Below are 40,905 nucleotides of genomic sequence, written 5' to 3' on the forward strand. Positions count from 1 at the left end.
GCAAAAATGACAAAGAAAATATCGTTGCGCTCAAAAGTATGTTCATATTTTGGCTGATGATGATCTGCGTGAAAATACCACATTAATCCGTGCATGATGTATTTATGTGTTAACCATGTAACACATTCCATGAAGAGGAAAACGCCTAAAAAGATTAAAAAAGAAATCATTTTTTATGTTTTTAATTGTTGAAAATTAACTTTTGATTTATTATATGGGTCATTTAAACACATAGAGACATAGCTTTTGTTAGCTTTAAAAAGAGGCGTTTCACTTGCTGAAATACACATAGCTATGTGAAAATGATTTATCATATTATTTTTAACTTTTATTCAAGCGAAAAATTCTATGTTTCTATGTGTTAGAAATTGATCCTACACTAATTTTAACTTGTAAGTTACAAAAGATTGCGCTAAAAGTCCGGCTTTGGTGTAATTTGAAACTCTTATTCTTGAAGTTCCTATTTCGTAATACGGTGTATTATTGAGTTTTTTTAGTAGTTTTTTATAATAAATATAGGCTGTATAAACCCCAAATTGTGCTTCGATTGGGAGTTTTACAATTCCCTGATACGCAATTCTGAAATCTTCTTCGATTTCGTTAATGATCGTAGTTTTTGCATTTTCATCGAATGAATTTAAATCAACGCCGGGAAAATAATTTCTGTTCAAAACCAGATTATCATCTTTTAAATCCCTCAGGAAATTCACTTTCTGGAAAGCTGATCCCAATCGCATTGCTTCATTTTTAAGCTGATCGTATTTTTGATCGTTTCCTTTTACAAAAACTTTCAGGCACATTAAACCCACAACATCGGCTGAACCGTAGATATAATCTTCGTATTCGGTTTGTGAGTTATAGGTAGATTTTATAAGATCCAGTTTCATGCTTTTTAAAAATGCCTGAACAAGATCATCTGTAATATTATATTGTTTTACGGTGTGCTGAAATGAGTTGAGAATTGGGTTTAAACTTATACCAAATTCTAATGCTTTATAATATTCTTTTTCAAAATCATTGATAAGGCTTTCTTTGTCGTAATCATGAAATGAATCGACAATTTCGTCAGCAAAACGAACGAATCCGTAGATGCTGTAAATCGCTTCGCGAATGCTTGGTGATAACATTTTTACCGCCAGCGAAAATGAGGTGCTGTAGTTTTGGGTGACCAACTTACTGCATTTGAATGATACGGTGTCGAATAGTGATTTCATTTTTTAAGATCTAAAAGATTTTTGAATTAACTCAGCTACTAATTTTCCTGATATTAAAGCAGGCGGAACACCTGGTCCAGGAACGGTCAATTGTCCTGTGAAATATAAATTTCTGACTTTTTTACTTTTCAGCTTTGGTCTTAAAAAAGCTGTTTGCAATAATGTATTTGCCATTCCGTAGGCATTTCCTTTGTAAGCGTTATAGTCGTTTACAAAATCATTTTTACAGAAAGATCTCTTAAATATAATGCTATTTTTGATTTTTTGTTGTGTAAGTGCCTCAAAACGAGTGATTATTTTTTCGAAATATTCTTCTCTAAGTGTTTCAGTGTCAATTATTCCCGGTGCTAACGGAATTAAAAAGAAACCACTTTCCATACCTTCCGGTGCTGCTGTAAGATCTGTTTTTGACGGAAAATTAGCGTAGAATAAAGGTGCGTCCGGCCATTTTGGTTTATCGTAAATATCAATTGCATGCTGATTAAAATCAACATCAAAAAATAAGGCGTGATGCGAAATGTTTTCTATTTTTTTATCAAAACCGACAAAAAATAAAAGTGACGATGGAGCAAAAACTCTGCTTTCCCAATAGCTTTCAGAATAGGCCCGATATTCTTTTTCTAATAAAGTTTCGGTATGATGATAATCGGCGCCGCTTAAAATAATATCTGCTTTGATGGTTTCGCCGTTAATGACAATTGCTGTTGCAGTTTTATTTTCGACAATAATTTTTTCTATTGTTGAGTTGGTTTTTACTGTAACGCCAATTTCCAAAGCCAGTTTCTCGATTCCGCGAACGACATCGAACATGCCTGTTTTTGGGTGCCAGGTTCCTAGACCGAAGTCGGCATAATTCATGAAATTGTAGAAGGACGGCGTTTTCGTAGGTTTTGCTCCCAGAAATAAAACCGGAAATTCAAGTATCTGAATTAATCTTTCGTTTTTGAATTTCTTATGAATGTCATTACTGACTGTGCTAAAAAACTGATTGAGTTTTAAAGTAGTTTCAAGTGTAATTAATTCCAGCGGAGAAACTCCGGGACGATAAACAAGATCTTTTATCGCAATATCATAATTGCTTTTGGCTTGTTTAATAAAGGTTTCCAGCTTTTTGCCACTTCCTTTTTCAATAGATTCAAAAGTGGTTTTTATGGCTTCAAGATTATCATAAATACTGATGAAATCATCTACTCCAAAATAAACCCTGTAAGCAGGATTTAGTTTTATAAGTTCATAATAATCACTGGTTTTTTTATTGAAATCATTAAAGAAACGTTCGAAAACATCCGGCATCCAATACCAGCTTGGTCCCATATCAAAGGTAAAACCGTCTTTTTTAAATTGTCTGGCTCTTCCGCCAATAGTTTCATTTTTTTCATAAATAGTTACTTCGTTACCTTGTTGTGCGAGGTAACAAGAAGCGGCTAAAGCAGAGAAACCAGATCCTATTATTGCTATTGTTTTTTTCATTTGTTTAACAAATGTACAAAAACTTTAAACAAAATAGGTTATAGCATGCTAATTGTTTCTTCCATAGAACTGAAAACTTGTATTCTGTCTGATAGCAATTTTGGATCAATATGTTCTGCCATTTTACCCATAAGCCAGATTTCATTGTTTTTTTGAAGTAGTTTTTGCCCCATAGATTTCACGTATTGATTGATAACGGTGCGATCCGGCTGAACTGTCATGAAGGAAACAAAGGTGATGTTCTCAAAATGTTTGGTCAGATCGTGAAGGTTTTCTATTGGCATACTTTCGCCAAGATATATGGTTTTGTAACCGTGAGATAAAATTTCATATTGCAGGTATAATAACCCAATTTGATGAATTTCATTTAATGGTAACGAAAGCACAAAAATCCGATTGGTTTTTGAAGGTTTCTGTATCTGAAGACTTTCTGTGTAAATTAATATTTTTTGTTTGATCAAATGACTCATAAAATGTTCATTTGCCGGAGTTATGGTTTCAGATTGCCATAATAGTCCTAATTCTTTCAATAAAGGAAGAAAATGATCTTTGAAAACTTCTTTGAATGATTTTTCAGAAATAAGCCAGTCAAATGTATTGAAGAATATTTCCTGGTCAAAATTCATCATCGCCATTTTGAAAGAAGTTATAGCGTAATTCTGAGAATTTTTCTTGGAAATAATTTCGCGGACTAATTGCGGAATTTTTTCTTCAGAATAAGTTGCGATTTTTGAGATCTTATAACCGTATTCGTGTAATAAAGTAATATTTAAAAGCTTCTGTAAATTTTGTAAATTATAGAGTCGGATGTTCGTGTCAGTCCGCATAGGCTCTAAGATGTTGTATCTTTTTTCCCAGATACGAATGGTATGCGCTTTTATTCCTGATAAGTTTTCGAGATCTTTTATGCTGAAAACAGTCTTAATATTGTTTATCATTACTGGTTATTTAATAAACAAAAATAGAATAAAATATGAGATTACATGGCTAACTTCATTAAAATGATAGAATGCTACAGATTGACCTTTTGATACTGATTCAATTTATCCAGATGCAAGATAGTTTTTGATCCGTTTTTGCTTCGGTTGTACATGGTTTCAAATTTTGCTCCGTAGATTATTTCCCTGAAAGTATAGGATGTTCTTGCGGCAACGGTATTACTGTACATATTATCAAAAGTGGTGATGAAAACAAATATTTCGCCTTCCATTTTTTTGAAATCTTCTTTGCTGAAATTGTATAACGGACTTTCTTCTGTAATGGGATGAACTAATGTCCAACTTAAGGAAAGGGCGTTTATTTTGTCTAATTCAAGTTCTAAGCTGTAAAATTTATTGGTTTGTACGCCATTTTCTTCTAAGCTCATGGCTAATGTGACTTTTGCCGTGGCATCTGTAAAATTGGTATTTTTAAAAGGTACCAGACGAATCATTAATCCTTTGTTTTCTCCGTAAGGCGAAATTAAGGCGTTATCTGCAAACTTTAAAAAAGCGGTTGGTTTGCTGAATCTTCCAAAAAATAAACCTGTTGCAATGGCAAAACTTAATAAACCTATTAAGGCTTCGGCGGCTGATAAAGCGCTGGTTAAAAAACCGGTTGGACTTATGTGCCCGTAACCAACAGTTGTGAATGTTTGCGCACTGAAAAAATAAGCTTGCCCAAATTGGGTTAATTCGCTTTGAGATTGTTCGATTCCGTCCAGATGTTCAATCCCGATGGCGTAATAAATAAGCGCAAAAATAAAATTGAGGACAATATAAAAAATAAACAAAATGGACATGAATTTCCAATTAGGCATGTCGATCATGGTATGATACCAACTAATACGACGAAATAAATGCATGCCTCTTTTCTCAATATTCGGAGTTCCGTCTTTGTTTACAAATCTTCCGCCGTAGCTGTTTGCATTGACTCCAAAACCGGAGTTTTTATCGGTTTGTGCTTTGTGATTTATTTTTTTTAAAAGTGCCATTCAATTTGGTTTGAAGAACAAATGTAAGGAAGATTACAGATGAAATGGCAGAGATTTTTTGAATAAAAAAAGCAATCTGTAAATGTGATATTTAACAGATTGCTTTGTGTTTAGAGAGTTGCTATTGTTTTATTTACAAAAAGTGGCTCTGTTTTTTATGGCGCTTTGACTGCCTAATTCTATTGCTTTAGAGAAATCTTTGCAGGCATTTTTTTTGTCTCCGCTTTTATTATAAGCCAGGGCTCTTAAATTATAGGCTACATAATCTTTCGGGTTTAAGCCTAAAGATGCTGTACAGTCGTCAATCGTTTCCTTGTACTTTAAAAGTTTGTAGTTTACGTTTGCTCTTCCGGTAAAGGCGTCAGCATTCATGTCGTCTAATTCGATTGTTTTGCTAAAATCTGCAAGTGCACCTTTTAAATCGTTGATGTTGTACTTTGCAACACCGCGATTTTGATACGCTTCGACAAAATGTGAATTCATGGCAATTGCCTTTGTATAGTCAGCAACGGCACCTTTATTATTGCCGGCTTCGGCTTTTTTCAGGGCTTTGTCAAAATAGCCGGTTGCAGATTGTGCCCATGTTGAGCAAGTTATCATAATAAATGATAAGAGTAATAAATGTTTCATAAACCAATTTGGGGATTAGGTTAGCAGGTTAATTAATTAGATGACGAATTTAATAAAGTTTTGTTTTGTATCTCATTTTCTTTTGTGAAAAAATGGTTAGGAAATGAAATAAACTTATTATGAAACTAAATGTCCCAGCGTGGACAGGATTAATTTCTAAACAAAGAAAGAGGCTCGTTGAGACCTCTTTTTATGAATATATGTTTTTGATTGGGAATTATTTTTGTTTTAATAAATTTTCCAATTGTTCGTTTCTTTCTTTTTCAGATTGTAATAAACGTTCATAAAGTGCTTCTTTCTCTTGGTAAACTTCCATCAATTTGTCTATAGGATTAAATGTAAGATTGCTGCAGGAATTATTCAGAATTTGTCCTTTTGCACTATTATCATAAAAATTATTAAAATAATTAATTGCAGCTTCGTCTGAGAAATTTTTAAGAGCTTCAACACTTACGCCCAACGCTTTCGCCACATCAATTAGCCTTTCATCATCAATGGTTTCGCTGTTTTCGATAGCAGATATAGTCTGTTGGCTAATTCCTAAAGCTTGCGCCAATGCCTCTTGCTTCATATCCCGAAGTTCACGAATACGGCTAATTTTTCGCCCTATGTGATTTGATTTTTTAAGTGTGCTCATGTTTTAAATATAAGAATTATAACAACGGAATTACTGCTTTATTATGTAAGATTAAAACTGTTTCAGGATATTATTTTTGTTTTAATAAATTTTCCAAAAACTCAACTTTGTCTTTTTCGGCCTGAACTAAACGCTCGTACAGTTTTTTATTTTCATCGTACGATTCAATCAACTTGTCTAAAGGATTAAACGTACAATTATTTGCGAAAATACTTCCAGTCGTTACAACATTATCTGTAAAGCTATTAAAATAATTAATTGCAGCTTCGTCTGAGAAATTTTTAATTGCTTCAACAGTTACACCCAACGCTTTCGCTACATCAATTAGCTTTTCATCATCAATGGTTTCGCTGTTTTCAATAGCAGATATAGCTTGTTGGTTTGTTCCTAAAGCTTGCGCCAATGCTTCTTGCTTCATATCCCGAAGTTCACGAATACGGCTAATTTTTCGCCCTATATGATTTGATTTTGTAAGTGTGCTCATGTTTCAAAGGTAAGAATTAAGTGATAAAAAGCAATGCGTAAAAAACATAGTAAATTGTACGTTACTAAATGTATGAAACAAAAATACAATTTTTAAGATTGTAATGATTTAAATAATTGAACAAGTAATGCGTGAGATGAATTAGATAAATTATTTTAAAAAGATGTTTGTGCTTGATTTGATATTATTTTTTGAACAGAGGATGTTCAGAAGGTTTATTTGAACTGATAAAGAATTACCAAAAGAGTATGCGATTTGCTGAAAGCTTATATAGATTTATGCAATAATTTTTTCTTTCCTTATATTTTAGAATTGTACCTGTAAATTGTTGGCAAAATGATTTTTAGAAATCGGTTCTAAAATAAAAAAAGGTCAAGTAAATAAATACTTGACCTTTTGTGACCCGACTGGGGCTCGAACCCAGGACCCCATCATTAAAAGTGATGTGCTCTACCAACTGAGCTATCGAGTCATTGCTATCAAGAAAAGTTATTTTGTGAATCACAATTTTTGTGACCCGACTGGGGCTCGAACCCAGGACCCCATCATTAAAAGTGATGTGCTCTACCAACTGAGCTATCGAGTCAAATTCCTTCCTTGAACGCGGGTGCAAATATAAAAGTTATTTTTAATATATCATACCTTCTTTTAAGTTAAATTTTAAGTATTATAAATGGGTAAAATCGGCTTAAAAACAAAAAAAGGTAAGATACATACTATTTATTTTACCATTTTGTGACCACGGTGGGATTTGAAATTTTTACATGAAAGATTTTAAAATTTAAGTGAGTTGAAAGAGGTTTAAATAAAAAGATTTGCCTTCATTATATCAAATCAAATTAACATGTTCTGTAATTTTCTTTTCTTATCCACGAAAGCCTGTTGAACAAAACAGCCATCTTCAGCTATTGATTTAAACATTACACCTCGCTTCTCAGTATTGTATTTGCTTTATTGGTTGCAAATTATAATTTGAAACAATGTTAGCTGTTAAAAATTCTCAAAAAAGCAGGCTGAAACTTAATTTTATATTAGAAGTAAGAAATGGATTGTTTTTTATCAAAACTTAATTTTAACTACTATTATGAAAAAACTATTTTCCTATTTAATTATTGCATTTGTAATAACTACAGCCTGCAAAAAAGAAAAAACGGCCAATACAATAACAGCTGATACGTCACTCTCAACTGATTCTATAACAGAGATAGCTAAAGAAGCATGGATCTACGGATATCCTATGTTTTACAATTATAAAACCATATACGCCAATGCTGTTAATAAGGATGCGAAGGAATTTGTAGGCGGCTTTAATAAATTTAAAAGTATTGCTGTTAGTGCAACTCCAGCAGATACTCTTGTGGTAACTATTAATAATGACACGCCATACTCAATGGCGGCAATTAATGTTTCTGATGAGCCGGTAATCCTTGAGGTTCCAAAGATAGAACAGGACAGGTATTATGTGATGCAGCTTGTAGATCTCTACACTTTTAATTTTGAATATGTAGGTTCGCGCGCAACTGGAAACCAGCCCGGGAAATATTTGATAGCTGGTCCTGACTGGAAGGGTAAAGCGCCGAACGGAATTACAAAAGTACTAAAGTCTGAAACAAGCCTGATTTTTGTGGTAGGTCGTACACAACTTCACAATCCAAAAGATGCCGTAAACCTTAAAAGAATACAGGCTCAGTATAAATTAATTCCCCTGCATGAATATGAAAATCAGGCAGCTCCTGCAGAAAAAAAATACAATCTGGCTCTTCCTGTCTGGAACGAAGCCGACTATTCTTCTCCAAAATTTATTAATGTTCTGAATTCTTTGTTGCAATATACAACCGAAGATAGCAGCGAAAAAACTCTAAGAGCCCGATTTGCTAAAATTGGAGTACAACCTGGAGTTAATTATGACAGCTCGAAATATCCTCCCGAAACGATTAAGGCTATTGAAAAAGGAATTGCTGAAGGGAAAAAGGAACTGGAATCCAAGATCGATAATCTCAAGGATTCAGGAAGTCTCTTTGGTACGCGTGCATCACTTAAAAATAATTACCTAAACCGCGCTATAGCTGCCGCTGCCGGACTTTATGGCAATACTAAAGAAGAAGCGGTTTATACCGGTAGTTCCACTGATAAAGACAATCAGCCGTTAATGGGAAGTAACAAATACATACTGCGATTTTCTAAAGACGAGCTTCCCGAGGCTAAATATTTTTGGAGTATTACCATGTATAACCTGCCAAAACGGTTTCTGGTATCAAATCCTATTTCACGGTATTCCATAGGGAATAAAACAGATGGGGTAAAATACGAACCGAACGGAGATCTGGTTTTTTACCTGCAGGGAGATTCACCGGGAAAAAGCAAGGAAAGCAACTGGCTTCCAACACCAAAAAGCGGCAGATTTATGTTTGTGATGAGAATCTACGGTCCACAACCCGATGTAATTAATAATGTCTGGAAAATGCCTTCAGCTGAAAAAGTAAAATAATTAATTTAAGGTATTCTAAAAATAAATAAGAAAATAACCAGATTACAATTCAGCTTAAACTTATGATTGATTGAATTAAAGTTTTTAAATAAATTGGCTTTAAGAAGTTTAATCCCTACGGGATATTTTTCTGGTTGATTCTTATCTTACCAATATTAAACTCCTAACGGAGTAAAAAAAATATCCCGGAGAGATAACATTTATGCATTTTATGATTTTTACCGCAAAAAGCGCGCAAAGTTTTTTATCTTAGAGTGTGTTGACATAGCTTTGTGGTCTTTGTGTTTGTATCCATCTTGCTTAGTAAAAAATCTTTGAGTGTTGTGTGGTATTTTTTTTTTTTTTTTTTTCTCTCTCCACAGGTTTTCGTGTTGATCCTCAATCTGGCTTTAAGTCTTTCAATATAATCTCTCGAACAATTATGAATCATTATCAAACGATCTTAAATTATTTTGATAACAGAAGTACAAATGCATCGGCAGAATCTTTTAATGCAAAAATAAAAGCTTTTAGATCGAAATTCAGAGGTGTAAGGAATGTAGAATTTTTCCTTTTTAGACTAACTAATATTTATGCTTAAATTTTACCGCTCCACAGGTTTTCGTATTGATCCGTAAAATTGGCTTAAAAACAAAAAAAGGTAAGATACATAGTATGTATTTTACCTTTTTGTGACCACGGTGGGATTTGAACCCACACGCCCTTACGAGCACCACCCCCTCAAGATGGCAAGTCTACCGTTTCTCCACGTGGCCAGAAATAAAAAAAGGTCAAGTAAATAAATACTCGACCTTTTGTGACCCGACTGGGGCTCGAACCCAGGACCCCATCATTAAAAGTGATGTGCTCTACCAACTGAGCTATCGAGTCATGCTATCAAGAAAAGTATTATGTTAAATCACAATTTTTGTGACCCGACTGGGGCTCGAACCCAGGACCCCATCATTAAAAGTGATGTGCTCTACCAACTGAGCTATCGAGTCATATTCTTTCCTTGAATGCGGGTGCAAATATAAGGAGTTATTTTTAATATTTGCAAGCTTATTTATTATAAATTTGTCTTTTTTTACTCAAAATTTACAACGCCTTAATTTATAGGTTCTTATTAAAATGAAAAAGATTATATTATTAGGATATATGGGTTGCGGAAAGTCAACAATTGCCCAAAACTTATCAAAAATTACCAATATTCCGTTTCTGGATTTAGATAATTGTATCGAAAAAAAAGCAAATTTGTCCATAAATGAGATTTTTGAGCAATTTGGAGAAATCCATTTTAGAAAGTTAGAACACGAAATGTTGCTGGAATTACTTCAATCTTCAGAAAAAATCATAATAGGTTTAGGCGGAGGAACACCTTGCTATGCTAATAATCACGAATTATTAAAAAGAGAGGACGTTACTTCGATCTATTTAAAGGCTTCAATTGATACTTTGTACAACAGATTAATTCATAACAAAAGCAAACGTCCGTTAATTGCTAATATGAATGAGGAAGAAATGAGAGAGTTTATCGCGAAACATTTATTCGACAGAAGTTATTATTATCACCACGCGCAGCATAAAGTTGCGGTAGATGATAAAGCGGTCGAAGAAACGGTTCAGGATATTTTAGAAATCTTAGCTTAAAAAAGCATAATTGTCCCCATTGTCATCAAAAACAACCTGAACATGTTCTAACAAAGATGTCGAAAGGGAGATTCCTTTGAAATCTGCTTTTACAGGGTATTTTTTATGATTTCTGTCTACAAGTACTGCTGTTTTGAATTTCTTTAACGGAACATCTAAGAAATGACGAACAGCATAAATCAAAGTAGTACCTGAATTTAAAACATCATCTACAAGAACTAATCCTTTGTTTTCGTATTCCTCTTTTGTTAGTGAGGTTTGTATGGGTAATTGCGGATTTTGTTTGTCGACTTTAACTTCGCAAAGTGAAACTTTAAGTGTGGAAATTGTACTTAAGGCTTCGGCAAGTTTTTGAGCAAAAATAGATCCGTTTGATGCAATTCCGGCAATTACAACTTCTTCTTCATCAACAAAAGTCTCATATATTTGATAAGCGATACGTTTTATTTTATGTTCGATTTCCTGATTCGTTAAGATGATGTTTTTGCTCATGATTTATTTTTTTGCTAATATAATTAATTTAAATTTCAATACTAAAAAGGAAATTCCAACTTTTAGCATGAAATTCCAAACATAAAAATTCCAAATTCCAACTTTGGAAAATAACTTTGGATATGAAATTCCGAAGCCCGACTCTTAGGTCTAGGTTTTGTTTAGATTATTTGATTTTATAAAGTTTTGGAATTGGGAATTTTAAAAAAAAAGAATTTAATTTTCCTCTTCATCTTCCACAATATCATTTCCGTATTCATCAATATCTCTCCTGTCTTTTTTAGTTGGTCGTCCCGTACCTGTTTTACGATAATGCTCTTTGGATAGTTTTAATAATTCTAAGTGAGCATAAGCTTCGGGAGAAGTTTCATTTTTTCTGTAAATATCCACAAGTTTTGCGCCAACACGACTTTCCGGAATGTCGAGTACAGTTATAATTTGCGTAATCTGATCTTTTCTAAAAGTGATTTTATCACTGGGAAAAACTTCTTTCGACGGTTTGGCAACCTGCCCATTTACTGTAACGTGGTTCTTTTTGCAAGCTTCAGTAACCATATTTCTGGTTTTGTAATAACGTACGCACCACAAGTATTTATCTATTCGCATAATTTTTCTAAATTCAAAGTTAAATTCTTTACAAAAATAAATCAATATTGTATCTTGCGCACTTAAAAAATTAACAATAATGAATAAATTTAAATATTATTTTATTTTATTGCTTGCCGGCATTTCTTTGGTTTCCTGTAATAAAAATGATGATGATGATGTGGTGACCGTTCCTTTAAGAGATTACACGGTACAATATAAAGCAGATAATGATTCAATTATTAAATTTTTAAAGACTAATTATATTGAGAGTGTAACAGCTGATTTTGACATTAAAATATCTAAAATTCCTGCTGGAGGAACACAAACTTCTGTTTGGGACCAACAAACTTATCCTTTACAATCAAGAGACGTATATAGTAATGATGTAACTTATAAAGTGTATTATTTATCCTTAAGACAAGGATTAGGCAGTTCTCCTACCAATACAGATAAAATTGTTGCCTCTTATACAGGTAATTTGTTAAACGGAACTGTTTTTGATTCTTCATATGGGCTTCCGGGAACATTTAATTTATTTCCTTATGCTAATGAAGGTGCTGTAATAGAAGGATGGTCAGAGATTTTTCCTAAATTTAAAACGGGTACTTCAACAACAGATCCTGCAAGCGGAGTTATTTCGTATCAGGATTATGGCGCAGGAGTTATGTTTTTGCCTTCTGGTTTGGCATATTATGAATCAGGTAGCGGCAGTATTCCGGCTTATACACCTATAATGTTTAGTTTTAAGTTGTTCGATCTTCAAAGAATGGATAATGAATACAGTATCTCTTCATCGACAGGAGGAAGAGTTTTCCTTGGTGACGGTGTTCCTGATTATTTAGAAGATTTAAATGGTGACGGTTATCTTTATGATTTTAGAGATAAAACTAAATATCCTAATCCACCGGCTGGTTTAGTTGATGATACAGATGGTGACGGAATTGCTGATTTTGTTGATTTCGATGATGATGGTGATGGTTTTACCACTTTATTTGAAATTACAAAACCAACAGGTGAAGCTGGTGTTAGAAGATATTATCCATGGGATCCAACTCCTGATAATCCTCTTACACCTAATACAGATGAAACAGAGCTTAAAGGAATTCCAAGAAGACCAACAGGGGCATTAGCAGATCCTACAAAACCGGAATCTTCGACTAATGTTAAAGCTTATTTACTTGAAGATTATACGGCAAATCCAAGATTAAGGATTCATCTTGATAAAACATATCCTATCAAACAAAATTAATATTTGATTTAAATATCAAAAACCTCGAAAGTAATTTCGAGGTTTTTTTATGCGTATTTTTTTGGTTTTGAAAATGAAGTAAACTGAGAATATTTCTAGATAAAAAATACATTCTAAAAGATTTTTACCGCAAAGCGCGAAAAGTTTTTTATCGTAGAGTGTTGACACAGCTTTGTGAACTTTGTGTTTATATTCGTCCTCCTTGGTAAAAATCTTTGAGTGCTTTGTGGTATTTTTTTTCGCTCCACAGGTTTTAGTGTTGGTCCATTAAACTTTAGTTTTTGTCCACAAAAAAACCTCGAAAGTATTTCGAGGTTTTAGTATATAGTAAAAAAATTTTAAAATTATTTTCTTTTGATAACTCTTTCTACCGCTTCAACAATTGCCTGATTGTTTAATTTGTATTTTTCCATTAATTGCTCCGGAGTTCCAGATTCTCCAAAACTATCGTTAACGGCAACAAATTCTTGTGGAGACGGAGTATTTAAAGCTAATACTCTTGAAACGCTTTCGCCAAGACCTCCAAGAATGTTATGCTCTTCGGCAGTTACCACACATTTTGTTTTAGCTAATGATTTTAGAATCGCTTCTTCGTCAAGAGGCTTGATAGTGTGAATGTTGATTACTTCAGCAGAAATTCCTTTAGCTTCAAGAGCTTCGGCAGCAATAAGGGCTTCCCAAACTAAATGTCCTGTAGCTACAATTGTAACATCAGTTCCTTCGCTTAATAAAATTGCTTTTCCAATTACGAATGGTTCATCAGCTGGCATAAAGTTAGGCACAACCGGACGACCGAAACGTAAATAAGCAGGACCATGATGATCCGCTAAAGCTAGAGTAGCTGCTTTAGTCTGGTTGTAATCGCAAGTATTGATTACAGTCATTCCAGGTAACATTTTCATTAAACCAATATCTTCTAAGATTTGGTGTGTTGCTCCATCTTCACCTAGTGTTAAACCGGCGTGAGATGCACAAATTTTTACATTTTTATCAGAATAAGCAACTGATTGACGAATTTGATCATAAACTCTTCCTGTAGAGAAGTTAGCGAAAGTTCCCGTAAAAGGAATTTTTCCTCCAATGGTTAAACCTGCAGCAATTCCAATCATATTTGCTTCTGCAATACCAATTTGGAAAAAACGCTCCGGGTGATTTTTCTTGAAATCATCAAATTTTAATGATCCAATTAAATCAGCACAAAGTGCTACTACTTTTTCGTTTTTTTGACCTAATTCAGTCATTCCTGCTCCAAAACCAGAACGGGTATCTTTACTTCCTGTATTTTCGTATTTTTTCATTTTCCTCCCCCAGCCCCTCCAAAGGAGGGGAGTTCCTATTGGGGTGAATAGGGGTTTATATTATTTTGTAATAGTTTTTTTTTATTGTATCCAAATCCTAAATTCCCCTTCGGGGGCTAGGGGGATTAATAGTCGATTTGATCTGCTGAATAGTTTTGAGCTAAAGCACTTGCTAACTGATCGTTGTTAGGTGCTTTACCGTGCCATGCATGAGTATGCATCATGAAATCAACTCCGTTACCCATTTCAGTATGTAATAAAATACAAACCGGTTTTCCTTTTCCTGTTCTTGATTTAGCATCATTTAATCCGGCTAAAATTGCATCGATATTATTTCCTTCAGCAATTTCTAAAACGTCCCAGTCAAAAGCTTCAAATTTAGCACGGATACTTCCCATTGCTAAAACCTCGTCAGTAGTACCGTCAATTTGTTTTCCGTTAACGTCAACAGTTGCAATAAGGTTGTCTACTTTTTTAGCAGAAGCATACATGATCGCTTCCCAGTTTTGACCTTCTTGTAATTCACCATCTCCGTGTAAAGTATAGATTAAATGGTTATCACCATTTAATTTTTTTGCCTGAGCAGCGCCAAGAGCTACAGATAAACCTTGTCCTAATGAACCGGAAGCCATACGAATTCCAGGTAATCCTTCGTGAGTTGTAGGATGTCCTTGTAAACGTGAGTTTAATAATCTAAAAGTGGCAAGTTCTGAAACAGGGAAATAACCGCTACGTGCTAATACGCTATAAAAAACAGGAGAAATATGACCATTTGAAAGGAAGAAAATATCTTCTCCAATTCCGTCCATATCAAAACCTTCTTTGCGCTCCATAATATTTTGGTATAGTGTAACCAAAAATTCAGTACAACCTAGTGAACCACCTGGGTGGCCTGAGTTGACAGCATGTACCATTCGAAGAATATCTCTTCTTACTTGGATAGTTAAATCGCTTAATTGTTGTGTGTTAGGCTTCATTTTATGTGTAAAAGTTAAACTGGTGCAAAAGTAATTTTTATTTTGCGGGCTGACAAATGATTTTTCGCTTTAGTTTGCTGTAGTTGTTAAATTTTGATGCTTTTTTTGTAGATAGTATAAAAAACTCCAAAATGTACTATATAAAAGTTTGCCACAGAGTAAAAGCATTGAATTGATTTTAAAAATCTGTTCTAATCCTTTTAATTTATGGCAAAAAATAAATTTTAAATAAATAGAATACTTATAAGTATTGTTTATTCAGTATCGCCTTCGCTGTAAAAATTGTTTTCTTCGTCTTCTGAGCCAATTTCTTCCTCTTGGTCATCCAGTTCTGAACCTGGAATATCTAAATCGTTTCCTAGCTTATCACTATTTTGTTTCCATTCGTTATTGTTGCTTTCAGGATTGATTATTCTTTCTCCTGAAATTCCCTCAGGATCGATATCTTCCAGTTTGTCTTCGTTAGTATAAATATCTTCTGATGCCGGATAATCTAGTTCTTCGAGATTTCTTTCGATTTGCTCATCTTTGATTTGGTCTAAATCTAAAGGATTTTTTTCTTCTGAATTTATCATGATTGCTATAATTTAATGGATATTAATTTTTGATTTTTCTATAGTATTAAAATTAAGACATGAATAGTGATGTTGTGTTACACTTTATTAATGTGGTTGTTGTAACTTTTACATTTGTGTTATTTATCGAAAAGTTGTCGCAATTTTGCGTTAGGGATAGAAGTGAAAAGCCTACAGCCTGACGAAGGAAGTGCGAGGACTTGCAGCGAATAGCCCGACCGAAGGGAACGCCAAAAATATTAAATTCCAAATTTTTAAACTCCAAATTCCAAAAACTAAGGTTAGCGAAAATCATTATCTCATTTTCTAATGGACAAATTTTCTAATTAATTAGATTTTCCTCAAATTAGCCTATCTTTGCCGACTGAAAAAAGAAACAGATGAAGTTTGATTTATTACAAAAAGATCCGCAATCTAAAGCAAGAGCGGGTAGCATTACTACAGATCACGGCGTAATTGAAACGCCTATTTTTATGCCAGTTGGAACGGTTGCATCTGTAAAAGGGGTACACCAACGTGAGTTGAAAGAAGATATTAATCCGGATATTATTCTGGGAAATACATACCATTTATACTTACGTCCGCAAACCGAGATTCTTGAAAAAGCGGGTGGATTGCATAAATTTATGAACTGGGATCGTAATATTTTGACTGATTCTGGAGGATATCAGGTGTATTCGCTTTCGAATAACCGAAAAATTAAGGAAGAAGGAGTAAAGTTTAAATCGCATATTGATGGTTCATATCACTTTTTTTCACCGGAAAGTGTAATGGAAATTCAGCGTACTATTGGAGCTGATATTATTATGGCTTTTGATGAATGTACGCCTTATCCATGTGATTACAGATATGCGCAGCGTTCTATGCATATGACGCATCGCTGGTTAGATCGTTGTATTAGCCATCTGGATAAATTGCCTTTTAAATACGGATATGAGCAAACTTTTTTCCCAATTGTTCAGGGAAGTACTTATAAAGATTTACGTCAGCAATCTGCTGAATATATTGCTAATTCAGGTCAGCAAGGAAATGCAATTGGTGGATTATCGGTAGGGGAACCTGCGGAGGAAATGTATGCAATGACTGAAGTTGTTTGTGAAATTTTGCCGGAAGATAAACCGCGTTACCTGATGGGAGTGGGAACTCCAATTAATATTTTAGAAAATATTGCGTTAGGTATTGATATGTTCGATTGTGTTATGCCAACACGTAATGCGAGAAATGGTATGTTGTTTACGTCAAACGGAACGATTAATATCAAGAATAAAAAGTGGGAAGATGATTTTTCGCCAATCGACGAAATGGGGCATACCTTTGTAGATACTGAATATACTAAAGCATATTTACGTCACTTATTTGCTGCAAACGAATATTTAGGAAAGCAAATTGCAACAATTCATAATCTTGGTTTTTATATGTGGTTGGTTCGTGAAGCCAGAAAACATATCTTAGCAGGAGATTTTAGACCATGGAAAGAAATGATGGTTAAAAATATGAGTCAGAGACTATAAAAAAAAGTTTCAGTTTCAGGTTTCAAGTTACTCAGAGTAACCTGAAACCTGAAACCTGAAACAAAAAAACAAAAACAAATCTATGTTAACGATAATAGATAAGTATATTTTAAAAAGATATTTAGCCACTTTTTCGGTGATGATCTTATTATTTATTCCCATTGGGATTGTAATTGATGTCTCTGAAAAGGTGAACAAAATGTTGGAAAACGAGATTCCTTTTACAGCGATTGCGGTCTATTATTATAATTTTACAATATATTTTGCAAATTCCCTTTTTCCGATATTTTTGTTTTTATCGGTAATTTGGTTTACCTCAAAACTGGCAAATAATACAGAGATTATTGCCATTTTAAGTTCGGGTATTTCATTTACCCGTTTTTTGCGTCCTTATATTATAGGTGCATCTATCGTTTCGGTTTTTGTACTTTTAATGGGGTTTTTTATTGTTCCTGCTGCAAGTGAAGGTTTTAATAATTTTAGATATACCTATCTAAAAGGAAATGGAAAGCAGCTGATGCGCGGTGAAAATACTAACGTTTACAGACAGCTTAATGATAACGATTTTATCTTTGTAAATAGCTTTAACGAAGAGTCAAAAACGGCTTTTAACTTTACACTGGAACATTTTGAAAAAGATGTATTGACGTATAAAATTACTGCAAGCCGAATTAAATGGGATCCTAAAAAAAAGACTTATATTTTGTATGATTATACAAAAAGAACGCTTGGGGAATTGAATGATGTAATTGAAAAAGTACCTGAAAAAAATGTTCCTTTTAAGTTTGAACTGGCAGATTTAACTCCTGTGGTTTACATTGCAGAAACACTTCCGCTAGGAAAATTGATCGATTTTATTGATAAAGAACGTAAGAGAGGTTCAGGAAATATCAATACCTATTTAGTAGTACTTTATAAAAAATACAGTGTTCCGGTTTCGGCTTTTATTCTTACGATTATTGCGGTTGCGGTTTCGGCTATGAAACGCCGTGGCGGTATGGGAACAAATCTTGCCATAGGAATTGCAATTGCGTTTTCATTTGTGTTTTTTGATAAAATATTTGGTACTCTTGCCGAAAAATCTACTTTCTCACCTTTATTAGCTGTTTGGTTCCCAAATATTGTTTTTGGAATTCTGGCAGTTTACTTATTACGTAATGCGAAACGATAATTTAAAAAGTTACCTAAACCTTCATTTAATTGTTTTTATCTGGGGTTTTACAGCAATTCTTGGAGCTTTAATCACTATCGATGCCGAAAATTTAGTGTGGTTCAGAATGCTTCTTGCAGGAATTTTTCTGGCTGGTTTTATAATTTATAAAAAGCAGTCTTTTGTAATATCAGCACAGTCTTTTGCCAAATTAATTTTTGTGGGATTATTGATTGCGCTGCATTGGATTTTCTTTTTTAGGGCAATTCATGTTTCTAATGTTTCCATCACACTTTCGATATTTTCATTAGGTGCTTTTTTTGCTTCTTTATTAGAACCGCTTTTTTACGGAAGAAAAATTTTATGGTACGAAGTTTTCTTTGGATTAATAATCATTGCCGGTTTAGGTTTGATTATGCAAGTCGAAGTAAAATACCTGCACGGAATGTATTATGCTTTGGCTTCGATTATTCTTGGAGTTTTGTTTACTTTGATGAATGGTAAACTAATTTCAGATCATGAACCGTCTGTAATTACCTTTTATGAGTTTGGCGCAGGAGTTTTTTTTATTACAATTTACTTTTTAGTACAGGGAAAATTCAATGCTGATTTCTTTACAATGTCTCTTAATAACTGGATTTTATTATTGGTTTTAGCTTCGGTTTGTACGGCGTATGCTTTTACGGCATCTGTAAAAGTAATGCAGAAGTTAACTCCATATACGGTGATGTTAACCACTAATTTAGAGCCGGTTTACGGAATCATGCTGGCTTATTTTATCCTGGGCGGAAAAGAGAAAATGAGCACGGAATTTTATATCGGCGCCTTGATAATTGTGATTACGGTAATCTTAAACGGCGTTTTTAAACATTATAAAAACAAGAAAGAAGTGTAATATTTTACTTATTTTTAAATTACATTTTTATATTTTAAATACGATTTAACGACACCAATGATATAATATTTTTATATTTGCGGTTCGATTTACAAACAAAATTCAAAAATCCATGGAATATTTAGATTTTGAGCTTCCAATAAAAGAACTTGAAGAGCAATTACAAAAGTGTGTTATAATTGGAAAAGAATCTGATGTTGATGTAACACCAACCTGCCAGGAAATCAACAAAAAATTAGAACAAACTAAGAAAGAAATATACAAAAACCTTACGGCTTGGCAACGAGTTCAGCTATCAAGGCATCCAAACAGACCTTATACTTTAGATTATATCAGAGCAATTTGCGGTGATACTTTTCTTGAACTTCATGGAGACAGAGGTTTTAAAGATGATAAAGCGATGGTGGGCGGATTAGGAAAAGTAAACGGTCAGTCGTTTATGATTGTGGGTCAGCAAAAAGGTTTTAATACTAAAACCCGTCAATACCGTAACTTTGGTATGGCAAATCCTGAAGGATATCGTAAAGCTTTACGTTTGATGAAAATGGCAGAGAAATTTGGGATTCCGGTTTTAACTTTAGTAGATACTCCGGGTGCATATCCTGGATTAGAAGCCGAAGAAAGAGGACAAGGGGAAGCTATTGCCAGAAACATTTTTGAAATGGTTCGTTTAAAAGTGCCAATTATTACCATTATCGTTGGTGAAGGTGCTTCTGGAGGAGCTTTAGGAATAGGTGTTGGGGATAAAGTATACATGTTAGAAAATACCTGGTACTCTGTAATTTCACCAGAATCATGTTCGTCTATTTTATGGAAAAGCTGGGAGTACAAAGAACGTGCTGCAGATGCTTTGAAATTGACTTCATCAGACATGAAAAGACAAAAATTAGTTGATGATGTTATTCCGGAACCATTAGGAGGAGCACACTACGATCGTGAAACTACTTTTAAAACAGTGGCAGAATATATTACCAAAGGATATAACGAATTGAAAGACTTATCAACAGCAGACTTAATTGCCCAGAGAATGGACAAGTACAGTCAAATGGGGGAGTATAAGGAGTAAATTCTCACAGGAATATTTAAAATCCGAAGCCTTACAGTTTCGGATTTTTTTTTGGTTATGAACAAAAAACGCTTATTTATAAACAATTAATAGTTATAACTCAATAGCAATTTTTTTTTAAATTTTGCTACTTTCGCTATATGGAAAATTTCAAAAATGTAAATCCTGTAAAGGTAGATAAAACCACAATTATTAGTCTGGAAAAAGGAAAACTTCCTCCACAAGTACTTGATTTAGAAGAGGCTGTACTTGGGGCAATGATGATTGATAAAAAAGGGGTTGATGATGTAATTGATATTTTACAAGCCGATGCATTTTATAAAGATGCGCATAAATTTATATTTGAAGCAATCGTTCAGCTTTTTACAGAAACGCAGCCAATTGACTTGTTGACCGTTTCGGCTCAATTGAAGAAAAACGGAAAATTAGATTTAGTGGGCGGTGATTTTTATTTAATTCAGCTTACACAAAAAATTGCATCTTCGGCGCATATCGAATTTCACTCTCGTATTATTCTTCAAAAGTTTATTCAAAGGAGTTTGATTAGAATTTCTTCGGAAATTATTGAAGCGTCTTATGATGAAACAACAGATGTATTTGATTTGCTGGATCAGGCAGAATCGAAATTATACGAAGTTACACAGGGAAATATCAAACGTAGTTCTGAAACTGCACAGAGTTTAGTACTTCAGGCGAAAAAACGTATTGAAGAAATTGCAAAGCAGGAAGGTTTAAGTGGTGTTGAAACCGGTTTTACGAATCTTGACAAACTGACTTCCGGATGGCAGCCTTCGGATTTAATTATTATTGCGGCGAGACCTGCGATGGGAAAAACTGCTTTTGTACTTTCAATGGCTAGAAATATTGCTATTGATTTTGGACATCCGGTTGCATTGTTTTCGCTGGAGATGGCATCGGTTCAGTTAATTACAAGGTTGATTTCATCAGAAACAGGATTGTCATCTGAGAAATTACGTACCGGTAAATTAGAACCTCACGAATGGACAATGTTGAGTACTAAAGTTAAGAACTTAGAGAAAGCACCTTTGTTTATTGATGATACGCCATCACTTTCGATTTTCGATTTAAGAGCAAAATGCCGTCGTTTAGTTTCTCAGCACGGTATTAAAATTATCATTGTCGATTATTTGCAATTGATGACTGCCGGAGGAAATAGTAAAGGAGGGGGAAATCGTGAGCAGGAGATTTCTACAATTTCCCGAAACTTAAAGGCTTTGGCAAAAGAGCTAAACGTTCCTGTAATTGCACTTTCGCAGTTATCGCGTGCTGTTGAAACGCGTGGATCAAGTAAACGTCCGTTGCTGTCAGATCTTCGTGAATCCGGGGCGATTGAGCAGGATGCTGATATTGTGTCCTTTTTATACCGACCTGAATATTATAAAATTGATGAATGGGATGATGATGAAGCTTCACCAACTACTGGTCAGGCAGAGATCATGATTGCAAAACACCGTAATGGTGGTATCGAAAACGTTCGTTTGAAATTTATCGGACACTTAGGAAAATTTGATAATCTTGATGATTTCTCAGGTAATTATGATGATTTGCCATCAAAAATGAATCATGAGGAAAATCCATTCATAACTAAAAATCTGCCTTCGGCTAATGAAGCTTTTGGAAGTAATTTAAATGACGATGATGACGACAGCGATGTCCCATTTTAATAAAATAATTAAGCCTCTTTATGAGGCTTTTTTTTATGGTATTAATGTTAATTTTCTGATAAAATTCAGTAGTTTAGCTGAACAATTGTTTAAAACAATTACACATTAACTTTTAACCCAAAAACAAATTTAAATTATGTCAGAAGAAAAAAATTTAGGATCAGTTGAAGTCGGTCTAACACAAGCTAAAGTATGGGTAGATAAATATCGTAAAGCTCCGGCAGAAAATGAAGAAGGCAAAAATAAAACAAATGCTTTTTTAATTCCTTTAGAAACATTAAAACTTGTATTAGATCAGGATATTGATGCTGTTCGTGCTTACAAAGGTATTAATAATGCAGGTGAACAGGTTTTATTATTCGTTGGTACTAAATTAGATAAAAAAACAGGTATTTACAGAGATGTATTTAAAACAGGAAACGAACTGGAAAACGACGATGTTGTGTATGATGCTACTCGTCCTTGTCCTCCAAATGGAGATCCTGAAAGTCCACTTTAACAAAACTCCATGTTATATTTGTTCTTTACATATTTTGGTTATTTAGTTTTAATAATCAATTTTATATTATATTCTAAAGGCTTTTCCAAATTTGGGAAAGCCTTTCAGACTTATAATTATTATCTTTTTTTATTAGTAATCGTACAGTTTATAATGGAAGTGCTGGTGTTGTTTAAGATTAATAACCTGTATTTAATTCATTTTTATTTTATTGGCCAGTTTATTTTATTAGGACTTTTTTATAAAAATCTTTTAGAAAATAATTCTTTCCAAAAAAAAATAGTTGCAATTACCATGTATTCAGGCTTATTTGTGTTAGCGGTTCAGTATGTATTTGAACCTGAGTTATTTTTTAAATTTAACTTACTTGAAATTGTCCTAACATCATTGTTAGTTGTTTTTTTTGCTCTTATATATTTGTATAATATGCTTTTAAATACTAAAAGGTACTATTATATCACGGTGGGACTAATTATTTATTTATTAGCAAGTACGGTGTTATTTCTTGTAGGGAATCTGACAATTGATTTAAGTAATGACTTCAAGCTTATAACCTGGAATCTAAACGCATTTTTTGTCCTTGTGAATCAGTTATTTATATTATACGAATGGAAAGTGAGTTTTAAAACTAATACAGCAATTGACAAGACTATATGAGCAGAACTCCAGTTTACGAAAAAGAAATTGTGGCTATAATTCTTTACACATCATGTTTTTTTATGGTTGTGGCGTTTTTTTTAGTTGCCTTTTTTTATTTCTCCAGAAAAAAAATTATTCAGAAAGAATTAGAAAAACGTGATCTTGAAATTCATCTTCAAAAGGAACAATTGCATGCCGTGATTGTGGCTCAGGAAGAAGAGCGAAAACGAATAGCGCAGGATTTACATGATGATATTAGTTCTAAACTTAATATTGTTTCATTAAATACGCATTTACTTTCTGCACCAAATTTAACAGAAGAAGAAACCCAGGAAATTACCGGAAACATTATTAATCTAACAGCAAAAGCTTTAGAAAATTCCAGGAAAATCGCCCATAATTTATTGCCTCCGGTTTTTGAAAAATTTGGACTTAATGCAGGTGTTGAGGAATTGTGTGATGAATTTGAAAGCAGCAAATCTGTAAAGGTTCATTATAATAACGAAATTGATTTTGATGAAAAGGAAATTGATCGCCATTTGCATGTTTTCAGGGTTTTGCAGGAATTAATGAACAATTCTTTGCGTCACGGAAAAGCAACTGAAATATGGATCACATTTAAAAATGAAAACGGAATAAATAGTTGTACTTATAAAGATAACGGAGTAGGATTTAATATTGAAAATGCTGAAAATCAAAAGGGATTGGGAATGAAAAACATTGATAGCAGAATTTCATTTTTAAACGGAACTTTAAAAGTTGACTCTCAAATTGGCAAAGGGATTCAAGTATTTTTTACGTTTTAAGTTAAAATAGAGATATAAGTAAGTTTTTTAATCAATATATTAAGATTCTTATATCATTTTTCATTTCATATTTTGTAATTTCGGCATACCAAACGACCAAAATCAAATAAAATGAGTTCCGCTATTAAAATTGCTTTAGTCGATGATGAAGTTTTATTCCGGAAAGGAATTTCTTTTTTGTTGCAAAGAGAAGATAATATCGATATTATTTTTGAAGCATCTAACGGAGAGGAACTTCTTTCTAATTTAAATGACATTGAAATCAAACCGGATATTATTGTGATGGATTTGAAAATGCCTGTTTTAAATGGAGTAGAAGCAACAAAAATCATCCGAAAATCCTATCCCGATATTAAAATAATTGCTTTAACAAGTTATGATACAAAATCATTTATTGCAAATATGATTCAGGTGGGAGCCGTTGCTTATTTAATTAAAAATACAACTCCAAAAGATCTGATTCATACTATTAATCAAGTAGCAAGAAAAGGATTTCATTATAATGAAAATGTCCTGAAAACAATTCAGGAAACTATTATTTCGACTAAAAATTCTAAAGGCAATTTAGAAACAGGATTTCTTTCCCAACGCGAAATAGAGATTCTCCAGCTTATTTGTCAGCAAAAAACGACTTCAGAAATTGCTGAACATCTTTATTTAAGTCCCAGAACAGTCGAAGGACATCGCAATAATTTATTGTTAAAAACAGAATCCAGAAATATTGCAGGTTTAGTTGTATATGCAATTCAAAACGAAATTGCTGTCTTGACAATTTAAATTTAGCTTGTTAAAAATTGAATTGATAAAATATAGTATAAAATAATACTTAATACAAGTATACATAATCCTATTTTTTGCATCATATTAAATTGCTTTGGTTTATCGTTATCATCGTTAAACTTCATAGTTTTTATTTTTACATTGATTATTTTGATGATCTTAGCTAGCAAATGTAACCATAATATATTCTGAATAAATACGTGTTTTTACGTGATTTTGATGAAACAGAATATTTTATTTAACGTTTATTCCTTTATAAAAGACAAGTATCTATTGTGTTTTTTAATGCTTCCTTTATATCTTTACTAAAATATTTTTTCTAATGAATAAAAGTTTAGTTTATATTTTCATATTTCTACTTTCATTAACTGCAAAAGCTTCGTTTATCTTAATTCCGATGGACGAAACTACACAACAAAATCATCTAAAAGCATACGGAATAACCTATTGGTGTTTAAGTAAAGATTATAAGGCAAGCTGGTTACTGAATTATCGCGGAGGATCATTTTTACTTCCGGATGCAGATCAAATCCGTAGAGAATGCAAGATTCGTGGTGTGAGTTTTGAAATAATTTCAGATAGTGAACAAGCTTCAATTTTAGACGAAATTTCAAGTCCGTCACAAAATATGGAATCTGTTATACTCGAAAAAGCGCCTAAAATTGCAGTTTATACGCCAAAAGGCAAACAGCCCTGGGATGATGCGGTAACATTAGTTTTAACTTATGCCGAAATTCCTTTCACCCCAATTTATGATGAAGAAGTTTTAAGCGATCAATTATTACTTTATGACTGGCTGCATTTGCATCACGAGGATTTTACCGGACAATACGGAAAGTTTTATGCGGCATACAAAAATACACCTTGGTATATAGATCAAAAAAAGGATGCAGAAGCGCTTGCCACTAAATTAGGATATAGCAAAGTGTCGCAGGAAAAAGGCGCAGTCGCAAAAAAAATCAGGGATTTTGTTATTGGTGGAGGATTTATGTTTGCAATGTGTTCTGCAACAGATAGTTTTGATATAGCACTTTCTGCAGATGGGGTAGATATTTGCGAAGCTATGTTTGATGGCGATGCAAGCGAATCAAATTATCAAACAAAATTAAATTACGGAAATTCATTTGCCTTTAAAAACTTTACACTAGAAAGAAGACCTGAAGTATATGAGTTTTCGGATATTGATATGACAACAAAACGCAGAATTCCAATGGAAAAAGATTACTTTTCATTAATGGAATTTTCAGCAAAATGGGATCCAATTCCAAGTATGTTATGTCAAAACCACACACAATTAGTAAAAGGTTTTATGGGACAAACCACTTCCTTTGATACTGCTTTAATAAAGTCTAATGTCCTGATAATGGGAACTTGTGAACTTAATGGAGAATCCAGATATATTCATGGCGAAAAAGGAAAAGGAATGTTTACTTTTTTTGGAGGTCATGATCCGGAAGATTTTCAACATCAGGTTGGAGATCCTCCTACGGTTTTAGATTTACACCCAAACTCTCCCGGTTACCGTTTGATTTTAAACAATGTTTTATTTCCTGCTGCGAAAAAGAAGAAATTAAAAACATAATTAGTTAATAGAAAATTCAAACCAGATAGGAATGTGGTCCGATATTTTTCTGGCTTCTTTTAAGGAATTGAAATTTTCATAAAACGGAATTATTCCTGAATGAATGTATGTTAACGAAGTTGCTTTATAGAAAATATTATCAAATTCAGATGCAAGACAAATGTTGTTTTTGCATTGCTGTTTTAATGTTGTTTTTTGATTTTGTAAAATAGGAGCAAAGCGCATTTTTTTCAATGGATTAAAAACTGTGTGAGATTGCGGACAATTGAAATCGCCTAAAAACACCAAATTTAAAGCTGGATACTCAAGTGGCAAAAACTTAAAATATTTAATTTCGGTTTCAGGCTGTTTGCTTTTGGTTATCGCATGAAAATTAACTAGAGTTATAGTTTTATTATTGATTTCAAAAGTGCCAAAATAAGGCTCGCGATCAATTTCTAAATGATATTTTTTTTCCAGCCATGCATTTCCTTTAAGTTTTACTCTGCTGGTTTTCCAAATGAAAGCGTAACGCTCCGTTTTATAACTGCTGCTGCTTGTAGGATCACTAATACTATAATCCCATTTAGCGCCTTTTTGATTCAATGCTGCAGCAAGTTTAGCAACTGCTTGTGCGCCGCCATATCCGGCAACAACTTCCTGAAGTGCTACAATATCATAATTTAATATAGTATTGGCAATAAAATTTATTTCGGACTGAGATTTTGATTTTCCAAAGTTTTCCAGATTCCAGGAAAGGATTTTGGTTTGAGAAAAAGTGAAAGTAGTGTAGAATAATAGAACAAATCTTAAAATGTTTTTCATGCTGTATTTATAAGATCAAATATAAGCATTTCAAAATTTTTAAGAATTTCTAAATAGTCTTCTAATCTATATTTGGAGAAAATATTTTTTTAAAGAGAAAATTTATTTCTTAAACAAAACAGATTTAATGTTTTTTATATCTGTTTTTTAATGCAGTTCCTATAATTATAATTTGCAATACAAGTAGAGCCGGAATAAAGATAATTTTCCAATCAACTTCAAGCCATCCTGTTTTTTCAGAAACAAATGCAAAGCTTAATGATAAAAAAAGGCACAGTAACATTGTTTTCATGATAATTTTATTTTTGGTTGTACTAATCTTTAAGATGAAATTTTGTCGTAAATCTTTCTCAGAACTAATTTTATATTTAGTTTTCATTCCAATTATTAATAGATTCTCGACAAAGATAAATCTATAAAAAAGCATTTCCTTACGGGAATCCGTAAAAGGGTTATATAATTTACACCAGACCAAAGTCTTTAGCAATTGCTATTAGGTGCACATTATTATTTGCCTTAAAATAAATTTTCAGTTTATTGATTCGTTTTTCGATACTGCTCGTTCCGTTTGGAGTAATTGACGACGATTTAAATTCACTTGATATATTTTCTAATATATAACCTTGTGCCAAAAGCTTTAAAATCGAGATGTCATAAGATTCGATTTCAATTAAAGACTTGTCATTAAAATTAAAAGACAAATCTGATGAAAGTATTTTTTCCTCGTTTCTAAAAGTTCCCTCAATTGCTTTTCTTAATTCAGAAATGCTGTTTCGTCCTTTTGAAACATAAGCATTAATACCCAGATCATAAAAAAGAGATTTGATACGATAAGATTTATCTTCTATAGAAAATACTATTTTTTTTAATTTGGGCTGAACCCCATTTGCTGATTCAATAAGTTCCTCACCACTCGAAAGATTAATGTCACGATGATCTGATTTAAAAGATAAATCACTTATTAATAAATCATAAGGTTCGTTTTCAAGCAAAGCCTTTTTAATTTTTAATAATCCATCATCGCAATACTTTACATGATGAATTGTAGGGATTTGTAAGTCTTCAAGCACTTGAATAACTGCAATACTTATACTATCTAAATCTTCGGCAACTAAAACTTTTTTGAACATGTTGTTGTGTTTATACAGGAATTGAGAATGTTATTCTAAATCCTTTTTCTGAATTATTGTCAAAAATAATATTTCCATTTATAGTTTTAATACGGGTTTCCACATTTTGTAGTCCAATTTTCAAAATTGTAGTCTTTTTATTAGTTCCAACGCCGTTATCATTATAAATTACAGTTAATTTTTTTTCGTCTTTTTTTAAATTAATGCTTACTAAAGTTGCCTGACTGTGTTTTTTCATGTTTGAAAACAATTCTTGTAATACTCTGTAAAGAATGATTTTTTTATTTTTTTCAATTTTATGCCACAGTATTAAATCAAAACCATTTAATATAATATTGATATCTGAAGTTTTATAACCGGATATCATTTCTTTTAGTGCCATGGGATAATTTTCATTTGTTATGATATGGCTGTTTTCTTTAGAAATATTTCGGGTTCTGAAATAAATAGTATCCAGAATATTCAGTAACTGTTCCCTGTTTTTTTCTTGTGTAAGGTCAGTTGTTTCGGCAAAGTCCAAAGTTTTATAAACATCATTAGCGAGTTCATCATGAAGTTTTTTAGATATTCTCATCTCACTTTCAAAAATCAGATTGTCTTTTTCTTTTTTTACTTTGGAAGTTAAATGAAAATAAAGGGCAAAACTGGATACAGCACTAAAAAAAATGAAGATATAGGAAATGATATTTCGTTTTTTCTGTTTTTCTAATTGTAAATCATTTTCTGCTTTTTGAGCTTTTAGTTGAAAGTTTTCCTCTTTATCTTTTTTAGATTCGTACTTTATTGTAGAAAATTGATTTTTTGCCTGTTTTCTTCCTTTTGTAATACTATCAATTATTTTAATATAATCCAGAGAGTATTTTTTTAGGTCATCCTCTTTTGTCACTTTTATTAATTGTGCCAAACAATTTGCCTTATTTGTGGCCGAATTAACTTTACAGGCTCTTTCATACGACTTCTTTGCATATTCCTTAGCCAGTTTAGGATTGCTAATCAGGTAATAATTAGATAGATTCTTATAATTATTAATTAACCCAAAGTCGTTATCTAATATAAGATTTGCTTTTAAGCTTTTAGTGTACAAATTCAATGATCCGTTTATTTTTAGATTGTAATAACAAAATCCCAGATTATTTAAAATCTCAAAATAAAGCCTTTCACTCGATTGGGGATCTTTCTCAAAAGTAATTTTTTTAGAAGCTAATATTTCTAATATTTCAGCAGCTTCCTGATATCTTTTCTGGGCCAGATATACAAGTATAATATCTGTTAAAATAAGTGTTTTCTTAAATGAGGAACCTGGAAGATGAAATGCTTTTCGGTGGTATACAATAGCATTCTGGTAATCATACATATTATAATAATTATACCCAATGAAACTGTAAACATTACGGGCATATATAGGTTTACTTGTTTTTTTTAAATAAGGAAGTGTCTTTGTCAATAGTGCTTCACTCGCAACATAATTACTAAATATAGATTGAATTTCAGCCATCGAGGACAAAGAATACACATATTCATCAATATTTACTTGGGGATTACAAATTAATTGAGCTTTATTATAATATAAATAGGAGCTATCCATTTTGTCAGCATAATAATAAAGATCAGCTTTGTTAAGATAGTTTTTAATTTGAACGGAATAATTTTTTTTAGAAGGTCTCTTTTCTAATTTTTTTTCGCAGGATTGCGTGCAAATTATAATTGCAAATAATAAAAAAAAGTTTGTGCCCTTAATAATAACAATGTTTTTTAGAATATTTAATAAATGTCTCATCAAATGGGAAATTGAATAAAAACCTTAAATCCCGAACCTTTTGTTGAATCAATATCAATTTGACCTTTAATGTGCTCAATTCTCTTCTCAACATTCTTTAAACCATTTCTTAAGACTTTAATATTTAAATCTACACCATTTCCGTTATCAGCATAATTAATAAACAGATTTTGATTCGATATTTTAAAAGTTATTCCAACGACTGATGCATTGCTATGTTTTTTCATATTGGAAAACAATTCCTGCAAAACTCTAAAAAGGACTATTTTTTTATTCTTTGCAATTTCATGCCAAAAAACGGAATCAAAACCATTTAATATTATATTTAGTTCAGGAGTTTTAAATCCGGAAATCATTTCTTTTAGATTATCTGCATAATTTATATCTGTACTAATAGCACTGTTTTCTTTAGAAATATTTCTGGTTCTGGAATAAATAGTATCTAAATTATTTAATAACTCTTCCTTATTTTCTTCCTTTCCAAAATCTGTATTTTGAGTAAAAGCTAACGCATGATAAACATCATTAGAAAGTTCGTCACTTAGTTTTTTAGAAATTCGTATTTCACTTTCGAATATGGCTTTGTTTTTTTCCTTTTTTGATTTTAGTGTTAGATAAAAATAGAGAAATAAACTGATGGCAGTTGAAAAAAAGATAATAATATACGAAATACTATTTCGATTTTTTTGTTTTTCTAATTGTAATTCATTTTCAATTTTTTGGACTTTAAGTTGCAGATTTTCTGCTTTATCTGTTTCAGATTCATATCGAATTCTTGAAAATTCATTTTTTGCTTTTTGTCTCGCAGAAGTGAAACTATCTGCAATTCTAATAAAATCTACTGAATATTTTTTAAGTTCTGCTCCCTCACTTTTTTCTATTAATGTAGCTAAACCAACAAGTTTATAAATTACGGCATTTGTTATGGAGGCACTTTTGTATGCTTTCCGGGCATACATTTTCGATAATTTTTGATCTGTTTTTGAATATAATAATGAGAGAGTATTGTAAGTCCCAATTAATCCATATTGATCATTTTGTTCCAGTTTAATTTTTAAACTTTTATTTAAACATTCAACGGCTTTAGGATTTCCGAGTTTGTAATAGCAATATCCTAAATTATCTAATAAAAGAGAATAATTATTATCTGTTTTCCTTGGATCATTTTCATGTTTTATTTTTCTCGCAGTTAACGGAACTAATATCTCAGCAGCTTCGTTATATTTTTCCTGACTGAGATAAATCAGAATAATATCATTCAAAATAACTGATTTTTTATAAGATGTATGCGCTAGTTTTAATGCTTTAAGATGATACAGGATTGCGCCGTTATAATCAAAACTGTAGTAATAATTATAGGCGATTAAAGTATATACATTATACGCGTATTCAGGATTTTTGATGTTTTTTAAGTACGGAAGTGTCTTTGTCAGTGTTTCTTCTGAAGCAAAATAGTCACTATTGTTTTTTTGAATATTCGCTATGCAGGTGAGTGCATAAACGTAATCCTCTGCATAATCTTTTTTAGGTTCGCAAAGTAGTACAGCTTGATTTAAATAAAAATAGGCGCTATCATTTTTTGCTCTATTTAAAAAGAAATCACTCTTTTTTATTTTATTTTTAATTTCTGTTGAGTGATTCTTCCTGATGATTTTCTTTTCAGTTATCTTTTTACAGGATTGCATAACAAGTAAACCCATCAGAATAAAAAAGAGAATTTTAATCTGTAAGTGATTTGGAGTCCAATACTTAAAAAGGTTTAACCAGTTTTTCATTCTTATAAAATTAATTTAATAAAAACTTTAAAACCCATATCTGACCTTGAATCTATATTAATTTCTCCTTTAATATTCAATATCCGATTCTCAACATTTTTTAAACCATTTTTAAAAGAAAGGTCATCTATATGAATCCCTTTTCCGTTGTCCATATAATTAATAAAAATGTAATTATTTGATGTATTAAAATTGATTACTACTAACGAAGCATTACTGTGTTTCTTCATGTTTAACAGTAGTTCATGCAATACTCTGTAAATAGTAATTTTTTTATTTTTGTCGATTTTTGTTGATAATATTGAATCAAATCCATTTAAAATAACATTTATTTCAGAGGTTTGAAAACCTGAAATCATTTCTTTGAGCGCTAAAGGATAATTTTTATCAATTACTACAGGACTATTTTCTTTCGAAATATTTCTGGTTTTGGAATAAATCAGATCTAAATTACTTAATAAATTTTCTTTATTATTGTCTTTTTCTAAATCATTACTTTCCGCGAAAGTCAAAGTTTGATAAATATCATGGGTAAGTTCATCACTTAGTTTTTTAGATATTCTTATTTCACTGTCAAAAATTGCGGCATCTTTTTGTTTTCTTCCTTTTGATTTTAAATGAAAATACAAAAATGTAATAAAGCTTATAATGAATACAATTATTATATATGAAATGATGTTGCGATTTTTTCGTCTTTCTAATTCTAATTCGTTTTCTGCCTTTTCTGCCTTGAGTTGTAAATTCTCTGTTTTATCCTTATTAAAATTATATTTTATATTGGCAAACTGATTTTTTGCTTTTTGTCTTGCATTTGTTAAACTGTCTGTGCTCTTGATATATTTTAAAGAATATTTTTTCAGGTCATTGCCTTCACTTGTTTTTATCAATAATTTTAAGCCGGAATTCTGATCAGCTGAATTATTATTTGCAACAGATTCGTCGTATGTTTTTTTTGCATAGTATTTTGCTAAGCGCTTATCCTTTTTTTCAAAATAAACCGAAAGATTTTTATAACTGTTTTCTATTCCGGTTCTTTTGTTTGGCAGTAACCTAAAAGCTAGTCCTTTACGAAGATATTTAATTGCCTTTTCATCGTTTCCTAATTTATGGTAACAAAAACCTAAATTATCAGCTGCATAACCGTAACCCTCTTCGTTTATAGATTTTAAACGTGGCGAAACCAGTATCTCAAGCAGGGCAATTGCCTTACCATACTTTTTTTGATTCATATAAACAGCAGCTATATTGTTTAATGCTAAACATTTTCTCCAGGCACTGGTTTTTAAAGCTCTCGACTTTTCATAATATAGGATTGCATTATTATAATCGTACATGTTTGAATAATTAGACCCCAATAATGTGTAAACAATCCATGCATGTCTTGTTTTTTTTAGATACTTTAAATAAGGCAACGCCAAAATTGCTGTAGCCTCACTGGCTATAAAATTACCGTTGTCATTATAGATATAGGATATTGAGTAGATGGTGTATACATAATCTTCAGTGTTTTTTTCAGGATTACAAAGGGGTAATACTTTATTGTAATATATAAAAGCGCTGTCATTTTTTTTAGCATAATATAACTTGTCAGCTATATTTGTCAGGCGCAGTATCTCAGCACTATTATCTGTGTTTTTAGGTTTAGGATCTGTTTTAATTTTATAAAAATTTAATAGACAAAATGATATGCCCAATAGTATCAAAACGGATATTATTAAATATTTTAATTTTTTTTTATTTTGAAAAGAATAAAAGCTGTTTTTCATTTATAAAGGAAATTTTATAAAGACTTTAAAGCCTTTTCCGAGAGCAGAATCAATGTCAATTACTCCTTTGATACTTAAAATTCTGTTTTCAACATTATGCAATCCATTCCTAAATGCAATCTCATTTATATTAATTCCACTTCCGTTATCAGTATAATTAATAATTACATTTTTATCCAGAGTTTTAAAATTAATTTCCACCAATGTAGCGTTACTGTGTTTTTTCATATTTACAAGAAGTTCTTGCAAAACCCTGTAAATAGTAACTTTGGTGTTTTTCTCTATAGTATTCCAGATAATAACATCTAGTTCATTTATAACAAGATTAGTGTTTGGGGTAGTAAAGCCGGTGATCATTTCTGTTAAAACCAAAACATAATTTTCGTCGGTAATAATTGTAGTGTTTTCTTTAGAAATATCTCTTGTCCGGGAATATATAGCATCTAAATTAGTTAGCAATTGTTCTCTGTTTTCAGGAATTGACAGGTTTTTATTTTCTGCGAATGCCATTGTGTGGTAAATGTCATTGGCAAGTTCATCATGGAGTTTTTTGGCAATTCGGGTTTCGCTATTATATGTAGCCTCAATTTTTTCCTTATTTCCTCTGGAAGTTAGATAAAAATAGAGAACTAATATTAAGCCCAAACTAAATGCAATGATAATATAAGAAATAATATTTCTGTTTTTTTGCCTTTCTAATTGTAGCTCATTTTCTGCTTTATGAGTTTTAAGTTTTAAATTTTCGTCCCTGTCTTTTTTAGAGTCATATTTAATTTTAGCAAATTGATTCTTTGCTTTTTGTCTAACTTCAAAAATACTATCAACCAAGCTCACATAAATAAGAGAATGTTTTTTTAATTCTTTATCTGAGCTGTTTTCAATAATTAATTTTAATGAAGCTAATCGCTCATCTACGTCATTTATAATACTGAATTGCTGATAACTCAAATGCATATATTTTTTTGCCAACGCAGGATTACTCTTTTTGTAAAATTCAGCAAAATGAAGGTAGCTCTTTCCTAAATCAAAAGGCCTTTTTTTATTTTGTCTTATTTCAATACTTTGATTGAAATAAGATAGTGCATTTTTCAAGTCGTTTATTTTAAAATAACAGAAGCCTATATTATCTAATACTTTTGCATAAAACTCGTCATCATTTTTAATTTCTGGTTTGGATAGCAAGGCAAGAAAAATTTTGAGAGATTCAGCATATTTTCCTTCTTCCATTAATATAACGGCAATATTTTTTTTTGCTGCTAAATTTTGCCACGATGCTGTTTTTAAGGTTAAAGCTTTTTGATTGTATAGTATTGCATTTTTATAATCATACGTATTTAAGTAATTATTGCTTAAAGTCACATATGTATTCCATGCATGTTCTGGCTTTTTTAAAGATTTTAAATAAGGTAATGCTTCAATAACTGTAGATTCACTTCCAATAAAATCACCATGATTTTGTTGAATAGTTGCCATATCGTTTATTATATCAACATAATTTTGGGTATCAGTTACTGGGTTACAAATAAATTTTGCTTTATTGTAATAAAAAAAAGCACTATCAGTTTTTTTATTTTTGTAGAATCGATCTGCTACACTAATCAATTTAGCAACTTCGGCTTTTGTATTTAATGGTACAATAGTGTTTGACGCTTTCTTTTGACAAGATAAAAAAAGTAGAAAAGTAAAAGTTATATATAATGGGGTGAGTATTCTTTGTGGTTTCATACTCCAAAAGTATAGAATTTAAGTATTTAAGAAAAGTAATAAGTATACTAATTTGTAAATTCAGAACAGTTCTGTTTTTAATTATAATTTTGCAATAAAAAAAAAATGACCTTCTAATTTAGAAAGTCATTTTTGTATTCATTATATAAATGGAGATGTTTAAACAGCTCTCATTCCAGTGCTTATGGCTAATCTGTTCCATGCGTTGATAGTTATTATCGCGAGAATAATTTCGGCTAAATATCTATCATCAAACAAACGGGCAGCATTCTGATAAACTTCGTCAGAAACATGATTGCTTATCATGGTAATTTCCTCTGTTAATGCAAATATAGCCTTCTCTTCTTCAGTATAAACGTCAGCCTCACGCCAAACGCTTAATAAATAAATACGTTTTTCAGTTTCACCATATTTTCTGGCATCAGCAGTATGCATATTGACACAATAAGCACAACCATTTAATTGCGATGCACGAATTTTTATTAACTCTTTTATAATAGGCGTTAAGGAAGTTTTGGTACTGTATTTTTCTAAATTTACTAAAGCTTCATAAGCTTCCGGTGCAACATTTGGGATAACGATTCTTGGTTTCATCTTATATTATTTTTTAAGTTTAGTACAAAGGTCAGAGATCTTTCCTTGAAAAAACTTGAAGTACTTCAAGAAATGAAATTAGATTTTTCCAGCTCTAATTTTGCTCATAAATTCAGCAGAGAAATCGAGATAGGAGGCAAGCATGTATTGCGGAACTCGCTGTACAAATTCAGGATGAAGATTATTAAAGTGATGATATCTTTCTTCTGCCGACATTGTAAATAAAAATTTGATTCTCATTTGAGCAGCACCATAAGATTTTTGTGTAACAACTCTAAAGTAACGTTCAAGTTTCGGAATCTGGACAAGAATAGATTCTAACATTTCCTGTTCCAGACCAATTACTTCTGACTTTTCTACAGCCTGTATATAAAAATGAGAAGGTATTTGACTGTGATAACTTAAGTAATCAGTAATCCACCAATTTTCAATACCAAATTGTAATGTTTGTTCAACACCTTTCGAGTTGATTATATATTGTCGTATGCAGCCTTTTAGGATAAAGTATAATGTGTTGCATACTTGACCTTCGTGTAATATTAGTTCTTTCTTTTTGATAGTAAAAGTGCTCAGGCAAGATTCTAAAATGTCTATTTCAGAGGATTCTAATGTTACTATTTTTTCAATATGTTGCAAAAGTGATTTATGCATGTTAATTTTTTGATGATATACAAATGTACTTTTATATTCAAACGCTAAGCTACAATTGAAATACATATAAAAACAAAAAACCATTCGTGTTAACGAATGGTTTTTCTATGATAAGTAAGTAATCTAAATTGAGTTTATAAAACGTTTATTTTACTTTATTAAGTATTGCTTTGAAAGCTTCAGGGTGGTTCATAGCTAAATCTGCAAGAACTTTACGGTTCAATTCGATTCCATTAGCTTTAACTTTACCCATGAATTGAGAATAAGACATTCCTTCTAATCTAGCTCCAGCGTTGATACGTTGAATCCATAAAGCACGGAAATTTCTTTTGTTTTGTTTTCTATCGCGGTAAGCGTAGCACATTGCTTTCTCTACTGCATTCTTAGCAACTGTCCAAACGTTTTTACGTCTACCAAAGAAACCTTTGGCTTGCTTCATTATTTTTTTTCTTCTTGCTCTTTTAGCAACTGAATTTACTGCTCTTGGCATAATTTTAATGTGTTTTTGTAGCAGGCGCCCTGAATTAAATCAAAGGAACTTAAAAGCCATACTCCAAGGTTATTTTTAAATAATTTTTAACCTAAAGAAAATCTTTAGTCAAAGGGTTTAAAAGTCAAGTGTCAAAAGTTTGAACTTTCTAACTTTAAGACTTTACAACTTTAGACTTATATTAGATAATTCTTAATTGTTGTTTGATGCTTTTCATATCTGTTTTGTGAACTAGCGCTGAATGTGTCAAAGCTAATTTACGTTTTTTAGATTTTTTAGTCAAGATGTGACTTTTAAAAGCATGCTTTCTTTTAATCTTTCCAGAACCAGTAACTTTGAAACGTTTCTTGGCGCTAGATTTTGTTTTCATTTTAGGCATTTTTCCTAGTGTTTTAATTTATTCTTACTTACTTATATCTTGGTCTGAAAGTTTAAAAGTCAAAAGTCAAAAGCCAGTTTATGACTTTTGACTTTAAGACTTTCGACTTTAAGACTTATTTCTTTTTCTTCGGAGCAATGAACATAATCATTCTCTTTCCTTCTAAAACCGGCATCGCTTCCACTTTACCATGCTCTTCTAAATCTGTTGCCAAACGTAGTAATAAAATCTGTCCTTGATCTTTATAAATGATAGAACGACCTTTAAAGAAAACGAAAGCTTTTAATTTAGCACCCTCTTTCAAGAACTTCTCAGCATTCTTTCTTTTAAATTCGTAATCATGCTCATCTGTCTGAGGACCAAATCTAATCTCCTTTACTACAACTTGCGTTGACTTAGCTTTTAATACCTTATCACGTTTCTTTTGTTCGTAAACAAATTTCTTGTAATCCATGATTTTACAAACCGGCGGCTCAGCATTTGGTGAAATTTCAACCAAATCCAATTCAAACTGATCTGCTAGGCGTAAAGCTTCTGCAAGCTTAAATACACCAGGTTCGATGTTTTCGCCTACTAGTCTTACTTCTTGTACACCACGAATAAGGTTATTTATTCTGTGTGCATCCTTTTTTTCTACTCGAGGTTGGTAACCTCTGTTGCTTCTTATTGCTATGACTTTATAATTTAAGTTAAACTGTAAAAACTTTTAATGTCTTTTTTATTTCTTCGTTTACAATAGCGACAAATTCATCAATTGTAACTGTAATATTCCCTTTTCCTTCTTGACCGTGACGACGGATTGAAATAGTTCCGTTTTTCTCCTCTTCCTCACCTACAATAAGCATAAACGGTATTTTTTGCATTTCAGCATCTCTAATTTTCTTACCAATAGTCTCACTTCGGTTGTCAATTAGGGCGCGAATTTCGTGATTTTCTAGCAAATCTAAAACTTTTTTAGCATATATTTCGTATTTCTCGCTCAAAGACAAGATTATAGCCTGTTCCGGCATTAGCCATAGTGGGAAATTTCCTGCAGTATGCTCCAGTAAAATTGCGATAAAACGTTCCATAGATCCAAAAGGAGCTCTGTGAATCATAACAGGGCGATGTAATTCATTATCAGCACCTTTATAAGTCAATTCAAAACGTTCAGGAAGGTTATAATCAACCTGAATAGTTCCTAATTGCCATTGTCTTCCTAAAGCATCTTTAACCATAAAGTCAAGCTTAGGACCATAAAAAGCGGCCTCGCCATATTCTACAACAGTATTTAATCCTTTGTCAGCTGCAGCATTGATAATTGCATTTTCAGCTTTCTCCCAGTTTTCGTCTGTACCAATGTACTTATCTCTGTTCTCTTTGTCTCTTAAAGAAATTTGAGCAGTAAAGTTTTCAAAACCTAAAGAACCAAATACATAAAGTACAAGGTCAATTACTTTTTTAAACTCTTCGTCCAATTGCTCAGGAGTACAAAAAATATGCGCGTCATCCTGAGTAAACCCTCTTACGCGAGTTAAACCATGTAATTCGCCAGATTGCTCATATCTATATACAGTACCAAATTCAGCATAACGCTTAGGTAGATCCTTGTATGACCAAGGTCTGACATTGTAAATTTCGCAGTGGTGAGGACAGTTCATCGGTTTTAATAAAAACTCTTCACCTTCGGCAGGAGTATTTATTGGCTGAAAACTATCAGCGCCATATTTTGCATAGTGACCAGAAGTAACATAAAGTTCTTTCTGACCAATATGTGGAGTAACCACTTGCTCATATCCGGCTTTCTTTTGAGCTTTCTTCAAAAATTGCTCTAAACGATCTCTAAGTGCAGCACCTTTTGGCAGCCATAAAGGCAAACCAGCACCAACTTTTTGAGAAAAAGCAAACAATTCAAGTTCTTTACCTAATTTACGGTGATCACGACGTTTAGCCTCCTCAAGAAGTTCAAGATATTCAGTCAAATCTTTTTGTTTAGGAAAAGAAGTTCCGTAAACACGAGTCAGCTGTTTGTTTTTCTCGTCACCTCGCCAGTAAGCTCCGGCAACGCTCATAATTTTAAAAGCCTTGATAATACCAGTATTCGGAATATGTCCACCTCTACACAAATCAGTAAAAGTAGCATGATCACAAAACGTAATAGTTCCGTCTTCAAGATTCGAAATCAATTCAGTCTTATAAACGTTGTCTTTATATAATTCTAAAGCATCAGCTTTACTAACCGGACGCATTTTAAACTCATGTTTGCCTCTTGAAATTTCAAGAACACGATCTTCAATCTTTTTAAAGTCAGCATCAGTAATCTTTTGGTCTTCAAAATCTACATCATAATAAAAACCGTTAGAAATTGCAGGTCCAAGAGTTAACTTAATTCCGGGAAACAATTCCTCAAGCGCTTGTGCCATGACGTGTGAAGTCGAATGCCAGAAAGCTTTTTTACCTTCCGCATCATTCCAGGTATATAAAATAAGACTACCGTCGGTCGTCAATGGAGTTTCGGTTTCAATTGTTGTACCATTAAAAGATGCTGAAATCACGTTTCTGGCAAATCCTTCACTAATGCTTTTTGCAACCTCCATGGGAGTTATGCCAGAAGCAAACTCTCTAATTGACCCGTCGGGTAAAGTAATCTTAATCATTGTTTATAATTTTGTGAATGCAAATATAACGCATTAGAAAAACACACACAATACATATATAATCTTTATACTATAATATATAGGAGCAAATTGTAGTAGGTTCGTCAAATGTATTTTCTATCCTTATATATAGGAGTAAAGTATACTTAGATTTTAAGGGCAAATAAGAAGTATGTTAGGTTTGTTTAGTTTTAGAAGCTTAGATTTTGCTTTGGAGCTATTCCCGCTATCCGTTCCAATCTTTTGTGCCTCCCGGCACAAAAGGATTTTCACTACTATCGGGGCTAGGGCAGTAGTTGTTAGAATAGACATTAGTGATAGCAAAAAGAAATCGCTTCAAGAGTATAAACTTAGCGCGTCTGCGTCTTTGTACGAAATAGACAAAGCGATGTGTGTTAGAGATCATGCAAGCATCCGGCAAAGTCGTCAAATCAATTTTGAGTCATCATAAAACAGCACTTAAATCTGCGAAGTCCATAAAACAGGTACATCTTAGAATGGTAAAATTACGAAAAACAGAACGCTCTGCTGAAAATTCCTATAAACGAAAAAAGTGGTAAAAAGCTAAGTTTTGTGTTATCAGAGCGTTAAGAAAAAGTTTTGCAAAACATTGAAATTATACAATAAAAAGTCTTGTAAATGTAAATAAAGGTGCTACTTTTGCACCCGCAAGAGCGACAGACGTTCCCTGAAATACTGACAAGCATTACAAATCAAGGAGAAAATTTATTTTCAAAAAAAGATTTAAAAAGCTTGTGAGATTTGAAAACAGATGTTACATTTGCACCCCGCAAAACAGGGAAGTTCATTGAAAGATTGGTAAGGTTTGAGAAGAAAAAGGAAATGAAAAATTTCTTAAAAA

The 40,905-nt window shown here is 32.2% G+C and carries 39 protein-coding genes and 5 tRNA genes (1 of these 44 cut by a window edge); 13 read left to right on the plus strand and 31 right to left on the minus strand.

Annotated elements, in window-relative coordinates; translation table 11 throughout:
- The 10 genes from ACHRVX_RS18345 to ACHRVX_RS18390 all read right to left on the minus strand — a co-directional run.
- Positions 1-170: the 5' end (the start) of a sterol desaturase family protein gene (locus ACHRVX_RS18345; RefSeq protein WP_213301576.1), read on the minus strand. The gene continues 271 nt to the left of window position 1, outside the view; the window shows 170 of its 441 coding nt (coding positions 1-170); its start codon is at positions 168-170; its stop codon lies off the left edge, out of view.
- A gap of 204 nt (positions 171-374) precedes the next feature.
- On the minus strand, positions 375-1,214 hold the full coding sequence (locus tag ACHRVX_RS18350) for a phytoene/squalene synthase family protein (protein ID WP_395334808.1): 840 nt from the start codon (positions 1,212-1,214) through the stop codon (positions 375-377).
- 3 nt (positions 1,215-1,217) lie between these two features.
- Entirely contained in the window at positions 1,218-2,684 is a 1,467-nt protein-coding gene (locus ACHRVX_RS18355; RefSeq protein WP_395334810.1) for a phytoene desaturase family protein, read from the minus strand.
- A 38-nt stretch (positions 2,685-2,722) separates the two neighbouring features.
- Positions 2,723-3,622, minus strand: a complete 900-nt coding sequence (locus ACHRVX_RS18360; protein WP_395334812.1) for a MerR family transcriptional regulator — start codon at positions 3,620-3,622, stop codon at positions 2,723-2,725.
- 74 nt (positions 3,623-3,696) lie between these two features.
- Positions 3,697-4,656, minus strand: a complete 960-nt coding sequence (locus tag ACHRVX_RS18365) for an ion channel (protein WP_395334814.1) — start codon at positions 4,654-4,656, stop codon at positions 3,697-3,699.
- Positions 4,657-4,785: 129 nt separating this feature from the next.
- Positions 4,786-5,286 carry a tetratricopeptide repeat protein gene (locus ACHRVX_RS18370; protein WP_244860362.1) on the minus strand — a complete coding sequence of 167 codons (501 nt, stop codon included), beginning with the start codon at positions 5,284-5,286 and terminating at the stop codon, positions 4,786-4,788.
- A 217-nt stretch (positions 5,287-5,503) separates the two neighbouring features.
- Positions 5,504-5,923, minus strand: coding sequence for a helix-turn-helix domain-containing protein (locus tag ACHRVX_RS18375; protein WP_395334816.1), 420 nt, complete (start codon positions 5,921-5,923; stop codon positions 5,504-5,506).
- A gap of 70 nt (positions 5,924-5,993) precedes the next feature.
- On the minus strand, positions 5,994-6,407 hold the full coding sequence (locus tag ACHRVX_RS18380; protein WP_395334818.1) for a helix-turn-helix domain-containing protein: 414 nt from the start codon (positions 6,405-6,407) through the stop codon (positions 5,994-5,996).
- A gap of 399 nt (positions 6,408-6,806) precedes the next feature.
- A tRNA-Lys gene (locus ACHRVX_RS18385) sits at positions 6,807-6,879 on the minus strand.
- A gap of 41 nt (positions 6,880-6,920) precedes the next feature.
- Positions 6,921-6,993, minus strand: a tRNA-Lys gene (locus tag ACHRVX_RS18390).
- 498 nt (positions 6,994-7,491) lie between these two features.
- On the opposite strand from ACHRVX_RS18390, the gene ACHRVX_RS18395 reads away from it, so the two are divergent.
- Both ACHRVX_RS18395 and ACHRVX_RS18400 read left to right on the plus strand, forming a co-directional pair.
- Positions 7,492-8,895, plus strand: a complete 1,404-nt coding sequence (locus ACHRVX_RS18395) for a DUF1254 domain-containing protein (RefSeq protein WP_395334820.1) — start codon at positions 7,492-7,494, stop codon at positions 8,893-8,895.
- Between the two features lie 325 nt (positions 8,896-9,220).
- Entirely contained in the window at positions 9,221-9,475 is a 255-nt protein-coding gene (locus ACHRVX_RS18400; RefSeq protein ID WP_395334822.1) for a transposase, read from the plus strand.
- A 92-nt stretch (positions 9,476-9,567) separates the two neighbouring features.
- Here ACHRVX_RS18400 and ACHRVX_RS18405 read toward each other — a convergent pair.
- The 3 genes from ACHRVX_RS18405 to ACHRVX_RS18415 form a co-directional block, all read right to left on the minus strand.
- Positions 9,568-9,650 (minus strand) — tRNA-Leu (locus ACHRVX_RS18405).
- Between the two features lie 42 nt (positions 9,651-9,692).
- Positions 9,693-9,765: transfer RNA gene (locus ACHRVX_RS18410), tRNA-Lys, on the minus strand.
- Between the two features lie 40 nt (positions 9,766-9,805).
- Positions 9,806-9,878, minus strand: a tRNA-Lys gene (locus tag ACHRVX_RS18415).
- 127 nt (positions 9,879-10,005) lie between these two features.
- On the opposite strand from ACHRVX_RS18415, the gene ACHRVX_RS18420 reads away from it, so the two are divergent.
- Complete coding sequence (locus ACHRVX_RS18420; RefSeq protein ID WP_395334824.1) at positions 10,006-10,524, plus strand: shikimate kinase; 519 nt, start codon at positions 10,006-10,008, stop codon at positions 10,522-10,524.
- Here ACHRVX_RS18420 and ACHRVX_RS18425 read toward each other — a convergent pair.
- A complete protein-coding gene (locus ACHRVX_RS18425; RefSeq protein WP_395334826.1) occupies positions 10,516-11,016 on the minus strand; it encodes a phosphoribosyltransferase domain-containing protein in 501 nt (166 codons plus the stop codon). The genes ACHRVX_RS18420 and ACHRVX_RS18425 overlap by 9 nt on opposite strands.
- A gap of 216 nt (positions 11,017-11,232) precedes the next feature.
- Entirely contained in the window at positions 11,233-11,622 is a 390-nt protein-coding gene (locus ACHRVX_RS18430) for an RNA-binding S4 domain-containing protein (RefSeq protein WP_395334828.1), read from the minus strand.
- A 79-nt stretch (positions 11,623-11,701) separates the two neighbouring features.
- Between ACHRVX_RS18430 and ACHRVX_RS18435 the strand changes: the two genes are divergently transcribed.
- Complete coding sequence (locus ACHRVX_RS18435) at positions 11,702-12,853, plus strand: FKBP-type peptidyl-prolyl cis-trans isomerase (RefSeq protein WP_395334830.1); 1,152 nt, start codon at positions 11,702-11,704, stop codon at positions 12,851-12,853.
- Positions 12,854-13,197: 344 nt separating this feature from the next.
- Here ACHRVX_RS18435 and ACHRVX_RS18440 read toward each other — a convergent pair whose 3' ends face one another.
- The 3 genes from ACHRVX_RS18440 to ACHRVX_RS18450 all read right to left on the minus strand — a co-directional run bounded on the left by ACHRVX_RS18440 (position 13,198) and on the right by ACHRVX_RS18450 (position 15,703).
- The gene (locus ACHRVX_RS18440) at positions 13,198-14,151 is read right to left on the minus strand and encodes a transketolase family protein (protein WP_213301521.1); all 954 of its coding nucleotides are present in this window, start codon (positions 14,149-14,151) and stop codon (positions 13,198-13,200) included.
- A gap of 125 nt (positions 14,152-14,276) precedes the next feature.
- Positions 14,277-15,128: a transketolase gene (locus ACHRVX_RS18445; protein WP_213301518.1), complete on the minus strand. Its 852-nt coding sequence runs from the start codon at positions 15,126-15,128 to the stop codon at positions 14,277-14,279.
- Positions 15,129-15,382: 254 nt separating this feature from the next.
- Positions 15,383-15,703 (minus strand): hypothetical protein, encoded by a 321-nt coding sequence (locus ACHRVX_RS18450; protein WP_395334833.1) that lies wholly within the window; start codon positions 15,701-15,703, stop codon positions 15,383-15,385.
- Between the two features lie 380 nt (positions 15,704-16,083).
- Here ACHRVX_RS18450 and tgt point away from each other — a divergent pair, with 380 nt between their 5' ends.
- The 9 genes from tgt (at position 16,084) to ACHRVX_RS18495 (ending at position 26,316) form a co-directional block, all read left to right on the plus strand.
- Entirely contained in the window at positions 16,084-17,214 is a 1,131-nt protein-coding gene (gene tgt / locus ACHRVX_RS18455) for a tRNA guanosine(34) transglycosylase Tgt (RefSeq protein WP_395334835.1), read from the plus strand.
- Between the two features lie 82 nt (positions 17,215-17,296).
- A complete protein-coding gene (locus tag ACHRVX_RS18460) occupies positions 17,297-18,385 on the plus strand; it encodes an LptF/LptG family permease (protein ID WP_395334837.1) in 1,089 nt (362 codons plus the stop codon).
- Positions 18,372-19,259 carry a DMT family transporter gene (locus ACHRVX_RS18465; RefSeq protein WP_395334839.1) on the plus strand — a complete coding sequence of 296 codons (888 nt, stop codon included), beginning with the start codon at positions 18,372-18,374 and terminating at the stop codon, positions 19,257-19,259. Before ACHRVX_RS18460 ends, ACHRVX_RS18465 begins: the two co-directional genes overlap by 14 nt.
- 112 nt (positions 19,260-19,371) lie before the next feature.
- A complete protein-coding gene (locus ACHRVX_RS18470) occupies positions 19,372-20,325 on the plus strand; it encodes an acetyl-CoA carboxylase carboxyltransferase subunit alpha (protein ID WP_213301500.1) in 954 nt (317 codons plus the stop codon).
- Between the two features lie 140 nt (positions 20,326-20,465).
- Positions 20,466-22,010 (plus strand): replicative DNA helicase, encoded by a 1,545-nt coding sequence (dnaB, locus tag ACHRVX_RS18475; protein ID WP_395334841.1) that lies wholly within the window; start codon positions 20,466-20,468, stop codon positions 22,008-22,010.
- A gap of 136 nt (positions 22,011-22,146) precedes the next feature.
- Entirely contained in the window at positions 22,147-22,509 is a 363-nt protein-coding gene (locus tag ACHRVX_RS18480; protein ID WP_395334844.1) for a hypothetical protein, read from the plus strand.
- 653 nt (positions 22,510-23,162) lie between these two features.
- Entirely contained in the window at positions 23,163-23,954 is a 792-nt protein-coding gene (locus ACHRVX_RS18485) for a sensor histidine kinase (RefSeq protein WP_395334846.1), read from the plus strand.
- A gap of 111 nt (positions 23,955-24,065) precedes the next feature.
- Positions 24,066-24,731, plus strand: a complete 666-nt coding sequence (locus ACHRVX_RS18490; protein ID WP_395334848.1) for a response regulator — start codon at positions 24,066-24,068, stop codon at positions 24,729-24,731.
- Positions 24,732-25,056: 325 nt separating this feature from the next.
- Positions 25,057-26,316 carry an asparagine synthetase B gene (locus ACHRVX_RS18495; protein WP_395334850.1) on the plus strand — a complete coding sequence of 420 codons (1,260 nt, stop codon included), beginning with the start codon at positions 25,057-25,059 and terminating at the stop codon, positions 26,314-26,316.
- Here ACHRVX_RS18495 and ACHRVX_RS18500 read toward each other — a convergent pair whose 3' ends face one another.
- The 13 genes from ACHRVX_RS18500 to thrS form a co-directional block, all read right to left on the minus strand.
- A complete protein-coding gene (locus ACHRVX_RS18500; protein ID WP_395334853.1) occupies positions 26,317-27,120 on the minus strand; it encodes an endonuclease/exonuclease/phosphatase family protein in 804 nt (267 codons plus the stop codon). It abuts the gene before it with no gap.
- 124 nt (positions 27,121-27,244) lie between these two features.
- The gene (locus ACHRVX_RS18505; RefSeq protein WP_157495921.1) at positions 27,245-27,412 is read right to left on the minus strand and encodes a hypothetical protein; all 168 of its coding nucleotides are present in this window, start codon (positions 27,410-27,412) and stop codon (positions 27,245-27,247) included.
- 169 nt (positions 27,413-27,581) lie between these two features.
- Positions 27,582-28,250 carry a response regulator gene (locus tag ACHRVX_RS18510; RefSeq protein WP_395334855.1) on the minus strand — a complete coding sequence of 223 codons (669 nt, stop codon included), beginning with the start codon at positions 28,248-28,250 and terminating at the stop codon, positions 27,582-27,584.
- Between the two features lie 10 nt (positions 28,251-28,260).
- On the minus strand, positions 28,261-29,835 hold the full coding sequence (locus ACHRVX_RS18515; RefSeq protein ID WP_395334857.1) for an ATP-binding protein: 1,575 nt from the start codon (positions 29,833-29,835) through the stop codon (positions 28,261-28,263).
- Between the two features lie 191 nt (positions 29,836-30,026).
- Complete coding sequence (locus ACHRVX_RS18520) at positions 30,027-31,802, minus strand: ATP-binding protein (protein ID WP_395334859.1); 1,776 nt, start codon at positions 31,800-31,802, stop codon at positions 30,027-30,029.
- Positions 31,803-31,804: 2 nt separating this feature from the next.
- Positions 31,805-33,568, minus strand: a complete 1,764-nt coding sequence (locus ACHRVX_RS18525) for a tetratricopeptide repeat protein (RefSeq protein ID WP_395334861.1) — start codon at positions 33,566-33,568, stop codon at positions 31,805-31,807.
- Positions 33,569-35,293 (minus strand): tetratricopeptide repeat protein, encoded by a 1,725-nt coding sequence (locus ACHRVX_RS18530; RefSeq protein WP_395334863.1) that lies wholly within the window; start codon positions 35,291-35,293, stop codon positions 33,569-33,571.
- Positions 35,294-35,452: 159 nt separating this feature from the next.
- Entirely contained in the window at positions 35,453-35,887 is a 435-nt protein-coding gene (locus ACHRVX_RS18535) for a carboxymuconolactone decarboxylase family protein (protein ID WP_395334865.1), read from the minus strand.
- Between the two features lie 78 nt (positions 35,888-35,965).
- Positions 35,966-36,538, minus strand: a complete 573-nt coding sequence (locus ACHRVX_RS18540) for a Crp/Fnr family transcriptional regulator (protein WP_395334867.1) — start codon at positions 36,536-36,538, stop codon at positions 35,966-35,968.
- 145 nt (positions 36,539-36,683) lie between these two features.
- Positions 36,684-37,028 (minus strand): 50S ribosomal protein L20, encoded by a 345-nt coding sequence (gene rplT, locus ACHRVX_RS18545; protein WP_041515545.1) that lies wholly within the window; start codon positions 37,026-37,028, stop codon positions 36,684-36,686.
- A gap of 181 nt (positions 37,029-37,209) precedes the next feature.
- Positions 37,210-37,407: a 50S ribosomal protein L35 gene (gene rpmI / locus ACHRVX_RS18550; protein WP_022827375.1), complete on the minus strand. Its 198-nt coding sequence runs from the start codon at positions 37,405-37,407 to the stop codon at positions 37,210-37,212.
- Positions 37,408-37,522: 115 nt separating this feature from the next.
- Positions 37,523-38,074, minus strand: coding sequence for a translation initiation factor IF-3 (infC, locus tag ACHRVX_RS18555; RefSeq protein ID WP_081491471.1), 552 nt, complete (start codon positions 38,072-38,074; stop codon positions 37,523-37,525).
- A 22-nt stretch (positions 38,075-38,096) separates the two neighbouring features.
- Positions 38,097-40,043: a threonine--tRNA ligase gene (gene thrS / locus ACHRVX_RS18560; protein ID WP_395334870.1), complete on the minus strand. Its 1,947-nt coding sequence runs from the start codon at positions 40,041-40,043 to the stop codon at positions 38,097-38,099.
- Positions 40,044-40,905 lie beyond the last annotated feature (862 nt).

The sequence above is a fragment of the Flavobacterium sp. FlaQc-47 genome, assembly GCF_044006475.1.
Lineage (GTDB): Bacteria > Bacteroidota > Bacteroidia > Flavobacteriales > Flavobacteriaceae > Flavobacterium.

What these genes read in the sequence shown, in the direction of transcription:
- ACHRVX_RS18520 (WP_395334859.1), bottom strand. Translation starts at nt 31,802, where the DNA reads ATGAAAAACTGGTTAAACCTTTTTAAGTATTGGACTCCAAATCACTTA.
- rpmI (WP_022827375.1), bottom strand. Translation starts at nt 37,407, where the DNA reads ATGCCTAAAATGAAAACAAAATCTAGCGCCAAGAAACGTTTCAAAGTT.
- ACHRVX_RS18360 (WP_395334812.1), bottom strand. Translation starts at nt 3,622, where the DNA reads ATGATAAACAATATTAAGACTGTTTTCAGCATAAAAGATCTCGAAAAC.
- ACHRVX_RS18500 (WP_395334853.1), bottom strand. Translation starts at nt 27,120, where the DNA reads ATGAAAAACATTTTAAGATTTGTTCTATTATTCTACACTACTTTCACT.
- ACHRVX_RS18480 (WP_395334844.1), top strand. Translation starts at nt 22,147, where the DNA reads ATGTCAGAAGAAAAAAATTTAGGATCAGTTGAAGTCGGTCTAACACAA.
- dnaB (WP_395334841.1), top strand. Translation starts at nt 20,466, where the DNA reads ATGGAAAATTTCAAAAATGTAAATCCTGTAAAGGTAGATAAAACCACA.
- ACHRVX_RS18425 (WP_395334826.1), bottom strand. Translation starts at nt 11,016, where the DNA reads ATGAGCAAAAACATCATCTTAACGAATCAGGAAATCGAACATAAAATA.
- ACHRVX_RS18450 (WP_395334833.1), bottom strand. Translation starts at nt 15,703, where the DNA reads ATGATAAATTCAGAAGAAAAAAATCCTTTAGATTTAGACCAAATCAAA.
- ACHRVX_RS18465 (WP_395334839.1), top strand. Translation starts at nt 18,372, where the DNA reads ATGCGAAACGATAATTTAAAAAGTTACCTAAACCTTCATTTAATTGTT.
- thrS (WP_395334870.1), bottom strand. Translation starts at nt 40,043, where the DNA reads ATGATTAAGATTACTTTACCCGACGGGTCAATTAGAGAGTTTGCTTCT.
- ACHRVX_RS18355 (WP_395334810.1), bottom strand. Translation starts at nt 2,684, where the DNA reads ATGAAAAAAACAATAGCAATAATAGGATCTGGTTTCTCTGCTTTAGCC.
- ACHRVX_RS18350 (WP_395334808.1), bottom strand. Translation starts at nt 1,214, where the DNA reads ATGAAATCACTATTCGACACCGTATCATTCAAATGCAGTAAGTTGGTC.
- ACHRVX_RS18440 (WP_213301521.1), bottom strand. Translation starts at nt 14,151, where the DNA reads ATGAAAAAATACGAAAATACAGGAAGTAAAGATACCCGTTCTGGTTTT.
- rplT (WP_041515545.1), bottom strand. Translation starts at nt 37,028, where the DNA reads ATGCCAAGAGCAGTAAATTCAGTTGCTAAAAGAGCAAGAAGAAAAAAA.
- ACHRVX_RS18395 (WP_395334820.1), top strand. Translation starts at nt 7,492, where the DNA reads ATGAAAAAACTATTTTCCTATTTAATTATTGCATTTGTAATAACTACA.
- ACHRVX_RS18530 (WP_395334863.1), bottom strand. Translation starts at nt 35,293, where the DNA reads ATGAAACCACAAAGAATACTCACCCCATTATATATAACTTTTACTTTT.
- ACHRVX_RS18485 (WP_395334846.1), top strand. Translation starts at nt 23,163, where the DNA reads ATGAGCAGAACTCCAGTTTACGAAAAAGAAATTGTGGCTATAATTCTT.
- ACHRVX_RS18540 (WP_395334867.1), bottom strand. Translation starts at nt 36,538, where the DNA reads ATGCATAAATCACTTTTGCAACATATTGAAAAAATAGTAACATTAGAA.
- ACHRVX_RS18510 (WP_395334855.1), bottom strand. Translation starts at nt 28,250, where the DNA reads ATGTTCAAAAAAGTTTTAGTTGCCGAAGATTTAGATAGTATAAGTATT.
- ACHRVX_RS18490 (WP_395334848.1), top strand. Translation starts at nt 24,066, where the DNA reads ATGAGTTCCGCTATTAAAATTGCTTTAGTCGATGATGAAGTTTTATTC.
- ACHRVX_RS18505 (WP_157495921.1), bottom strand. Translation starts at nt 27,412, where the DNA reads ATGAAAACAATGTTACTGTGCCTTTTTTTATCATTAAGCTTTGCATTT.
- ACHRVX_RS18365 (WP_395334814.1), bottom strand. Translation starts at nt 4,656, where the DNA reads ATGGCACTTTTAAAAAAAATAAATCACAAAGCACAAACCGATAAAAAC.
- ACHRVX_RS18375 (WP_395334816.1), bottom strand. Translation starts at nt 5,923, where the DNA reads ATGAGCACACTTAAAAAATCAAATCACATAGGGCGAAAAATTAGCCGT.
- ACHRVX_RS18460 (WP_395334837.1), top strand. Translation starts at nt 17,297, where the DNA reads ATGTTAACGATAATAGATAAGTATATTTTAAAAAGATATTTAGCCACT.
- ACHRVX_RS18380 (WP_395334818.1), bottom strand. Translation starts at nt 6,407, where the DNA reads ATGAGCACACTTACAAAATCAAATCATATAGGGCGAAAAATTAGCCGT.
- ACHRVX_RS18470 (WP_213301500.1), top strand. Translation starts at nt 19,372, where the DNA reads ATGGAATATTTAGATTTTGAGCTTCCAATAAAAGAACTTGAAGAGCAA.
- ACHRVX_RS18495 (WP_395334850.1), top strand. Translation starts at nt 25,057, where the DNA reads ATGAATAAAAGTTTAGTTTATATTTTCATATTTCTACTTTCATTAACT.
- ACHRVX_RS18515 (WP_395334857.1), bottom strand. Translation starts at nt 29,835, where the DNA reads ATGGATAGCTCCTATTTATATTATAATAAAGCTCAATTAATTTGTAAT.
- ACHRVX_RS18420 (WP_395334824.1), top strand. Translation starts at nt 10,006, where the DNA reads ATGAAAAAGATTATATTATTAGGATATATGGGTTGCGGAAAGTCAACA.
- ACHRVX_RS18535 (WP_395334865.1), bottom strand. Translation starts at nt 35,887, where the DNA reads ATGAAACCAAGAATCGTTATCCCAAATGTTGCACCGGAAGCTTATGAA.
- ACHRVX_RS18525 (WP_395334861.1), bottom strand. Translation starts at nt 33,568, where the DNA reads ATGAAAAACAGCTTTTATTCTTTTCAAAATAAAAAAAAATTAAAATAT.
- ACHRVX_RS18430 (WP_395334828.1), bottom strand. Translation starts at nt 11,622, where the DNA reads ATGCGAATAGATAAATACTTGTGGTGCGTACGTTATTACAAAACCAGA.
- ACHRVX_RS18370 (WP_244860362.1), bottom strand. Translation starts at nt 5,286, where the DNA reads ATGAAACATTTATTACTCTTATCATTTATTATGATAACTTGCTCAACA.
- ACHRVX_RS18435 (WP_395334830.1), top strand. Translation starts at nt 11,702, where the DNA reads ATGAATAAATTTAAATATTATTTTATTTTATTGCTTGCCGGCATTTCT.
- tgt (WP_395334835.1), top strand. Translation starts at nt 16,084, where the DNA reads ATGAAGTTTGATTTATTACAAAAAGATCCGCAATCTAAAGCAAGAGCG.
- ACHRVX_RS18445 (WP_213301518.1), bottom strand. Translation starts at nt 15,128, where the DNA reads ATGAAGCCTAACACACAACAATTAAGCGATTTAACTATCCAAGTAAGA.